Origin of the sequence: Halomonas almeriensis, assembly GCF_030409235.1 — a bacterium.
Lineage (GTDB): Bacteria > Pseudomonadota > Gammaproteobacteria > Pseudomonadales > Halomonadaceae > Halomonas > Halomonas almeriensis.
In genome coordinates this window covers 456,161-511,774 of the sequence record NZ_JAUFPO010000006.1, presented here as the reverse complement: position 1 = coordinate 511,774, position 55,614 = coordinate 456,161, and the positions used below count along the sequence as shown (strand labels likewise).

General features: G+C 62.5%; 55 protein-coding genes, 2 tRNA genes and 1 pseudogene (2 of these 58 only partly in view). 21 read left to right on the top strand and 37 right to left on the bottom strand.

The genetic code is table 11. From position 1 onward, the window contains the following. From QWY74_RS06295 to QWY74_RS06285, 3 genes are all read left to right on the top strand, one after another. Positions 1–1,037 carry the 3' portion of a chloride channel protein gene (locus tag QWY74_RS06295; protein ID WP_264825229.1) on the top strand. It extends 778 nt beyond the left edge of the window, so 1,037 of the gene's 1,815 nt are visible here — the last part of the coding sequence; its start codon lies beyond the left edge, outside the window; it ends in the stop codon at positions 1,035–1,037. Further along, positions 1,024–2,181 carry an extracellular solute-binding protein gene (locus QWY74_RS06290; protein ID WP_264825228.1) on the top strand — a complete coding sequence of 386 codons (1,158 nt, stop codon included), beginning with the start codon at positions 1,024–1,026 and terminating at the stop codon, positions 2,179–2,181. Before QWY74_RS06295 ends, QWY74_RS06290 begins: the two co-directional genes overlap by 14 nt. Positions 2,182–2,264: 83 nt before the next feature. Continuing rightward, on the top strand, positions 2,265–2,684 hold the full coding sequence (locus tag QWY74_RS06285; protein ID WP_264825227.1) for a secondary thiamine-phosphate synthase enzyme YjbQ: 420 nt from the start codon (positions 2,265–2,267) through the stop codon (positions 2,682–2,684). 10 nt (positions 2,685–2,694) lie between these two features. Here QWY74_RS06285 and QWY74_RS13035 read toward each other — a convergent pair whose 3' ends face one another. Beyond that, the gene (locus QWY74_RS13035; protein WP_320109326.1) at positions 2,695–3,228 is read right to left on the bottom strand and encodes a pilin; all 534 of its coding nucleotides are present in this window, start codon (positions 3,226–3,228) and stop codon (positions 2,695–2,697) included. A gap of 338 nt (positions 3,229–3,566) precedes the next feature. Here QWY74_RS13035 and pilB point away from each other — a divergent pair, with 338 nt between their 5' ends. Continuing rightward, positions 3,567–5,309, top strand: a complete 1,743-nt coding sequence (pilB, locus tag QWY74_RS06275; protein ID WP_290313991.1) for a type IV-A pilus assembly ATPase PilB — start codon at positions 3,567–3,569, stop codon at positions 5,307–5,309. Between the two features lie 37 nt (positions 5,310–5,346). Then, entirely contained in the window at positions 5,347–6,567 is a 1,221-nt protein-coding gene (locus QWY74_RS06270; protein ID WP_290313990.1) for a type II secretion system F family protein, read from the top strand. Between the two features lie 8 nt (positions 6,568–6,575). Here QWY74_RS06270 and QWY74_RS06265 read toward each other — a convergent pair whose 3' ends face one another. Then, positions 6,576–7,091 (bottom strand): L,D-transpeptidase, encoded by a 516-nt coding sequence (locus QWY74_RS06265; RefSeq protein ID WP_264825224.1) that lies wholly within the window; start codon positions 7,089–7,091, stop codon positions 6,576–6,578. After that, the gene (locus QWY74_RS06260; protein WP_264825223.1) at positions 7,091–7,756 is read right to left on the bottom strand and encodes a TetR/AcrR family transcriptional regulator; all 666 of its coding nucleotides are present in this window, start codon (positions 7,754–7,756) and stop codon (positions 7,091–7,093) included. The genes QWY74_RS06265 and QWY74_RS06260 overlap by 1 nt, the downstream gene beginning before the upstream one ends. Before the next feature lie 242 nt (positions 7,757–7,998). On the opposite strand from QWY74_RS06260, the gene lexA reads away from it, so the two are divergent. The 3 genes from lexA to QWY74_RS06245 all read left to right on the top strand — a co-directional run bounded on the left by lexA (position 7,999) and on the right by QWY74_RS06245 (position 11,587). Next, positions 7,999–8,661 carry a transcriptional repressor LexA gene (gene lexA, locus QWY74_RS06255; RefSeq protein ID WP_264825222.1) on the top strand — a complete coding sequence of 221 codons (663 nt, stop codon included), beginning with the start codon at positions 7,999–8,001 and terminating at the stop codon, positions 8,659–8,661. A gap of 69 nt (positions 8,662–8,730) precedes the next feature. Beyond that, on the top strand, positions 8,731–9,804 hold the full coding sequence (dinB, locus tag QWY74_RS06250; RefSeq protein ID WP_264825268.1) for a DNA polymerase IV: 1,074 nt from the start codon (positions 8,731–8,733) through the stop codon (positions 9,802–9,804). Between the two features lie 193 nt (positions 9,805–9,997). Then, positions 9,998–11,587, top strand: a complete 1,590-nt coding sequence (locus tag QWY74_RS06245; RefSeq protein ID WP_264825221.1) for a ribonuclease J — start codon at positions 9,998–10,000, stop codon at positions 11,585–11,587. A 97-nt stretch (positions 11,588–11,684) separates the two neighbouring features. On the opposite strand, the gene QWY74_RS06240 is transcribed toward QWY74_RS06245, so the two are convergent. The 19 genes from QWY74_RS06240 to QWY74_RS06150 form a co-directional block, all read right to left on the bottom strand. Continuing rightward, positions 11,685–11,975 carry an H-NS histone family protein gene (locus QWY74_RS06240; protein WP_264825220.1) on the bottom strand — a complete coding sequence of 97 codons (291 nt, stop codon included), beginning with the start codon at positions 11,973–11,975 and terminating at the stop codon, positions 11,685–11,687. A gap of 313 nt (positions 11,976–12,288) precedes the next feature. Further along, positions 12,289–13,281: a GTP 3',8-cyclase MoaA gene (moaA, locus tag QWY74_RS06235; RefSeq protein WP_264825219.1), complete on the bottom strand. Its 993-nt coding sequence runs from the start codon at positions 13,279–13,281 to the stop codon at positions 12,289–12,291. After that, positions 13,278–13,730, bottom strand: coding sequence for a molybdopterin synthase catalytic subunit MoaE (moaE, locus tag QWY74_RS06230; protein WP_264825218.1), 453 nt, complete (start codon positions 13,728–13,730; stop codon positions 13,278–13,280). The genes moaA and moaE overlap by 4 nt, the downstream gene beginning before the upstream one ends. Positions 13,731–13,734: 4 nt before the next feature. Further along, positions 13,735–14,529 (bottom strand): cyclic pyranopterin monophosphate synthase MoaC, encoded by a 795-nt coding sequence (gene moaC, locus QWY74_RS06225; protein WP_264825217.1) that lies wholly within the window; start codon positions 14,527–14,529, stop codon positions 13,735–13,737. 150 nt (positions 14,530–14,679) lie between these two features. Next, positions 14,680–15,267, bottom strand: a complete 588-nt coding sequence (gene mobB, locus QWY74_RS06220) for a molybdopterin-guanine dinucleotide biosynthesis protein B (RefSeq protein WP_264825216.1) — start codon at positions 15,265–15,267, stop codon at positions 14,680–14,682. A gap of 4 nt (positions 15,268–15,271) precedes the next feature. After that, entirely contained in the window at positions 15,272–15,868 is a 597-nt protein-coding gene (gene mobA / locus QWY74_RS06215; protein ID WP_264825215.1) for a molybdenum cofactor guanylyltransferase MobA, read from the bottom strand. A gap of 91 nt (positions 15,869–15,959) precedes the next feature. Beyond that, entirely contained in the window at positions 15,960–17,201 is a 1,242-nt protein-coding gene (locus QWY74_RS06210) for a uracil-xanthine permease family protein (protein ID WP_290313989.1), read from the bottom strand. Between the two features lie 140 nt (positions 17,202–17,341). Next, positions 17,342–18,985, bottom strand: a complete 1,644-nt coding sequence (locus QWY74_RS06205) for a glycerol-3-phosphate dehydrogenase/oxidase (protein ID WP_264825213.1) — start codon at positions 18,983–18,985, stop codon at positions 17,342–17,344. Positions 18,986–19,108: 123 nt separating this feature from the next. Further along, positions 19,109–20,848: an ABC transporter substrate-binding protein gene (locus QWY74_RS06200; RefSeq protein WP_264825212.1), complete on the bottom strand. Its 1,740-nt coding sequence runs from the start codon at positions 20,846–20,848 to the stop codon at positions 19,109–19,111. 56 nt (positions 20,849–20,904) lie between these two features. Next, positions 20,905–21,177, bottom strand: a complete 273-nt coding sequence (locus tag QWY74_RS06195; protein WP_264825211.1) for a DUF2160 domain-containing protein — start codon at positions 21,175–21,177, stop codon at positions 20,905–20,907. A gap of 13 nt (positions 21,178–21,190) precedes the next feature. Then, complete coding sequence (locus tag QWY74_RS06190; RefSeq protein ID WP_264825210.1) at positions 21,191–22,087, bottom strand: carbohydrate ABC transporter permease; 897 nt, start codon at positions 22,085–22,087, stop codon at positions 21,191–21,193. Position 22,088: 1 nt separating this feature from the next. Beyond that, complete coding sequence (locus QWY74_RS06185; protein WP_264825209.1) at positions 22,089–22,967, bottom strand: carbohydrate ABC transporter permease; 879 nt, start codon at positions 22,965–22,967, stop codon at positions 22,089–22,091. Continuing rightward, a complete protein-coding gene (locus QWY74_RS06180) occupies positions 22,960–24,060 on the bottom strand; it encodes an ABC transporter ATP-binding protein (protein WP_264825208.1) in 1,101 nt (366 codons plus the stop codon). The genes QWY74_RS06185 and QWY74_RS06180 overlap by 8 nt, the downstream gene beginning before the upstream one ends. A 1-nt stretch (position 24,061) precedes the next feature. Then, complete coding sequence (locus tag QWY74_RS06175) at positions 24,062–25,150, bottom strand: ABC transporter ATP-binding protein (RefSeq protein WP_264825207.1); 1,089 nt, start codon at positions 25,148–25,150, stop codon at positions 24,062–24,064. Between the two features lie 355 nt (positions 25,151–25,505). Further along, a complete protein-coding gene (gene upp / locus QWY74_RS06170) occupies positions 25,506–26,135 on the bottom strand; it encodes a uracil phosphoribosyltransferase (RefSeq protein WP_264825206.1) in 630 nt (209 codons plus the stop codon). 144 nt (positions 26,136–26,279) lie between these two features. Continuing rightward, entirely contained in the window at positions 26,280–26,963 is a 684-nt protein-coding gene (ung, locus tag QWY74_RS06165) for a uracil-DNA glycosylase (RefSeq protein ID WP_264825205.1), read from the bottom strand. Between the two features lie 44 nt (positions 26,964–27,007). Continuing rightward, positions 27,008–27,553: an adenine phosphoribosyltransferase gene (locus QWY74_RS06160; protein ID WP_264825204.1), complete on the bottom strand. Its 546-nt coding sequence runs from the start codon at positions 27,551–27,553 to the stop codon at positions 27,008–27,010. A 22-nt stretch (positions 27,554–27,575) separates the two neighbouring features. Next, positions 27,576–28,880: an NCS2 family permease gene (locus tag QWY74_RS06155; RefSeq protein WP_264825203.1), complete on the bottom strand. Its 1,305-nt coding sequence runs from the start codon at positions 28,878–28,880 to the stop codon at positions 27,576–27,578. Positions 28,881–28,991: 111 nt separating this feature from the next. Then, the gene (locus tag QWY74_RS06150) at positions 28,992–29,621 is read right to left on the bottom strand and encodes a riboflavin synthase subunit alpha (RefSeq protein WP_290313987.1); all 630 of its coding nucleotides are present in this window, start codon (positions 29,619–29,621) and stop codon (positions 28,992–28,994) included. 487 nt (positions 29,622–30,108) lie between these two features. Here QWY74_RS06150 and QWY74_RS06145 point away from each other — a divergent pair, with 487 nt between their 5' ends. The 4 genes from QWY74_RS06145 (at position 30,109) to QWY74_RS06130 (ending at position 33,241) form a co-directional block, all read left to right on the top strand. Continuing rightward, the gene (locus QWY74_RS06145) at positions 30,109–31,167 is read left to right on the top strand and encodes a methionine ABC transporter ATP-binding protein (protein WP_264825267.1); all 1,059 of its coding nucleotides are present in this window, start codon (positions 30,109–30,111) and stop codon (positions 31,165–31,167) included. Beyond that, positions 31,148–31,801, top strand: a complete 654-nt coding sequence (locus QWY74_RS06140) for a methionine ABC transporter permease (protein ID WP_264825201.1) — start codon at positions 31,148–31,150, stop codon at positions 31,799–31,801. Before QWY74_RS06145 ends, QWY74_RS06140 begins: the two co-directional genes overlap by 20 nt. A gap of 99 nt (positions 31,802–31,900) precedes the next feature. Then, positions 31,901–32,689: a MetQ/NlpA family ABC transporter substrate-binding protein gene (locus QWY74_RS06135; protein WP_264825200.1), complete on the top strand. Its 789-nt coding sequence runs from the start codon at positions 31,901–31,903 to the stop codon at positions 32,687–32,689. 84 nt (positions 32,690–32,773) lie between these two features. Further along, positions 32,774–33,241 (top strand): GAF domain-containing protein, encoded by a 468-nt coding sequence (locus QWY74_RS06130; RefSeq protein WP_264825199.1) that lies wholly within the window; start codon positions 32,774–32,776, stop codon positions 33,239–33,241. Positions 33,242–33,332: 91 nt separating this feature from the next. Here the strand turns inward: QWY74_RS06130 and QWY74_RS06125 are convergent. The 3 genes from QWY74_RS06125 to glpK all read right to left on the bottom strand — a co-directional run bounded on the left by QWY74_RS06125 (position 33,333) and on the right by glpK (position 35,116). Then, a tRNA-Val gene (locus QWY74_RS06125) sits at positions 33,333–33,409 on the bottom strand. 26 nt (positions 33,410–33,435) lie between these two features. Further along, positions 33,436–33,512: transfer RNA gene (locus QWY74_RS06120), tRNA-Val, on the bottom strand. Between the two features lie 95 nt (positions 33,513–33,607). Further along, positions 33,608–35,116 carry a glycerol kinase GlpK gene (gene glpK / locus QWY74_RS06115; RefSeq protein ID WP_290313986.1) on the bottom strand — a complete coding sequence of 503 codons (1,509 nt, stop codon included), beginning with the start codon at positions 35,114–35,116 and terminating at the stop codon, positions 33,608–33,610. Positions 35,117–35,351: 235 nt separating this feature from the next. Between glpK and QWY74_RS06110 the strand changes: the two genes are divergently transcribed. Further along, positions 35,352–36,110, top strand: a complete 759-nt coding sequence (locus QWY74_RS06110; RefSeq protein ID WP_264825197.1) for a DeoR/GlpR family transcriptional regulator — start codon at positions 35,352–35,354, stop codon at positions 36,108–36,110. 167 nt (positions 36,111–36,277) lie between these two features. Beyond that, positions 36,278–37,783, top strand: a complete 1,506-nt coding sequence (glpD, locus tag QWY74_RS06105; protein WP_264825196.1) for a glycerol-3-phosphate dehydrogenase — start codon at positions 36,278–36,280, stop codon at positions 37,781–37,783. On the opposite strand, the gene QWY74_RS06100 is transcribed toward glpD, so the two are convergent. Beyond that, positions 37,773–38,363: a histidine phosphatase family protein gene (locus QWY74_RS06100; RefSeq protein WP_264825195.1), complete on the bottom strand. Its 591-nt coding sequence runs from the start codon at positions 38,361–38,363 to the stop codon at positions 37,773–37,775. The two genes, glpD and QWY74_RS06100, sit on opposite strands and share 11 nt — an antisense overlap. Before the next feature lie 182 nt (positions 38,364–38,545). Between QWY74_RS06100 and QWY74_RS06095 the strand changes: the two genes are divergently transcribed. Further along, positions 38,546–39,610, top strand: coding sequence for an endonuclease/exonuclease/phosphatase family protein (locus tag QWY74_RS06095; RefSeq protein WP_264825194.1), 1,065 nt, complete (start codon positions 38,546–38,548; stop codon positions 39,608–39,610). Positions 39,611–39,876: 266 nt separating this feature from the next. On the opposite strand, the gene QWY74_RS06090 is transcribed toward QWY74_RS06095, so the two are convergent. Then, positions 39,877–41,256, bottom strand: a complete 1,380-nt coding sequence (locus QWY74_RS06090) for a class II fumarate hydratase (protein WP_264825193.1) — start codon at positions 41,254–41,256, stop codon at positions 39,877–39,879. A gap of 270 nt (positions 41,257–41,526) precedes the next feature. Between QWY74_RS06090 and QWY74_RS06085 the strand changes: the two genes are divergently transcribed. Next, on the top strand, positions 41,527–41,901 hold the full coding sequence (locus QWY74_RS06085) for a phasin family protein (RefSeq protein ID WP_264825192.1): 375 nt from the start codon (positions 41,527–41,529) through the stop codon (positions 41,899–41,901). Between the two features lie 101 nt (positions 41,902–42,002). Further along, on the top strand, positions 42,003–42,575 hold the full coding sequence (locus QWY74_RS06080) for a hypothetical protein (RefSeq protein WP_264825191.1): 573 nt from the start codon (positions 42,003–42,005) through the stop codon (positions 42,573–42,575). Between the two features lie 15 nt (positions 42,576–42,590). Here QWY74_RS06080 and hda read toward each other — a convergent pair whose 3' ends face one another. Both hda and QWY74_RS06070 read right to left on the bottom strand, forming a co-directional pair. Continuing rightward, a complete protein-coding gene (gene hda / locus QWY74_RS06075; protein ID WP_264825190.1) occupies positions 42,591–43,292 on the bottom strand; it encodes a DnaA regulatory inactivator Hda in 702 nt (233 codons plus the stop codon). Next, a complete protein-coding gene (locus QWY74_RS06070) occupies positions 43,289–44,365 on the bottom strand; it encodes an AI-2E family transporter (RefSeq protein WP_264825189.1) in 1,077 nt (358 codons plus the stop codon). The genes hda and QWY74_RS06070 overlap by 4 nt, the downstream gene beginning before the upstream one ends. A gap of 155 nt (positions 44,366–44,520) precedes the next feature. Here QWY74_RS06070 and purM point away from each other — a divergent pair, with 155 nt between their 5' ends. Beyond that, entirely contained in the window at positions 44,521–45,597 is a 1,077-nt protein-coding gene (purM, locus tag QWY74_RS06065; RefSeq protein ID WP_264825188.1) for a phosphoribosylformylglycinamidine cyclo-ligase, read from the top strand. Then, complete coding sequence (purN, locus tag QWY74_RS06060) at positions 45,594–46,328, top strand: phosphoribosylglycinamide formyltransferase (protein WP_264825187.1); 735 nt, start codon at positions 45,594–45,596, stop codon at positions 46,326–46,328. The genes purM and purN overlap by 4 nt, the downstream gene beginning before the upstream one ends. A gap of 238 nt (positions 46,329–46,566) precedes the next feature. Here purN and dcd read toward each other — a convergent pair whose 3' ends face one another. The 3 genes from dcd to QWY74_RS06045 form a co-directional block, all read right to left on the bottom strand. Beyond that, entirely contained in the window at positions 46,567–47,133 is a 567-nt protein-coding gene (gene dcd, locus QWY74_RS06055) for a dCTP deaminase (RefSeq protein ID WP_264825186.1), read from the bottom strand. Positions 47,134–47,229: 96 nt separating this feature from the next. Then, positions 47,230–48,030, bottom strand: a complete 801-nt coding sequence (apbC, locus tag QWY74_RS06050; protein ID WP_264825266.1) for an iron-sulfur cluster carrier protein ApbC — start codon at positions 48,028–48,030, stop codon at positions 47,230–47,232. Between the two features lie 162 nt (positions 48,031–48,192). Then, positions 48,193–49,614 (bottom strand): hypothetical protein, encoded by a 1,422-nt coding sequence (locus QWY74_RS06045; protein WP_290313985.1) that lies wholly within the window; start codon positions 49,612–49,614, stop codon positions 48,193–48,195. Between the two features lie 274 nt (positions 49,615–49,888). On the opposite strand from QWY74_RS06045, the gene QWY74_RS06040 reads away from it, so the two are divergent. Continuing rightward, positions 49,889–50,770, top strand: a complete 882-nt coding sequence (locus QWY74_RS06040) for a YihY/virulence factor BrkB family protein (protein ID WP_264825184.1) — start codon at positions 49,889–49,891, stop codon at positions 50,768–50,770. An 8-nt stretch (positions 50,771–50,778) separates the two neighbouring features. Here QWY74_RS06040 and QWY74_RS06035 read toward each other — a convergent pair whose 3' ends face one another. Both QWY74_RS06035 and QWY74_RS06030 read right to left on the bottom strand, forming a co-directional pair. Continuing rightward, positions 50,779–52,185 (bottom strand): phospholipase D-like domain-containing protein, encoded by a 1,407-nt coding sequence (locus QWY74_RS06035; RefSeq protein ID WP_290313984.1) that lies wholly within the window; start codon positions 52,183–52,185, stop codon positions 50,779–50,781. Positions 52,186–52,402: 217 nt separating this feature from the next. Next, a pseudogene (locus QWY74_RS06030) lies at positions 52,403–53,602 on the bottom strand (tripartite tricarboxylate transporter permease); the annotation flags it as partial. On the opposite strand from QWY74_RS06030, the gene QWY74_RS06025 reads away from it, so the two are divergent. Beyond that, positions 53,578–53,778 (top strand): hypothetical protein, encoded by a 201-nt coding sequence (locus tag QWY74_RS06025; RefSeq protein WP_264825182.1) that lies wholly within the window; start codon positions 53,578–53,580, stop codon positions 53,776–53,778. The pseudogene QWY74_RS06030 and the gene QWY74_RS06025 sit on opposite strands and share 25 nt — an antisense overlap. Before the next feature lie 163 nt (positions 53,779–53,941). Here QWY74_RS06025 and QWY74_RS06020 read toward each other — a convergent pair whose 3' ends face one another. The 3 genes from QWY74_RS06020 to QWY74_RS06010 all read right to left on the bottom strand — a co-directional run. Further along, positions 53,942–54,271, bottom strand: coding sequence for a septal ring lytic transglycosylase RlpA family protein (locus tag QWY74_RS06020; RefSeq protein WP_264825265.1), 330 nt, complete (start codon positions 54,269–54,271; stop codon positions 53,942–53,944). Between the two features lie 123 nt (positions 54,272–54,394). Continuing rightward, complete coding sequence (cobA, locus tag QWY74_RS06015; protein ID WP_290313983.1) at positions 54,395–55,264, bottom strand: uroporphyrinogen-III C-methyltransferase; 870 nt, start codon at positions 55,262–55,264, stop codon at positions 54,395–54,397. A gap of 157 nt (positions 55,265–55,421) precedes the next feature. Beyond that, a protein-coding gene (locus tag QWY74_RS06010) for a sodium-dependent transporter (RefSeq protein WP_264825180.1) crosses the window boundary here: on the bottom strand, positions 55,422–55,614 show its 3' portion. 1,268 nt of this gene lie beyond the right edge of the window; only the last 193 of its 1,461 coding nucleotides appear in the window; its start codon lies off the right edge, out of view; its stop codon occupies positions 55,422–55,424.

The following is a 55,614-nucleotide window of genomic DNA, read 5'->3' as shown; positions in this document are numbered from 1 at the left end:
TCGTCATCGGCGGCCTCGGGGCCCTGGTAGCTGGCGGCTACATGCATGCCATCCTGGCGGTGGGCCGTTGGGCGGCGAAACTTCCTGTGTTGCCCTCGTTGCGTCCGGGGATCGCCGGGGCGGTTCTGGGGCTCGTCGCGCTCTGGGTGCCGGAGATCCTGGGCATGGGGCAGGAAACCCTGCGCTTCGCCACCATCCAGGGGGCCTTCAGCAGCCTCGACCTGGTCATCGTGCTGGTGCTCAAGCTGGCGGCTACCGCCATGTGCATCGGCATGGGATTCGGCGGCGGCGTCTTCAGCCCGGCACTGGTGATCGGCACTCTGTTCGGCGCCCTCTGCGGCACCCTGGTCACCCAGCTGGGCATGGCCGACGAAACCTTCGTGTTCTACGCGGTCTGCGGCATGGTGGCGGTGACGGCACCGGTGATAGGGGCCCCCTTGACCACCCTGCTGATCGTCTTCGAGCTCACCGGCAGCTATGTACTGACCACCGCGGCCCTGGCCAGCGTCACCCTGGCGAGCCCCATCGCGGCGCAACTCTTCGGTCGCTCGCTGTTCGACATTCAACTCGCCCGACGCGGGCTTGACCTGTCTGCCGGTCGCGGCCGGGCGCTGTTGCAGAATACCCGCCTCAAGAGCCTGGTCAGCCAGGAGTGCGTGATTCTGAACCCGAACGACAGGGTGCAGGAAGCCGTCACCCGACTCGGCGAGGGCGGGCATGGCGAAGCCTACCTGGTGGACGACAGGCAGCGCTATCGCGGCAGCGTCACCCTGGCCGACCTGGAGGTCATGCGCGGCAAGGGACAGGGCCACCACCGGGTCAGGAGCTGTCAGCGTACCCCGCGTCCGGTGCTCAGCCCCGAGGCGTCGGTCTGGGACGCCATGCACCATGTGCAGGATGTAACCGGCGAGGCCATCGCGGTAGTCGATGACAAGGCGGGCGATGCCTTCCTGGGCGTGGTATACGAGTCGAGCATTGCCCGCGCCTACCTGAAACACAGTGAAGATCTGCGACGGGAGGAGCATGGTACGGGCTGAGCGACAGGCCGGCGCAAGCTGGCGTAAAACGGCATGCGGGCTGCTGCTCGCCGCGCTCACCGGGATGTCGCCGCTGGCCGCAGGCCAGGATGCGGCCGCAGCGCAGGGTGAGGCGACGCTGGACATCCTGACCTGGGGCGGCGCCTATGAACGCGCGCAACGTCGTGCCCTATTTGAGCCTTTTACCGAAGCCACCGGGATTCCGGTCCGAGTGCATCGCTACAACGGCGGCCTCAAGGAACTTCGTCAGGCGGCCAAGGAAGGCAGCATTCCCTGGGACCTGATCGACATGAGCCGTAGCGAGGCCAAGAACGCCTGCGCCAGCCAGTTGCTGGAGCCCATTGCGCCGGAGATACTCCACGCTTCCCCCCAGGGAGAGCCGGCACGGCGGGACTTCATCCATGGGGCCCTCAACCGCTGCGCCATCACTCACTCGGTGTTCGCCACCGTGGTGGCCTACAGGCGAGATGCGTTCCCCGGCCGCCGCCCCACCGAGATCGACGATCTCTTCAATCAGCAGGACTTTCCGGGGCCCCGCGCCCTGCAGCGCGGCCCGGCGGTCAACCTGGAATGGGCACTGCTATCCTATGGCGTGCCCGAGGAAGAAATCTATCGCCTGCTGAGTACGCGACGCGGCCTTTCACTGGCCTTCAAGCGACTCGACAACCTTGACAGTATCCATTGGTGGGAGGCCGGCGACACCCCGGTGGAGCTGCTCGCCGAGGACAGGGTCGTGATGGCCTCCGGCTTCAATGGCCGCTTTTTCGATGCCATGGTCAATCGTGACCTGCCCATCGAGATTCTCTGGGATGGCCAGGTACAGGAGCACGAAGTCTGGGCCATTCCGCGCGGCGCCAGGGAGTCCGAGCAGGCGCGGCAGTTCATCGGCTTCGCTACCTCGACGGAACGCCAGACGGCACTGGCCGAGCTCATCCCCTATGGCCCCTCGCGCCGCTCGGCCACCATTCAGGTCGCCAACCACCCCGACCATGGCGTGGACATGCGGCTGCATATTCCCACTCATCCTCTCAACGCCGAACACGCCTTGACCAAGGACGATGAGTGGTATGCCAACAGCCATGAGCGCATCGACGAGTACTTTCGCCAGGCCCTGATGACAGAAGGTACCAGCGAGCTTCCCTGAGTTGGTGTTACCCGCGCCGCGGATGACGTAAGCTGCGCGGCATCAAGCGATCACCGACACCAGAACATCAGGGGGATGAGCCGATGTGGCTACAACAGGACATTCAGCTCTTGCCGCGTGCCAGGGGGTTTCACCTGGTGACCGACGACATTGCCGACGCGCTGCCCTGCCTGCAGGAATGCCGCATGGGACTGTTGCATGTGCAACTGATGCACACCTCGGCCTCTCTCACGCTGAACGAGAATGCCGACCCCGATGTGCGTCATGACATGGATGCCTTTCTGCGCGACCGGATTCCCGGTGACCTGCCCTTTTTCCGTCATACACTGGAAGGACCGGACGACATGCCGGCCCATATTGCCGCGAGCCTACTGGGGACCCAACTGACGCTGGCGGTGCGGCATGGCCGGCTGGCACTGGGTACCTGGCAGGGCATCTGGTTGGGCGAGCATCGCGATCAGGGCGGCAGCCGCCGGCTGATCGCGACGCTCAACGGGGAATGAAGTACCGGGCTCAGTCATTCCAGCTGGTGGTTTCCCAGGTGATGCCATCACCGGCAGTGGTATCCCAGGTCAGGACGGCATTGGGATGCGTATTGCCGGAACCGGAGTCATTGCTGGCCTGAGTGTTCTCGATGGTGCCGGACCCATCGCCGTTGTCGGTACAGTTCCAGCCGACATCCGTGCAGGGGTCATCGAGACCCTCGGCGATGTTGGTCGATACGCTGAGCTTGGCGGCACTCAGTTCCGAGATGGCGGCACTGTGCTCGGCGCGTTCGGTGTAATCCTGATACTGCGGCACGGCAACGGCCGCCAGGATGCCGATGATCGCCACCACGATCAGCAACTCGATCAGGGTAAACCCGGCCTGCTGCCGGGAAAAAGCCAACCTACTCGTCACCATGGATACCGCCGGTGGCGGCTCCAGGCGGTCGGCGGGAATCAAGTGCATGGCATCGCTTGCGTCTCCTGAGTGGTAACTGACCTGACGTTGGACCGACCCGCGACAGGGCAATACCCGAGTGCTGTGTTGCGTCATCCTGTTCATGATGCACCTCTCCCTGGTGGTGACCACAGGTCGAATCGCTACTGCCCGGAGGCAGCGCCTGGACCCGATATGTGCTCCCGGTGTTGTGTTTTGCCGGCACTTTCACCGAACACCTGCCGGCCTGCCTATTGCCCTGCTTACCCTCCTCTTGTGCCCCTACTGACCTGACAGTAGGCAGCCGGGCAAGGCCCTCACAAGGAAGATTTACCCACAAATAGGCGCCGAGAATTCGTCGCTCTTGTCCGTGATGTCGTAGACGGCCTGCGCAAAAATCGCACGGCTGTAGCCCGAGCCACTGGCTAGAATCCAGAGCAGACCCATGGACAGGGATGTCGCTCATGTCACCTGACTCTCGCCCCCAGGATTCTCGACCAGGAGAGGGACTCCCGGCACAGCCGCCTGGCGGTCTGGCCAACCGGCTGATCGAGGAAGGTCTGCTGAGCTTCGAGGAGGTCTGGCGGCTGGACCGGCAGGCAGGCGTCAACGGGGTGTCACTGTTGCAGCATCTCGTGGCAACGCAGAGCCTCAGCCCATGGCAGGTGGCAGAGGCAGCCGGTCGGGAGTATGAGCTGACCGTGATAGATCTGAATCAAGTTGATATCAACAGCCTGCCACGTCTGGAGGATGCTTCATGCGCCTTGCTTCGCCGCTTGCAGGCACTGCCGCTACAGCGCGATGACAAGCGCCTTAAAGTGGCGATAAGTCACCCGGGACAGATGGCGGCTCTGGGTGAGCTGAGGTTCGCTTCAGGCCTCTCCGTCGAGACAGTTCTCGCCCCGCTGGATCAACTGGAACATTGCCTGGAACGCTACCTCGCGGGTCACAGCAACACCCGCCAGGCCATGGACCGGATCGATACCGGATCCCACTCGTTCAGCATCGAAGAGGACACCGTATCAGCCGTGGAGTCGGATACGGACGGTCCGCTGGTGGACTTTGTCGACAGCCTCTTGCAGGACGCCATCAGCCAGGGCGCCTCGGATATTCACTTCGAGCCCTATGCCACCCGGTTCCGGATTCGTCAGCGCATCGACGGCATTCTGCACGACATGGCCCAGCCACCCCCGGGGCTGCACGCCAGAGTCACGGCCAGACTCAAGGTCATGGCCAGGCTGGATATTTCCGAGCGCCGCCTGCCGCAGGATGGCGCCATCAAATGGCATGCCCGACATGGCAGCGGGGTGGACTTTCGGGTCAACACACTGCCGACTGTCCACGGTGAAAAGGTGGTACTGCGATTGCTCGACCCGGCGACGGCCTGCTGGCGCATGGATCAATTGGGCCTTTCCGATACTCAGCATGCACTGGTCGAAAGCGCTCTCGCGCATCCCCAGGGCATGATACTGGTGACCGGCCCCACCGGCAGTGGCAAGACCGTGACGCTCTACACCGCGCTGCGACAACTCAATGATTGCCACCGCAATATCTGCACGGCCGAAGATCCGGTGGAAATCAAGCTGGAGGGCATAAACCAGGTGAATGTGTTGCCGCGTATCGGACTGGATTTTGCCAGCACCCTGCGTGCCTTCCTGCGTCAGGATCCTGACGTGGTGATGGTCGGCGAAATCCGCGATCCGGAAACCGCCGAAATCGCCATCAAGGCGGCGCAGACAGGGCATCTGGTGCTTTCCACCCTGCATACCAACTCGGCGGTTCACACCCTGACGCGGCTCACCGACATGGGCGTTGCCCCCTTCAATGTCTCCGGTTCGGTGAGCCTGATCGTGGCCCAGCGACTGGCACGCCGGCTCTGTGACCGCTGCAAGCGTGCCGTGTCGGTCAGTGAGGCAAGACGCTCGCAGCTTGAATGCCACGGAGCTGACACCGAGAACCTCACGCTGTTCGAACCCGTGGGCTGTCATGAGTGTCAGGCAGGGTTCCGGGGGCGCATCGGCCTTTATGAGGTAGTACCGATCGATGCCAGCATCCGGACGCGTATTCTTCGCCGGGCCAAGGCCGCGGATCTCGAGCAGCAAGCCCGTGAAAACGGTTATCTGAGCCTTCGCCAGAGCGGCATCGAAAAGGTCCTGCAGGGCTTGACCAGCCTAGACGAGGTCAACCGCATTACCGGTCACACCTGATGCCACACCGAGCCCGGACGTCCGGCAGGAGGGAGGGATGAACACCACCCGCTCGGAAAGCGAATCCCGGCAACGTCGCTGGCAATGGCAAGGCGTGGACGAGAATGGCCAGGTCGTACAGGGGGAGACACTGGCGGCCAGTCGCGACGAAGTCGTCGAAAAGCTGACGCAGCAACGCATTCTGATACGCCGCGCCCGCGCCAAGCGAGGTCTGAGCACCGGCAAGGTCAAGCATCGTGACATCACCGTCCTGGCGCGCCAGATGGCCACCCTGCTGCGTGCCGGGGTACCGGTTCTGCAGGGCTTGCAGGCCATCGCTGAAGGCGTGACCAACCCCGCGCTGCGATGGCTGATCAATGACCTGCGCCGGGCTGTCAGTGAAGGGGCCAGCGTTGCCGAGGCGATGGCACGACATCCCCGCCACTTCGCCGGCCTGTTCGTGCACCTGGTGGCCGCGGGAGAGCAGTCAGGCACACTGGACCGCATGCTTGAGCGAGTCGCCCTGCACAAGGAGAAGTCGGAGCGGCTCAGATCCCGAGTCCGCAAGGCCCTCTGGTATCCCGCCATGGTCATGTTGACCGGCATCAGCGTGGCGGCGCTGCTTCTGGTCAAGGTCGTCCCGCGCTTTGAATCGATGTTCAGCGACTTCGGTGCCGAGCTGCCTGCGCTGACGCGACTGGCCCTGGAGCTCTCGGACATGGTCCGGGATCACTGGCCCTGGGGCCTGCTTCTGGGCACGAGCCTGCCAGCGCTGATCTACATGGCGCAACACCGCTCCCCGCGCTTTGCCACTCGACTGCATGGACTCGCGCTGCGCCTGCCGCTGTTCGGTGGGATGCTCGGAGCCGCCTGTGTGGCTCGCTACTGTCGCACCCTGTCAACCACGGTGGGGGCCGGTGTTCCATTGCTGGAGGGGCTGAAAAGTGCCGCGGGGGCTACCGGTAACCCGGCATTTCAGCAGGCTGTGGAGCAGGTCCGACACGACGTCCTGGAAGGACACTCCCTGTATCGCGCCATGCACGCCACGCACCGCTTTCCCGGCATGGCGCTGCAGATGGTCGCGATCGGCGAGGAATCCGGCACGTTGGATCAGATGCTGGAGCGCATCGCCGAACATTACGAAAGCGACGTGGATGACCGGGTGGATATCCTGACCGCCCTGCTGGAACCGGCGGTGATTGCCATGCTCGGCATCATGGTCGGTGGATTGGTGATCGCCATGTACCTGCCGATCTTCGAGCTTGGCGGCGCCCTCTAACAGAGGCGTCAATGCAACCAGAACGGGGTCCCGGCCCGGGCGCGCTGAAAGACCTCAAGAAGGTCGGCATCACGCAGTCGAATGCAACCGTGGGAGGCTGGCACGCCCATAGGCTCGTTCGGTGGCGTTCCATGCAAGTAGATGTAGCGGCGCTGGGAATCGACCTGACCGCCCCGGTTGCGGCCGCTTTCCAGGCCACACAGCCAGAGTATGCGCGTCAGTATCCAATCGCGCTCGGGATGGGCAGCCGCCAGATGCTCGTCGAACACCTCGCCGGTGGGCCGACGTCCCCGATAGACGGTGCCGGGCGGCTGGCCTTCACCAATGGCGGCGCGCACATAGTGCCACCCCAGGGGTGTGCAGCCACTGCCATCGAGCTCTCCGGTGCCGGCGGCTCCGGTGGATACCGCACAGGACCAGAGCGCCTCTCTGCCCTGGTGGAGGGTCAGCTGCTGGGCGTCAACATCGATCTCTACCCAGGTGTCGGCCTCAGGCGGCAACGACGACAGGCGCGGCGTTCGCATCACACCGCCTCCTGCGCCGGTAGCTCGGGCAGCGGTGCCTGCATGGCGGACACCACCACGGGCCGCAAGCGGCGCACCAGGTCGCGGACCGAGACGTGATCCTGATAGTCCTGCTCGGCAATATCGCGCAGCGCATCGAGCCCGGAGAGCGTGAAGATCACCGTGCCGAGCACGAAGTGCAGGCGCCAGAAACGCTCGGCATCCGGCAGCTCCGGCGTGGCGCGTCGTACCAGCTCGGTGAAACGACGAAAGACACTGCCATACTGTTCCTGAATGTAGCGTCGTAGATGGCCCTGAGCCTGGCTATAGGCCAGTCCCAGCAACCGCATGAAGACCTTGAGGCTGTGGCGTTCCGCCGGCACTTCCAGCACGGTCCGCGCCATGGTCTCGAGCAGCTCCTCGAGCGGGATGGTACTGCCATCGTGGCGATGCTGCGCTTCCAGCTCATCCAGCGCCGCATGAAAACGCAGAGTAAAGGGGTCCAGATAACGGGCGAACACCGCCTGGATCAGCGCCTTCTTGGAGCCGAAGTGGTAATTGACGGCAGCCAGGTTGACATTGGCCTTGCTGGTGATGTTGCGCAGTGAGGTCTCGGCGAAACCTCGCTCGGCAAACAGCACCTCAGCGGTATCCAGGATGCGAGTGACGGTATCTGGTTCGGCCATGTGTCGAGTCCGAGTTGATAACAGTTGGAAACAATCGTTTGAACAGTGTTGCACTCCAGGCCAGGCAACACACTGCCTGAATCCAACTTTCTGTCAACTGTTTAAAACGTGGGCCGGCCGGCCAGCCTGGCCTAGCGAACCACTTTTACTGGATGGATAATCATGCTGTATAATTAACCACAAACAGTAACAGTAACATCCTTGATCGGCGTTTCCCCACAGGCCCATGACCCGGAGGTCGCATGACTCGCTCCCTGACGCCTCGCCAGCAGAATGTCTACGACTTCATCGTCAAGACCCTGAGTGAACTGGGCTATCCGCCGACACGTGCCGAAATATCGCGCGCCCTGGGCTTTCGTTCGCCGAATGCCGCCGAAGAACACCTGCGAGCGCTTGAGCGCAAGGGTGTCATCCGCGTGATACGCGGCACTTCCCGGGGAATCCGGCTGCCGCAGCCGGAGGCCGAGCCCTCAAGCGCCGACAGCCCTGCCGAGACAGAGCTTGCCCTGGGCTTGCCCATCATCGGCGAGGTGGCCGCCGGGAGTCCGATCCTCGCTACCCAGCACATCGACCGCTACTGTCCCCTGCCGGCCGATTACTTTACCCCGCGCGCCGACTATCTTCTACGCGTGCGCGGGCTTTCCATGCAGGATATCGGCATCCTTGAGGGCGACCTTCTCGCCGTGCATCGCACCGAGCGTATCCGCGATGGCCAGATTGTCGTGGCTCGCCTCGAGGACGAAGTCACGGTCAAACGCTTTCATCGCCAGGGACACCACATCACCCTCGCGGCCGAAAATGCCAATTTTGCTCCCATCAAGGTCGACCTGCGCCATGAGACCCTGGAGATCGAGGGTGTCGGTGTCGGCGTGATTCGCGGCGGAAATGGCCAGGCGCTGGGGTGAAGCCCGGCGATACGACCTTCCGAGCCGTCGCCGGGCGGACATGACATGGCAGCAAGAGGCCGTGAGGACATGCGCAAGATCCTTCATGCCGACTGCGACTGTTTCTATGCCGCCGTCGAAATGCGTGACAATCCCGCACTGCGCGACATTCCGCTGGCGATCGGAGGCTCTCGGGAACGGCGTGGCGTGATTGCGACCTGCAACTACCCTGCCCGCACTTTTGGCATCCACTCCGCCATGCCCACCGCTCGCGCGCTGCGCCTCTGCCCTCATCTGACCCTGATGCCCGGCGATTTCGACAAGTATCGTGCCGTCTCGAAGGATCTTCAGGCGATCTTCCACGAGCTGACACCACTGGTCGAGCCACTTTCCCTCGACGAGGCCTACCTGGATGTCAGCGATGTCGAGCGCTTTCAGGGCAGTGCCACCTGGATGGCGCAGTGGCTCAAGGAAGCGTGCATGGCACGCACCGGCATCACGGTCTCGGTAGGTGCGGCACCGACGAAGTTTCTGGCCAAGATTGCCAGCGACTGGGAAAAGCCCGATGGCCTCACGGTGATTGCCCCGGACCAGATCGACGACTTCATCGCCACCCTGCCGGTCAACAAGCTACATGGTGTTGGACCGGCAACCGCAGCCCGGCTCGACGCCATGGGCATTGCCACCTGCAGCGATCTCCAGCAACAACCCTTCGACAGACTGCTCGAGGAGTTCGGCAAGTTCGGCCGGCGTCTGTTCGAGCTGTCTCGCGGCATTGACGAACGGCCGGTGCGCACCGAACGCGAGCGCAAATCCATCAGCGTCGAAACCACCTTCGAGGAGGATCTACCCGACCTGCACAGCGCGCAGCAGGCGATCCAGGGGTTGTGCGAGCGGCTGGAAAAGCGCATCGAGGGCCACGGCCAGCCTCCCCTTTCGGGCCTGTTCGTCAAGGTCCGTTTCGACGACTTCAGCATCACCACCATGGAAAGCCGCGGAATGGCGATGACGACGGACAGCTTCGCCCGGTTGCTGGATCAAGCCTGGGCCAGGGCGCACCGCCCGGTGAGGTTGCTGGGCGTCGGTGTGAGGCTGGTTCCCGAACGGGCTCGTCAACAGCTTTCGCTTCCGCTGCCTTCCCCGGAAGACTCCCGTCAAGCATGAACCAGCCTGCTCAGGCCGGTAACAAGCTGGCGCCGCGAGGCCGTTGCATTGTGGGGCATGGCGGCGATCCCGTATAGTAGCACCCACACTTTTGACCTAGCCCCTCCCGATGTTCAAGCCTCGCGTCCAAGTTCGTCCACGCCGTTGTGACCCCCTCCATCTACTTCCCCTGGGCGGCTGTGGTGAGATCGGGATGAATTTCATGCTCTATGGTCATCGCGATCAGTGGATTGTCGTGGATTGCGGCATGATGATTCGCCAGGACCTGCCGGATGGGCCACTGCAGATTCCCGATACCTGCCCGCTCGACACCCTGGAGGTTGTCCCGGAAGCGGTGGTCATCACCCACGGGCATGAAGATCATATCGGCGCCGTGGCCTGGTTGTGGCCACGCTGGGGATGTCGCCTGTATGCCACGCCCCTGGCCGCAGGCCTGCTGCGTAGCAAGTTTGCCGAGCAGGGCCTGCGCAGCGATGCCATCTGCGTCATCGAGCCCGGGGAGGCCCTCGAGATCGGCCACTTTGCGCTGCGCTATCTGCCGGTTACCCACTCGATTCCCGAGAGCTGTGCCCTCTTGCTCGAGGCCGGCAAGCATCGTGTCCTGCACACGGGGGACTGGAAGCTGGACCCGGCCCCGTTGCTGGGACAGCCCATCGACCCGGAGACCTTTCGCGCCATCGCCCCGGTGGATCTGCTGGTGGGTGACTCCACCTGCGCCCCCGAGCCGGGTCACTCGCGGAGTGAAAGCGAGGTGGCGGAGGCCCTTACACAGGCCATCGCCTCGCTGAACGGCCGCGTCGTCGTGAGCTGCTTCGCCAGCAACCTGGATCGGGTACTGGCCATCGGCCGAGCGGCCCAGCGCTGCGGCCGTCGGGTCAGCCTCATGGGACGTTCGATGGAACGCATGGTGCGGATTGCCCGCGGGCTTGGCTATCTGGAGGACTTTCCCGCCCTGGTGCCAGTGCATGACCTTGGCTACCTGCCACCGGAAGAGGTGCTAGTGATTGCCACCGGCAGCCAGGGCGAATCGAAAGCCGCCCTGTCGCGTCTCGCGGCCGGGCGTCACCCCCACTTCGAGCTGACCCGAGGTGACAGCGTGATCTTCTCGGCCCGTGCCATCCCGGGCAATGAGCGCCTCATCGAGCGCCTCAAGCATGCCCTGCGACTGGCCGGGGTGACACTGCTGGATGACACGGCTGAAGCGAGTCTGCATGCTTCCGGGCACCCCTACCAGGATGAGCTGCGTACCTTCTACTCCTGGGTGCAGCCGGCGCGACTGTTACCGGTGCACGGCGAAACCCGGCATCTACAGGCTCATCAGATGCTGGCCGAAGAGTTGGGGATCGACGCACCGGTGATTCCACGCAACGGCGACATGCTTCGCCTGGATGCACAAGGACTCGCACTTCAGGCACGTCATCGTCTGACGCCGCGCATGATCGACCAGAACCGCAACGCCCAGGTGGCCGACACCGTCAATGATGGTGCGTCGCGTCACGGTGAACTCTTCGTGGCGATGACAGTGGCGGCAACGGAGTGCGGTTGGACCCGAATCGGCCAACTGATGCTGGATGACAGCCATGCCAGCCCCCTGGATGATACCGCACTGGCGGAAAGGCTGGATGAGAGTTTGAGTCAGGCACAGGGCGATTCACTGGTCGAGCTGCGTTCCATGCTGTACCCGGATATCCAGGCCTGGCTCGCCGACCGTATGCAGCGAGTGCCGGCGGTGCGCCTGCAGCTGTTCGCCATGGAAACGCCGTCCGACATCGGGCAGGTTTAAAAAAGCACCTGCCATCGCGGGATGGCAGATGATTCTTGCACCTCGCCTACCAACCTGAGCTGGAAGAGCTGTCAGGCTGTTTCGACGGGCGTCATGCTCAGGCCTTGTCGGCATTCTTGGGTGGGCGACCGCGCTTGCGCTTCGGCTGGTCAGGCACAAGGTCCTCCACGGAAAGGCCAGCCTCGTTGATCTGCTCACGAATCTCGGCCAGTTTGCGCGCTTTCTTTTCTTCTTCATCCTGACGACGCTTTTCTTCGTCATTTTTCTGCTCGATCACTTCCCCAATGACTTCGGCCAGCTTGTGCAGTTGTTCCATGCTCAACTGCCGAGCGGCAGCACGGGCCACATTCTTGTTCCGAGCAATTTCTTCCAGGCTCTGGTTAGCCATTACCCCCTCCGCTAAATATTGTTGGTAAATACGTTAGCCGTTGCAGGATTCTATGCCGATTCATGCAGCTTGAACGGGCTGATCAAGTTATCGCAACGGTCGGTTGCACAGCCGTTCCCCGGAAGCTGTTGGCGCAACCTCAACAAAAGTATATTGGCCAAAACGATTTTAGCAAGAAAAGAAAGGAAAATTCCCGGTCCACTCTGCGTAAATAATGTTGGCAAGCAGAACAGCTTGAAGTGAATTACGACAAGTCTTGACCGAGAAAAGAGGCCATCACGGCATGGCCCTCATGCCGAAGGCTGGTGAGCGCTCAACCCCCGGTCATGTTCATGAAGCGCACCACCTGGACGTCACCATCGGTCGTGAAGTGATGTCGTTCCGGCTTAAGGGGCATCGCGGCAATGATGGCCTCCTTGAGCTTTTCGATATTGCCGGGGTGGCGGCGAAGCACGGCACGTAAATCTACCGAATGCTCATTGCCCAGGCAAAGCAGCAACCGCCCTTCCACCGTGACACGCACACGATTGCAGGACGAACAGAAATTGTGGCTATGTGGCGAAATAAACCCTATCCGCGTCTCGCTATCCGTCATGCGAAAATAGCGCGAAGGGCCCGGGGTGGTTTCTGTGGAAGGCACGAGCTCATGCTTTTCCTCAATCATGGCCTTGACTTCGTCACTGGAACAGTAGGTCTCCGCACGCGAATGGTCGGAGACGTCGCCCAGGGGCATTTCCTCGATGAAGCTGATGTCGACCTGCTCACGACGGGCGAAATCGACCAGAGAAATCACTTCGTCATCATTGCGGCCCTTGAGGATCACGGCATTCAGCTTGATACGCCGAAACCCGGCATCACGGGCGGCGCGCATGCCGTCGAGTACCTTGCCGAGGTCCCCGGTGCGCGTCACGCGTTTGAAGCGCTCGGCATCCAGGGTGTCCAGGCTGATATTGAGGCGTTCCAGTCCGCCCTGACGCAATTCCCGCGCGTGCCGGCCCAGACCGGCACCGTTGGTGGTCATTGAAAAATCCCTGAGCCCGGGCAAGGCACCGATATCGTCCACCAGTCGACTGATATCGCGCCGGACCAACGGCTCGCCACCGGTCAGGCGGATCTTCTCGACCCCCAGCTCAGTGAAGGCGCGGGCCACCAGACCCAGCTCCTCGAGACTCAGCACCTCGTCCCGCGGCAGAAAGGTCATCTCTTCGCTCATGCAGTAGACACAGCGAAAGTCACAACGGTCGGTGACGGAAAGGCGCACATAATTGACCCTGCGGCCAAAATTGTCGATCAACTCGTCGCTCATGATGCCTCCCAGCGTCGGGCAGCCTGCAGGTCGGTATGACGCTCGGCCACCCAGTAGTCGCCACTCGCCGTGTGCTCTTTTTTCCAGAAAGGTGCACGGGTCTTCAGATAATCCATGATGAAGTCGCAGGCATCAAAGGCGGCACGGCGATGCTGGCTGGCGATCATGACCAGCACGATCGGATCTCCCAGTTGCAGATGCCCCACGCGGTGTACCACATTCACTGCCTGCAGTGGCCAGCGTTGTTCAGCCTCGGCGACGATGCCGGCCAATGATGACTCTGTCATGCCGGGATAATGCTCAAGGCTCAACCCCTGAACGTCAGGGCGCTCATTGAAGTCCCTCACCAGTCCGGTAAAGCTGACGACCGCACCGATATCCCGGCGCCCGTCGAGCAGCAAGCGCTGCTCCTCACCGACCTCGAAGGGTTGGGACTGCACGCGGATCATTGACTCAGCCTCCGGTTACGGGGGGAAAGAAAGCTACTTCATCATCGGCGGTCAGCGGGGTGGCATCGCCGGCCATGACCTGATTAACGGCACACAGAGTTCGTCCTTCATCGAGTCCGGCAAAGCGTGAGTCCATGTCTTTTAATGCGGCTTTCAGACCACCGATGTCGGTGGATGCCATACGCTGAAAAGGCACATTGATTTCGCCCACCCCCAGACGCTCACGCAACTCGGCCAGGCACTTGACCCGCACACAGGGTTCGCCTGCACTGCTCAGGGTGCCCAGTGAAACCTCACCACTGCCGCCCTGGCCGGTCACGATCGGCGTCGTCCTGTAATAGTTACCGGAAGCACCGCCACTTTTCTGTTCCAGTTGAATGGAATCGATCACCATGTCCTTGTCGACGGCCTTGCACATGTCATAGAGCGTCAGACACGCAACCGAGACCGCCGTCAGGGCTTCCATCTCGACGCCGGTCCGACCATTCAGGCGACATTGGGCCGTGACATGGACACAGCTGCGGGCATCATCCAGCGCAAAGTCGACCTCGACCTTCGACAGGGGCAAGGCATGACATAAGGGAATCAATTCATGCGTGCGCTTGGCCCCCTGAATGGCCGCAATACGTGCCGTGGCCAGCACATCGCCCTTGGGCATCTGGCCCTCGACCAGACGCTGCAGCGTGGCCGGGTGCATGTGAATGGCCCCGGTAGCCTTCGCTTCACGTCGGCTCTCCGGCTTGTCGGCCACATCGACCATACGCGCTTCGCCATTGGCATTGAGGTGAGTCAGAGTCATGGTGTGATTACCTGGTGTCGGCTGGTCGGGTAGAACATCATCACGGTATAGAATGTAGGAGTCGTCTCGCTGCGTCTTGTGACAGCAGCACGGCAGTTTTGATCGAAGGGAGCCGGCCTCTCCCCTCTACGGCGGTACCCGAGCCCTCGGTCAGTCGCCCCCGGGGAGGTCACGCGGCACCCGCTGGGTCGGCCAGCGACGCGGCCACTCGCTTATCCAGTCGACCAGACACGCGAGGTCGTCCAGGTCCAGCCGCTCGACGTTGTCCGGCGCTCCGCTATAGCCCTGACTGGCCACCGCCTTGACCCAGGGGTCATGCGCCGCCAGCGCTGGCTTGCCGAGCCCCTCCCGGTAGAGTTCCAGCTTGGGCAAGGGCCAGGCCTTGAAGCCCTCGACCAGAACCAGATCGGGCGCATGGTGACTGACCATCTCGATCAGTTCCCCCAGATCCGCCTCTTCCCGCTCCGGGGTTTCCATCATCAGCGCGATGCGCGCTCGGGAAGCCACCAGCATGGGGGTGGCACCGGCCTCGCGCAGCCGGTGACTGTCCTTGCCGGGGGTATCGACATCGAAGGCATGATGGGCATGCTTGATGACCGCTACCCTCAGGCCGCGTTGACGTAGTGCCGGCAGGAGCTGCTCGAGCAGGGTCGTCTTGCCGGTACCGCTCCAGGCTGCAATGCCCAGCAAGGCGGGCGACTCCGGCAGGTACAGAGTGGCGGGGGGCGTATCAGTCATGGGCTCACGACTCCTTGCCGCGCCTTCGCTCGAGGTCTAAGCGCTCATCGCGTGTATTGAGATTGGTGAACGCCGCAGGACAATCCGAGAAATCGGCCCAGACTCGCCGATGGCGGGCCTGCCAGGTGTCGAGCTTGCGCTCGCCACGCGCCAGGCAGGCGGCCAGATCATCGGCCAGATCAACTCGAACCAGCGCCACCACCGGGTGAGGTCGCGTGCCGTCGTGCGCCACGACAACGTCCGCTGTGCCACGCTGGTCGACAAGCCGAGCAACCAGGCTGGACGGCAGCCCCGGCACATCGCAGGGTACCATAACAAGCCAGGCGCCTCGCGCCGCCTGGAGACCACTGTAGAGGCCCATCAGGGGGCCGCGGTAATCCGGCTCGACATCCGCGACGACGCGATCCGCCAGCTCGGCGTAAGCCGCGCAGTGGCGATTGGCCACGATCACCAGCTCTTTCACATGGTCGCGCAGTACGCCGGCGGCGTAACCGGCAAGGGGCCGGCCGTCGAACGCTACCAGCCCCTTGTCGCAGCCCCCCATGCGTCGGCCCCTGCCGCCGGCCAGTACCAGCCCCGTCAGCTCATCACGAGGGATCACCACGCCTCCTGACGCTTGTCATCGACGTTCATCATTGATGCCTCTCATGATGCCTGAGCGAAATGCGGGGTGCCATGATGCATTGCCCGGTTCAGTCTTCCGCTTCATGGGGCAGGACGGCATTAAGCACAATACCGATCAGAGCGGCCAGGCTGACACCCTGAAGGGTGAACTGCCCTTCTCCGAACTGCATGCCGCCGATGCCGAAGACCAGGATCAACGAGACCACGACCAGATTGCGCGACGCCGTCAGCGTACTACCCGCGCGCACCAGGGTATTCATGCCGACCACGGCGATGGAGCCGAACAAGAGTGTCATGATACCGCCCATGACCGGAGCAGGTATGGTCTGCAGCACAGCGCCCAGCTTGCCGAGAAACGACAGCAGTATCGCGATGATGGCCGTAACCAGCATGATGCGCGGATTGAAGGCCCGCGTCAGAGTAACCGCACCGGTCACTTCGGAGTAGGTGGTGTTCGGCGGCCCACCGAACAACGCCGCCGAGCAAGTCGCCAGCCCATCGCCCAGCAGGGTACGGTGCAGGCCGGGTTTTTCGAGGTAGTGACGACGGGTCACCGAGCCGATCGCCACCATGTCGCCGATATGCTCGACCGCGGGCGCGATGGCGACCGGAATCATGAACAGAATGGCCGCCCAGTGAAAGCTCGGCGCCGTGAACGTCGGCAGCGCGAGCCATTCCGCCTGATGGACCGCGGAGAAGTCCACAAGCCCCATGACCATGGCCAGCACGTAACCGGTCACGATACCACCCATGATGGGCACCAGACGTATCAGGCCGCGGCCGAACACGGCCAGCACCAGGGTCACCAGCAGGCTCGCCATGGAGAGGGTGATGGCCTGCCCGTAGGTGATGTTCTCGCTGGTACCACCGGTCGCCATGTCGACGGCCACCGGCGCCAGCGCCAGGCCGATCACCATGATAACGGGCCCGACCACCACGGGTGGCAGAAGGCGGTGCAGCCAGGCCGTGCCCTTGAGCCGGACCAACTGAGAGATCAGAACATAGACCAGGCCGGCGGCCAGGATCCCGCCAAGCGTCGCCGGAATCCCGAAACTCTTGACCGAGCTTTGTATCGGGGCAATAAAAGCAAAGGAGGAAGCCAGGAAGACGGGCACGCTGACCCCCGTCACGGCATGAAAGACCAGGGTTCCCGCCCCCGCGGTAAAGAGGGCCACATTGGGATCCAGGCCGGTCAGCAAGGGCACCAGCACCAAGGCGCCAAAGGCCACGAAGAGCATCTGTGCCCCGACCAGCAGGGTACGGAGGGGAGAGTCCGACGGCATTGCCGCGGCGGAAGTATCTTCAGTCATGCAGAGCTCCTGAATGGCGGAGTGAAGAGCTTGGTCAAAGATGCCATTCTAGCAACCCCGCCTTGTCCGGTAACCCCGCTCCGCCCCCTGTGTGGCGAGCCCTGCTCGCCGGCAGGCGTCCGCCGGCGGCGCCGCCTGGTTCAGGCATTGTCCAGCGTGGCGGCCGGCCGCGACTCGGCCTGCCGGGACTGCCAGTATTCGGCCAGGCGCTTCTCGGCCTGTTCATCGAAGAGGATTCGGCACGCCTCGACGAGCCCGGGAGACGCCTCGAGAGTTTCCCGAGACACCACCAGCTCGACCTTGGACCGGCGGCGCAGAAAGTCGTCCAGCTTGGTGATCATTTCGCTGCGCCGCGCCAGCTTGAGCTCACAACGCAGATACTCGGTGCCTTCTATCAGCACATTGGCCTGCTCCGGGTCGAGCCGAATGTCCTCGAGCAGCTCCAGCGCCTGCCGGCCATAACGCCGCCACAGGCGCGTACTCAGAGGCTCCGATGCATCCGGATGAGCCATGGCATCCAGGTTCATGCGGCTGGCCTGGTGCATGAAGTCATCACGCACCGCGTCGTCCGCCTCGCCGTACCAGCGGAAGTCCGGGCTGGGAATCTCGACACCCAGCTTTCGCACCTCCTCGACCACTTCCTCGCCGACATTCAGGCAGTCGGTCAACTTGCCACCGAAGATACTCAGATGACAGCTTTGGCGGTCGATGTCGATGGCATGCTTGCGTGAGAGGTTGAGAAAGTCGCGATCATTGCCGCCGCTGGGCTTGACGGCCAGTGGCCTGACACCACAGCGAGTGGAGATGATGTCCTGCTCGGTCAACGGCTGTTCGAGCTCGAGGCGCTTGTTGATGTTGTCGAGCACGAAACGGATATCGTCCTCGGTCACCGAGACTTCCGGGCTTTCGACGCGAGTGTCGGTGGTGCCGATGCAGGTGCGTCGCCCCATGGGAATCACAAAAAAAAGGCGACCATCATCGGCGAAGAAAGCCAGCACCCGCTTGTTGGGTGTCAGTTGGGGGACCACCAGATGTATCCCCTTGGAAAATACATGATGATGGCCGGTGGACTGGTTCGACAGCTGGTTGTGGCGGTCCACCCAGGGGCCGGCCGCATTGATCAGCACTCGCGAGCGAACCTCGAAGGTCCGGCCGCCGACGCCATCTCTCACCTTCGTCACCCAGACATCGCCCTCACGGTGCGAGCCCAGGGATTCGACGTAATTGGCGGCCACGGTGCCGAAATCCAGGGCATTGCGCACAAAGCTGAAGACAAAACGGGCATCGTTGTCATGCAGATAGGCATCGGAATATTCGAAGCCCCCCTGGGCATTGGCGATATTGATGATCGCCTCGCGGGCGCGGATGCTGTCAGGCCGCAGGTAATTCGGCATGCGGGTAAAGGCACTGCCCATCAGCCAGTAGAGCCAGGTCCCCGCCCAGGGATACAGCGGATGGTGGCGAAAGCCCTTGTCGATGGTGGTCAGAAAGCGGATTTCCTGAACCGTCGAGGGATAGCTCTTGATGAGATGATTGCGGCTCTTGCACAGCTTGCGCACCAGCTTGAAATCGCCACTCTCCATGTACTTGATGCCACCCCAGACGAGGTTGGAAGAGTGCATGCTGGTACTGCCGGCGAAGTCGCCGCGGTCGATCAACGCCACACTGCTGCCCTTGCCACTGAGTGCCGCGGCGGCCGAGGCACCGTTGATCCCGGCGCCGATGACCAGGGTGTCGAATGTCTGTTCGGTCAATTGCCGAATATTGCTTTGTCTCAGTTGCATGATTGGCCCTTGTTCAGAAAGTGGGCCCCGTCGGACTCTACCGAGCGGGGCCCAAGGTCCCGTTCAGGCAACCGGTAACGCGTCAGTGAACCGCCCGAGCCAGGGCCCGGGCGGCCAGTGTCATTAGCGTTCGCCGGCGGCCATCCACGCCTCCATCAACTCGTCGTAGGGCACGGTCTTGCCCTCGGGCATTTCGTTGTTCAGCTTCTGCTTGGGGGCACCCGGCTGTTCGAGCCAATGCGCGGGGTCACGCTCCTCATTGAGCACTGGCGCATAGCTGTCGAAGACCTTGGCGCGTGCCAGACGCGACATGATGCTGTCGAGGTCACCGGCCAGGTTGTCCAGCGCTTCCTTCGGCGTGATATCGCCGCTGACCGCCGGTGCCAGGTTCTGCCACCACAGCGGTGCCATGCGCGGATAATCCGGCACGTTGGTGGAGGACGGCGTCCAGTTGGACTCGTTGGGGCTGCGGTAGAACTCGACGAGACCGCCCAGCTGCGGCGCCATTTCGGTCATCTGCTCGGAGAAGACGTCAGACTCGCGAATCGGCGTCAGACCTTCCATGAGCTTTTCCAGCGAAACCGTCTTGGACACGGTGAACTGGGCGAACAGCCAGGCCGCCGTACGACGATCCTCGGGGGTGGAGTCGAAGAAGGTCCAGGAGCCCACATCCTGATAGCCGACCTTCATGCCCTCTTCCCAGTAAGGCCCCGTGGGCGACGGTGCCATGCGCCACTTGGGATTGCCCTCGTCGTCGGTCACCGGCAGATCGGGGGCGGTCATGTCGGCGGTAAAGGCGGTGTACCAGAACATCTGCTGGGCGATATTACCCTGCGCCGGTACCGGGCCGGCCTCACCAAAGGTCATGCCGCTGGCCTCGGGCGGTGCATACTTCTCGAGCCAGTCGACCATCTTGGTCACGGCAAAGACCGAAGCCGGCGAGTTGGTCGCACCACCACGAGACACGCTGGCGCCTACCGGCTGGCTCTGCTCGTTGACGCGAATGCCCCAGTCATCCACCGGATTACCGAACGGCACCCCCGGGCTGCCCATACCGGCCATCGACAGCCAGGAGTCGTGGAAGCGCCAGCCAAGGGAGGGATCGCGACGACCATAGTCCATGTGGCCATAGACGGTCTCGCCATCGATCTCACCGACATGCTCGGTGAAGAACTCGGCGATGTCCTCGTAGGCCGTCCAGTTGGTCGGCACCCCGAGGTCATAGCCGTAGATCTCGCGGAACTGCTCCTGCAGGTCTTCCCGCTGGAACCAGTCATAGCGGAACCAGTAAAGGTTGGCGAACTGCTGGGTAGGCAGCTGATACAGGCTGCCATCCGGACCGGTGCCGTACTGCAGGCCGATGAAGTCTTCCAGATCCAGACTGGGCAGGGTGTAGTCGGACCACTCGTTTTCCATGGCCTCGGAGATGTTGACGGTCGTGCCATAACGAATGTGCGTACCGATGGCATCGGAGTCGTTCACATAGCCGTCGTAGATGTTCCGGCCCGACTGCATCTGGGTCTGCATGTTGTTGACGACATCGCCCTCGCCGATGATGTTGTGCGTCAACTCGATGCCGGTCAGCTCGCTGAAGGCCTCGGCCAGCACATCTCGCTCGTAGATGTGCGTGGTCAGCCCTTCCGCCACCGTGTTGATCTCCATGCCACGGAAGGGTTCGGCGGCCTCGGCGAACCACATCAGTTCCTCGATCTGCTCCTCGCGACTCAGCGTCGAGTCCTGGAAGTGTTCGTCGACCAGACGCTCGGCGATGGCGCGAGCATCATGATCATCGGCGTGCAGCGCACCGCTGGCCAGCATCACGCTGGCGGCCAGTGCAGAGAGTCGCATTGTTGTGTGTTTCATGTTGACCTCTTGAGTTATTGTGGTCCGTCCTGGACAGAAGGCTCCATGCGTTTCTGTCAGCCCCAGCGCATCAGTATCAAGCACCAGACAACCGAGGCGCCGAGAGCCAGCCAGATGCTAAGTGGCGTAAACCCCACGACGATCAGGTGGATGTAGGCCGAGGAAAGCAGCCCGATGAAAAAGCGGTCCCCGCGAGTCGTCGAGATCGGCAGAAAGCCCTTGCGCTCGATTGTCGGGGATACCAGCTCCCAGGTCGTCATGCAGGCCAGCAGGACCGCAATGACGGCAAAGAAGACAGTGGTCGGCGTGGTCCAGACCATCCATTCCATGTCACAACCCTCCTCAGGTGCGGCCCAGGGCAAAGCCCTTGGCGATGTGATTGCGAACGAAGTACACCACCACGATGCCCGGCAGTATGGTCAGGGTGCCGGCCGCGGCCAGTGCCCCCCAATCGATCCCCGACGCACCCTTGGTCTGGGTCATTACCGAAGCAATCGGCTGGGCATTGGTCGAGGTCAGGGTGCTGGCCAGCAACAGCTCGACCCAGGAGAACATGAACAGGAAGAACAGGGTGACGCCGATGCCCGAACTGATCATGGGAATGAAAATCTTGACGAAGAACTTCGGAAAACTGTAGCCGTCGATAAAGGCGGTTTCGTCGATTTCCTTGGGCACACCGCTCATGAAGCCTTCCAGAATCCACACCGCCAGCGGAATGTTGAACAGGCAGTGAGCCAGGGCAACGGCCACGTGCGTATCGAACAGCCCCACGGTGTAGTAAAGCTGGAAGTACGGCAGCAGAAAGACCGCCGGCGGCGCCATCAGATTGGTCAACAGCCAGAAGAACAGATGCTTGTCACCGATGAACTGATAGCGGCTGAAGGCATAGGCCGCCGGCAGCGCCACGGCAATGCTGATGAACATGTTCATCACCACATAGGTGATGGAGTTGATATACCCCATGTACCAGCTGGATTCGGTCAGGATCTTGGCATAGTGCTCGATCGTGAAATCATCCGGCCACAGCGTCAGACCACCGAGGATTTCGGTATTGGACTGAAAGGACATGTTCAGCAGCCAGTAGATGGGCAGCAGAACGAAGACAATATAGGCGGCCATCAGGCCACGGCGGCGCCACTGGCGGGATGCCGGGCGTGCCTTGCGACGCCGACGATTGTCGGCAGCCGCGGCTTGTTGACGAACCGCATCGGGGGTGGTCGGCGAAGATGAGTCGGTCATCTCAAGCCTCCTTGTTGTTGTCTTTCTGCATGTTCATGATCGCGGTGTAGAACACCCAGGTGACCAGCAGAATGATCAGGAAGTAGATCAGCGAGAAGGCGGCAGAGGGCCCGAGGTCCTGCTGGCCGATGGCCATGGTGGTCAGCGATTGACTGAGAAAGGTCGTGGAGCTGCCCGGCCCGCCACCGGTGAGCACGAAGGGCTCGGCGTAGATCATGAAAGAGTGCATGAAGCGCAGCAGCACACCGATCACCAGCACATTGGTGAGCTTGGGCAACTGGATATAGCGAAACACCGACCACTTCGAGGCGCGATCGATGCGCGCCGCCTGATAATAGGCATCCGGGATCGAACGCAGGCCGCTATAGCACAACAGCGCGATCAGCGGCGTCCAGTGCCAGACATCCATGAGGATGATGGTGGCCCAGGCATCCACCGGACTGGAGGTGATGTTGTAGCCATAGCCGAGCTCGCGCAGGCTCCAGCCCATCAGGCCGATATCGCCACGGGTGAAGATCTGCCAGATGCTGCCCACCACGTTCCAGGGAATCAGCAACGGCATGGTGACCAGGATCAGTACCGCCGAGGCCTGCCAACCCTTCTTGGGCATGATCAGGGCAATACCGATGCCCAGCGGCACCTCGATGGCCAGCACGGTCAGCGAGAAGGCGAACTGGCGCAACAGCGCCGACTGCAACTCCGGGTTGTTGAGCATCTCGCTGAACCACTCGGTGCCCGTGAAGAAGCGCGTATGGGCATCGAAGACATCCTGCACCGAGTAGTTCACCACCGTCATCAGCGGGATGATGGCCGAGAAGGCCACCAGTAGCAGCATGGGCAGAATCAGCCACCAGGCGCGGTTGTTATAGACTTTATTCATGGTCGATCTCCACGCGGTATTCATCGACATACAGGCCGAGTCGTTCATCCGGGAAGCGTATCCAGGCCGTCTCGACCGGCGTCGCCTCATCCTCGTCGATGCGCGCCTTCAGGGAGACGCCGCCCAGCGACAGGTAGACGATGGAGTAAGTGCCCAGGTCCTGGGCATGCTCGACACGCGCTTCCATGGCGCCTTCCACCGGCTCGCCGTGTACCTCGATGAAGTCCGGACGAATGCCCAACCGGATGTTCGACGATGAGGTTCGGAGGATGGTGTCGTGAACGCCCTGGCCGACTTCCAGGACGGTGTCGCCGGACCAGACTCTGCCGTCGCGAGCCGCGACATCGAGAAAGTTCATCCCCGGGCTGCCGATGAAATAGCCGACAAAGGTATGGTTGGGAGTCTCGAAGAGTTCCCGCGGCGTGCCGAACTGCACCACCTGCCCCTCGTACATGACCGCGATCTTGTCGGCGAAGGTCGAAGCCTCGAGCTGGTCATGGGTGACGTAGACCATGGTGATCGCGAAGCGCTGGTGAATCTCCTTGAGCTTGCGCCGCAACTTCCACTTGAGCTGCGGGTCGATCACCGTCAGCGGTTCATCGAAGAGAATCGCCGAGACATCATCACGCACCAGCCCCCGCCCCATGGAAACCTTCTGCTTCTCGTCCGCCGAAAGGTTCTTGGCCTTGCGCTTGAGTTGCGAGGTCAGCTCCAGAACATCGGCAACTTCCATGACGCGCTCGTGCACGCGCGATTCCGCGGTCCGCACATTGCGCAGCGGAAACGCCAGATTGTCGTAAACCGTCATGGTGTCGTAGATCACCGGGAACTGGAAAACCTGGGCTATGTTGCGCTCCTCGGGCGGCAACTCGTTGACCATCTCGCCATCGAAGAGCACTTTACCACTCGAGGGCTGCAGCAGTCCGGAGATGATGTTGAGCAGGGTCGACTTGCCACAGCCGGACGGGCCCAGCAGAGCGTAGGCTCCCCCCTGGTGCCAGACATGGTCCATCTCCCGGATGGCATAATCCTCGGGCGACTGGGGATCGGCCGAGTAGGTATGCGCGAGGGACTTCAGGGTTATCTCGGCCATGTCAGATCCCTCCCAGGTGTGTGGGTATGTGGACCACCGCTCCAGCGCGGTCGAAGGCATAGACCTTGTGAGCCGGGAAATACAGCTTGATCGGCGCATTCACGGCGAATTCGTGCACGCCCTCCAAGTGGACCGTCATGAAGAACTGGTCATTGTGGACGTGCAGAAAGGTTTCAGAACCACTGATTTCGGCCAGGTCCACAGTCATTGCCATCTCGACATCATCCTCGGCGCGTGGCGCCAGCGTGATGTGCGAAGCGCGGATACCGAAACGATACTCCCCCGGGGAAAGCGTGCCCAGCTCCTTGCCAGCCGGAAAGCGCAGGTGCTTGTCGAAGCTGATCTCGGCGCCCGAGACGATGCCCTTGACGATGTTGATGGGGGGCTCGGAGAACATCTCTGCCGCTTCGATGTTGCCCGGCCGGTGATAGACATCCTCGGTGGGGCCGTACTGCAGCAAGCGTCCTTCATGCAATACCGCCGTGTTGCCGCCCAGCGCCAGAGCCTCACCGGGCTCGGTGGTCGCATAGACGGCAATGCAGTTGCGCTCGCTGAATACCGAGCGCAATTCCTCGCGAAATTCTTCGCGCAGCTTGTAGTCCAGGTTGACCAGCGGCTCATCGAAAAGGACCACATCGGCATCCTTGACCAGGGCTCGCCCCATGGCCGTGCGCTGCTGCTGGCCGCCGGAAAGCTCCAGGGGCAGGCGATCCAGCAGGTGCTCCATATGCAGCATCTCGGCAATTTCGCGAACCCGACGATCAATCTCGGCCCTGGCGACACCGGAGAGCTTGAGCGGCGAGGCGATATTGTCGTAGACCGACAGGCTCGGGTAGTTGATGAACTGCTGATAGACCATGGACACGTTGCGATGGCGAACGGAGCGGCCGGTGACATCCTCGCCGTTCATCAGCACTCGCCCTCGCGTGGGCGTATCCAGGCCCGCCATCAGGCGCATCAGGCTGGTCTTGCCCGACAGGGTCCGGCCGAGCAACACATTGAAGGATCCGGGCTCCAGCGTCAGGTTCATGCTGGCGATGTGCGTCTCGCCGCCGACCACCCGATCAATATTTTCTAGGGTCAATGACATACGGATCTCGGCTGTTCGTTGTTGTTGAGATCACGCTAAGCAGGCGTGTCACGTCACGTTAGCCGATATTCGAATTCAGACACAAATGTAAATTCGCGAAAATATCTGACAAGACCGCAATCACGGCCCGATTTACAACACAAGGCTTTGAATATAAAGGATAAATATCCCGGCTATAACTTTTGTCTAGTATCCGGCAAGCAGGCAATTATCAGGGTTCCTGGCCAACCCATGGCTCTATATTTTCGATTTCGAACATTTACAAACAAAAAAAGGAGCCGCCGGCAGCGACTCCTGACTCCCCCCTGATACCCACCGGCCCCGGGGAGCCCTTCGAGCACCGGGCCAGCGGCTCTCAGCGCGTGCCGAAGATCTTGTCACCGGCATCGCCCAGACCGGGCACGATATAGCCGTTGTGGTCGAGCTTCTCGTCCACCGAGGCGGTGTAGATCTCGAGCTCGGGGTAATCGCGCTGCACGCGCTCGATGCCTTCCGGTGCCGCCACCAGCACAATGACCTTGATGTGCTTGCAGCCCTGCTCTCGCAGCATGTCCAGTGTTGCCACCATGGAGCCACCGGTGGCAAGCATCGGGTCAATGACGACTGCCATGCGTTCGTCGAGGTCACCGACGAACTTGGAAAAATAGGGAACAGGCTCGAGGGTGTTTTCATCGCGATACAGCCCCACGACGCTGACGCGCGCGCTGGGGATCAGGTCCGTCACGCCCTCCAGCATGCCCAGGCCGGCACGCAGAATGGGCACGATGGTGACCTTCTTGCCCTTGAGCTGATTGACGGTAATGGGTTCGCCACTCCAGCCAGGAATGTCCTGATGCACCAGCTCAAGGTCCTGGGTAGCTTCGTAGGTCAACAACTTGGCGACCTCGCCGGCCAGCTCGCGAAAGCTCTTGGTGCTGATGCCTGCCTGGCGCATCAGGCCGAGTTTGTGCTGGACGAGCGGATGTTGAATGGCGTGGACACTCATGGGCGAGAACCTCTTGGCGGCGGGTTGGGTCGATGGCCATCCGGGCAAGCAGCCCGGCACAGATCGCCGAGCATTCTACCCGTATCCCGCCGCAAGGTTAAGCTGGCACCATAAGGCGCCTACACCCTTCCCGGGCAGACTGGCTCATGGCTGGTCGGGAAGCTGCCAATCCACAGGGCTTCGTCCCTGCTCGACCAGGAAGCTATTGGCAGCCGAAAAATGCCGACAACCGAAGAACCCCCGGTAGGCCGAGAGCGGCGACGGATGCGGCGCCTCGAGAACAAGGTGGCGACGCGTGTCGATCAGCGCCTTCTTCTTGCGCGCCGGACCACCCCACAACAGGAAAACGGTGGGCCCGGCGTGCTGATTGACGGCCTCTATGGCACGGTCGGTAAAGGTCTCCCAACCCTTGCCTCGATGCGAACCGGCATTACCCTGCTCCACCGTCAGCGAGGTGTTGAGCAACAGAACCCCCTGGCGTGCCCAGCTTTCGAGAAAGCCATGATCGACCGGCTGGCAGCCCAGATCGGCCTTGAGCTCCTTGTAGATGTTGTGCAGAGATGGCGGTATCTGAATACCCGGGCGTACCGAGAAGCACAGGCCATGAGCCTGGTCAGGGCCGTGATAAGGGTCCTGACCCAGAATCACCACTTGCACCTGATCTAGCGGGGTCAGCTCAAAGGCGCGAAACCACTGCGAGGAATGCGGGTAAATAACCTTATGCGCGGCCTTCTCGGCCGCCAGAAAATCCCGCAAGGCCTGCATGTAGGAGGCCTCGAATTCGCCACCGAGGTGATCATGCCAGCTATCGGGAAGTACCTTGCTCATGCCTCACCCCTAAATCTCGAGGGATCGACCGAAGCGCACGGGCGTCACTCGTCCTCGGTGAACGAGCAGACCGCAAAGACGCTGTACCCGGCATCACGAATCAGCTGCCCACCGCCCAGGTCGGGCAGATCGACGATAGTCGAGGTCTCGACCACCAGCCCCCCACTGCGCGTGATCAGCTTGGCCGCCGCAAGCATGGTGCCACCGGTCGCAATCAGGTCATCGACCAGCAGAATGCGATCTCCCTCACGGAAAGCATCGGCGTGCAACTCCACTTCCGCCTCTCCGTATTCCAGGGTGTAAGTCTCGCTGATGGTCTGGAACGGTAGCTTGCCCTTCTTGCGCACCGGCACGAAACTGCAGCCCAACTCATAGGCCAGAGGCGCCCCGATGATGAAGCCGCGGGCGTCGATGGCGGCAATGGCGTCGAGCTCCATCTCCTGATAACGGTGCACGAAGCTGTCGATCAGCTTGCGGAACGCCGCACTGTTCTGCAAAAGGGGCGTGATGTCGCGAAAGTTGACCCCTTCCTGTGGCCAGTCGGGAACGGTACGAACCACAGACTTGATATAGTCGCCGTAGATGCTCATCACGAATCTCAGTCGGTAAATGTCAGTCGAGGAACAGGAACTTGGCGGCAAACACCAGCGCCAGAATGACCACAGCCGGGTTCAGGTCGTGAAAACGTCCTGCCAGGGCTTTGATTGCCACGAAGCTGATGAAGCCCAGGGCGATGCCTTCGGCGATCGAGAAGGTCAGGGGCATGGCCAGCGCGGCGATCAGCACCGGTGCAGCTTCCGTGGCGTCCTCCCAGTCGGCATGGGCCAGACTACCAGCCATCAGTACGGCCACATAGAGCAGAGCCCCGGCCGTTGCATAGGCAGGAATCGAACCCGCCAGCGGCGCGAAGAAGAGGCTGACCAGAAAGAGCAATGCCACCACCACAGCGGTCAGGCCGGTCCGACCACCCGAGACAATGCCCGCGGTCGACTCGATGTAGCTGGTGGTGGTCGAGGTGCCCAAGGCGGCACCGGCCATGGAAGCCGAGCTGTCGGCCATCATGGCCCTGCCGATACGCGGTAACCGACCCCGCTCGTCGAGCAGTCCGCCGCGATGCGCCACACCGATCAATGTGCCCGAGGTATCGAACAGATCGACGAACAGGAAGGCAAAGACCACGCTGAGCATCGCCACATCCAGCGCGCCCATCAGGTCCATGGCCATGAAGGTCGGCGCAATCGCCGGCGGCATGGACATGATACCGCCGAATTCATTGTGGCCAAGCAGGATGGCGATGATTGTCACGCCGAGAATACCGATCATCACCGCGCCGGTGACCCGCAGATGGGCCAGCGCCGTGATCACGAAAAAACCCAGCAAGGCATAGAGAGCCGAGGGCTCGGTCAGATCGCCAAGGGTCACGAAGGTCGCCTCGTTGGCCACGACAACACCGGCGTTCTTCAGGGCAATCATCGCCAGAAAAAGCCCGATACCCGCCGCGATTCCCAGGCGCAAGGACATGGGAATCGAGTTGATAATCCACTCGCGGATGCGAAAGATGCTGAGCAGGAAGAAGGTCAGACCGGACAGGAAGACCGCCCCAAGCGCGGCTTCCCAGCTATATCCCATGCCCATGACCACGCCATAGGTAAAGAAAGCATTGAGCCCCATGCCGGGCGCCAGCGCAATCGGATAGTTGGCCCAGAGCCCCATGATCAGACAGCCAAGCGCCGAGGCCAGGCAGGTCGCCACGAAAACCGCACCATAATCCATGCCGGACTCCGAGAGAATGCTCGGGTTGACGAAGATGATATACGCCATGGTCAGGAAGGTGGTGATACCCGCGATCACTTCCGTCCTGATCGTGGTGCCGTGCTCGGCGAGCTTGAAATGGTTGTCGATCCTGCGTTTGAGCATCAGTCGTGTCCTTTACGCCGGCTGTACCGGCGATAGCTGGAGTCCGGGAGCAAGAAAACGCGACATGATAGCGGATGGTGCCGCATCTTGCGAGACGCCCGTCCGGGCCCCTCAGTGCCCACGCCCGGCCAGCACCCGCTCAACCGTTTCGACGATGGCCTGGGTCTGAGGGTCGATCTCCAGGTTCACCAGCTCGCCCACCACTCGCTCGGCGATCACCGTGCGTGCCAACGTCTCCGGTATCAGGTCGACACAGAAACGCACCGCGCCGACTTCCGGGTCGCTCTCGACACGGCCGATAGTCAGGCTGGTGCCGTCGACACCGATGTACCCCTTATCGAAGAGAAAGCGCGCCAGCTCTTGGGGTGGCAAAAACCAGATACGCCGGTTGTTGGGCGAACTCTCGATGTCCACGATCTGCGCCATGCCCATGACATGCCCCGACATGGCGTGCCCACCGATCTCGTCACCAAACCGCGCGGCCCGCTCGACATTGACCCGATCGCCGACCTGCAAAGCGCCCAGGTTGGTGACCTTGAGCGTCTCGCGCATCAGATCGAAACTGACCCGCTCGCCGTCGATGGCGGTGACCGTCAGGCATACGCCGTTATGCGACACCGAGGCACCGATCTCGAGTCCGGCGCGCAGAGGTTCCGACAAACGAAGGACATGGCTGCGAAAGTCCTCTGCCTCGCTGATGGCCACGACCTCGGCGGTGCCCTGAACAATTCCCGTGAACATGATGCTTCCCCGCTGGTGGAATGACTGCCGACGGCATGGGCGCCATGCGGCCATGGGCGAGCCTGCGCTCCCCGGCCGACGACAACGCGAACCGATAGTCTATGCAACGCCTCCTCCGGCGTCCACGCTGGCGCCTCCGGCCCGCGGAGCCGGCCGAGCGGGCAAGGGAAGGCGGGACCCGCTTGCCCCGTTTTATCTGCCCGAGGTCAATATCCGGGTTTTCCACTGCTCACCCGGGACACTGGAATGAAGCAAGGCCCTCGCGGTTTGACATACCACGCCGGGCGCCATAGGGTATCGCGCTACATTTCGCAGGCGCCGATTTGACCCCGGATTGCGGGCGCCAGCGCCGCAGAGGCCAGACGTCGCGGCGTGAAATGCAGCTAAAAGGGTGAGCTGTGTTGCTGACCGCCTGCCCCGGGGCGCTCTACTCGCCCCGCCCTGCCTGCCCGCACCGGGATCAGCGGCGCCACCCTCGGTGGCCCAGATGATTCGACTGCACAACGTTTCCAAGACGTACTACCCCACGAGCCAGCGCCGCAACGCCCGGGCAGTGAAAGCCCTCAAGCCGGTCGACCTGCATGTACCGCAGGGGCAGATCCATGGCGTGATCGGGCTCTCCGGCGCCGGCAAATCGACGCTGATTCGCTGCGTCAATCTCCTCGAGCGCCCTACCACCGGCACGGTCAGCGTGGACGGTCAGGAACTCACCGGATTGTCGAGAGATGAGCTCAATCAGGCGCGCCACCGTATCGGCATGATCTTTCAGCACTTCAATCTGCTGACCTCGCGCACCGTGTTCGACAATGTCGCCCTACCGCTGAAGTTGATGGGTGTGTCGCGGCGAGAGATCCGCGAGCGGGTCACGCCCTTACTGGACCTGGTGGGGCTGGATGACAAGGCGCGCCAATATCCCGCCCAGCTATCCGGCGGGCAGAAACAGCGGGTCGCCATCGCCCGGGCACTGGCCAGCCGCCCCAGGGTGTTGCTGTGCGACGAGGCCACCTCGGCCCTCGACCCGCACACCACCGGCGCCATCCTCGAGCTGCTGCGCGACATCAACCGCAAGCTGGGCCTGACCATCCTGCTGATCACCCATGAGATGGAGGTCGTCAAGTCGATCTGCCATCGCGTCAGCCTGATATCCGGGGGCGAGCTGGTCGAGGCCGCCGACGTCGGGGACTTCTTCACGGCGCCGACCACCCAGCTCGGCCGTGATTTTCTCAACGACTTCCTCGAACTGGAGCCACCCGACGCCCTCGTTCAGCGGCTCGAGGACCAGCCCGGCGAGCACAGTCATCCCGTGGTGCGTCTGACCTTTTCCGGCGATGCGGTATCGACCCCGCTGGTGTCCCGACTGGCCCGCGATTGCGGCGTGGATGTCAGCATCCTCCAGGCCAAGGTGGAGTCGATTCAGGACCGCACCCTGGGGCTGATGATCGCCGAGCTGATGGGCGACGTCGAGGATACCCGGCGAGCCCTGACCTATCTGAACGACCATGATCTGCAAGTGGAGGTGCTTGGCTATGTCCAGCGCGATGCTTAACCTCATTCTCGAAGCCACCCTGGACACGCTCTACATGGTCGCCGTGTCCGGGCTTATCGCCGCCGCACTCGGCATCCCCCTGGGGGTCATGCTGTATGTCACCCGCCCCCGGCAGATACTGGCCCAGCCGATGCTCAACAGCGCGCTTGGCATCATGACCAATATCGGTCGCTCGGTCCCCTTCATCATCCTGATGGTGGCCATCATTCCCTTCACACGCATGCTGGTCGGCTCGTCCATCGGCACCAATGCCGCCGTGGTGCCACTGACGATTGCCGCCATACCCTTCATTGCCAGGCTGGTCGAGGGCGCCCTGAACGAGGTTCCCCCGGGGCTGGTCGAAGCCGCCCAGTCGATGGGGGCCACCCCGTGGCAGATCATCTCCCGGGTACTGTTGCCCGAGGCCCGAGGCGGCATCTTTACCGCTCTGACCGTGACCATCGTCACCCTGGTCAGCTACTCGGCCATGGCCGGCGCCGTCGGTGGGGGCGGCCTCGGCGACCTGGGCATCCGCTACGGTTACAACCGCTTCAACCCGACCATCATGCTGATCACCGTGGCCATCCTGGTCGTGATGGTACAGGGCTTCCAGAGCCTCGGCGATTACCTGGTGCGCAAGAGTGACCACAAGTGAGCGGAACCATCTATCAATAACTAAAATGAATTACACATACCCTGGTTATTCCAATATGATAGTCAGCCGTTATCCCCATTTCATCAAGGAGACACTGTCATGCGTCATATACTGATCGGCGGCCTTGCCGCTTCCGCCCTAGTCATCGGACAGGCCCATGCCGAAGACTCTACCCTCAAGGTCGGTACCGTGGCGGGTCCGGAAACCGAGGTCATGCAGGTCGCTGCCGACATCGCCGAACGCGATCACGGCCTGGATATCGAGATCACCGAGTTCACCGATTATGTCACGCCCAACGCGGCCCTGGCCGATGGCAGCCTGGATGCCAATGCCTACCAGCATGAACCCTACATGCAGTCCATGGTCGAGGACCGCGGCTACGACTTCGCTATTGCCGGGCGCACTTTCGTCTATCCGATCGGTGCCTATTCCGAGCAATACGACAGCATCGCGGCACTGCCCGACGGAGCCACTATCGCCCTGCCCAACGACCCATCCAATGAAGGCCGTTCGCTGATCCTGATGCACAACGAAGGCCTGATCACCCTGGACGACCCGAGCAACCTCGAAGCCACGCCGCTCAACATTGTCGAGAACCCGCACGACTTCGAGTTTCGCGAGATCGAGGCCGCCCAATTGCCGCGCGTGCTGCCCGACGTCGACATGGCCTTCATCAACAACACCTTTGCCCAGCCCGCCGGCCTGACCCTGGATGATGCGCTGATCAAGGAAGGTCCGGAGTCACCCTACGTCAACATCATTGCCGTGCGTGGCGGCGATGAAGACAAGGAAACCATTCAGCAGCTGGTCGACGCCTATCAGAGTGATGCGGTCGAAGCCAAGGCCGAGGAGCTCTTTGGTGCCCAGGCCGTGCCCGGCTGGAAGTAAGTCGAATATCGCGTTACCCCGGATGGCCGGGTAACGGAGGCCGGCCAGAGTGCCGGCCTCAAATTTTCAAAGGAACGCAACATCATGCCCGACTACGCTCTGCTGTCCAGGCAGCTCGATGCCCTGCTGGATACCCCCGACTGGCTGACCAATAGCGCCCAGACCTGCGCGCTGCTCATTGAGGAGCTGCCTGATCTCAATTGGGTGGGGTTCTACCTGCAGCGCCGGCCGGGCATGTTGCATCTGGGCCCCTTCCAGGGCAAGCCGGCCTGTCACCCGATCCCCTTCGACAAGGGCGTCTGTGGCGCCGCGGCCAGAAGCCGGCAGACACAGCGTGTCAATGACGTGCACGCCATTGCCGATCATATCGCCTGCGACGCTGCCTCCCGGGCCGAGCTGGTCATTCCGGTGGTCGTCGACGACCAATTGTGGGGCGTACTGGACCTCGACAGTCCGCAAGTCGACCGCTTCACCGCGGAGGATCAGGCGGGCATCGAGGCGCTGGTCGACGTGTTCGTGGCACGCAGCCGGCTGGCGGCTTTCGTCGACTAGGCGCACTTGAACGGTCAGCGCGCCACATCAGGAAAGGCGTCTAGGCAGACAAAAAGCCCCGAAGCGTGATGCTCCGGGGCTTTTTTCAATCTGGTAGGACCAGGCGGATTTGAACCGCCGACCTCCACGATGTCAACGTGGCGCTCTAACCAACTGAGCTATGGTCCTGAGTCGGATTGTCGGCACGGCCAGCTTGGTAGGACCAGGCGGATTTGAACCGCCGACCTCCACGATGTCAACGTGGCGCTCTAACCAACTGAGCTATGGTCCTGTATTCGGCGGCTGGCGCCGCGACAACGGATGCGTATTCTACCTATCCGGCGTAGAAATGCAACCCCTGCATTGATGCCGACGACGTCCCCGAGATCAAGCACTTGCGTCATGCTCGTCGGGGTTGGTGCGCACCCTGTCGACGGCTTCCAGCCAACCGGCATAGAGGCGGCTGCGTTCCTCCTCCTCCATGGCCGGATAAAAGCTTCGCTCACAGCGCCAAAGCCCGGCGATGTCGTCCAGGTCGCGGTACCAGCCGAGGCGCAGTCCCGCCAGGTACGCCGCGCCCAGGGCCGTGGTTTCCAGCACCGTCGGACGATCCACCTGAACCCCCAGCATGTCGGCCAGAAACTGCATGACCCAGTTGTTACCCACCATGCCGCCGTCGACCCTGAGGGTGTTGGAACCGACGCTCATGTCATCGTTCATGCACACCTGAAGGTCACGGGTCTGGTAGCAGACCGCCTGCAAACCGGCGGCGACAATCTCGGCGATGCCGGTATCACGCGTCAGCCCGAGAATAGCACCCCGCGCCTTGGGGTCCCAGTGTGGCGCCCCCAGTCCGGTAAAGGCCGGCACCAGATAAACACTGTGACCACGCCGTGTCTTGCTGGCCAGCGCCTCGGTTTCGGCGGCATCGGCGAACAGCTGAAGACCGTCACGCAGCCATTGCACGGTGGCACCGGCGACAAAGATGCTGCCTTCCATGGCATAGGTCGTGACGCCATTGAGGCGATAGCCCACGGTGGTCAGGAGTCGATTTCGCGAGACCCCGGCTTCTTCGCCGGTATTGACGATCATGAAGCAGCCGGTGCCATAGGTACTCTTGCCCATTCCCGGGCTGAAGCATGCCTGGCCGACCAGGGCAGCCTGCTGATCACCGGCCACTCCGGCAATCGGCAGTTCGGCGCCGAGCCATTCCGCCTCGGTCGTGCCAAAGTCATCGCTGGAGTCCAGGACCTCCGGCAACATGGCCTCGGGAATGCCGAAGAGCTCCAGCAGCTCAGCGTCCCAGCACTGCTCGTGGATATTGAACAGCGCAGTGCGCGAGGCATTGGTGGCATCGGTGGCATGAACCCTGCCCCCGGTCAGCCGCCAGATCAGAAAGGTATCCACGGTGCCGAAGGCCAGTTCGCCGCGCTCCCCCCGCTCACGGGCACCGGGGACTTCATCCAGGATCCAGGCGATCTTGCTGGCGGAGAAATACGGGTCAATCAACAGACCGCTTCTGGCCTGGAGCATCTCGCCATGGCCGGCGGTGCGCAGCTTTTCGCATGCATCGGCGGTCCGCCGATCCTGCCAGACAATGGCATTGTAGAGGGGCTCACCGGTCTCGCGGTCCCAGACCAGGGTGGTTTCCCGCTGATTGGTAATGCCGATCCCGTCGATCAGTTCGACGTCACCGTCCAGACGCTCGACGGCTTCCCGACAGGTGGCGACCACCGTCTCCCAGATGGCCTCGGGGTCATGTTCGATCCAGCCATCCCGGGGATAATGCTGTTCGAATTCCCGTTGCGCGGTTACCACCACGCTACCTTCCTGGTTGAATACAATGGCACGCGAGCTGGTGGTACCTTGGTCTATGGCGAGCAGATAAGAGGCCATGCAAGCATCCTGTTGTTATGGACAGCGGCCAAAGGGCCGGATTGTCGTACGTCGCATGAATCGTCGCGCAATTTCGTTTTCCAACGAAAATGTTCGTTTATGATCACAAAGACTACTCCACAGCAGCCCACTGCTCAATTCGCATTGGCCTTCGGCGACTAAGACCTTCGCCGCATACCGGGCCGCGCTGCATTGTCCCCGCCGATATCGTAAAATCGATGGCAAAGGAGCCGCCATGAATCAACAACAACGTCAGGCCAGCATTCTCGAGCTGGTGGGACGCCAGGGCTATGCCAGCATCGAGCAGCTCACCGAGCACTTTGCGGTTACCCCTCAGACCATTCGCCGCGACCTCAATCAGTTGTCCGCCGAGGGCCATATCCGACGCGTCCATGGCGGTGCCGGCATGGAGTCGAGCACCGTCAACACGGCATACGCCACACGCAAGACACTCAACCTCGAGGCCAAGCAGCGCATCGCCGCGCTACTGGCCCATCAGATTCCGGATCATGCCTCGCTTTTCATCAACATCGGCACCAGCAACGAGGTCATCGCCGAAGCCCTGCTCGACCACCGCGGGCTCGAGATCATCACCAACAATCTCAATGTCGCCGCGATCCTGCAGCACAAGGAAGACTTCAACGTGATCATCGCCGGCGGTCAGATCCGCTCCCGGGATGGCGGCATCATCGGCGAAGCGACCATCGACTTCATCAACCAGTTCAAGGTGGATGTCGGCATCATCGGCATCAGCGGTATCGATGAAGACGGCTCACTCCTGGAATTCGACTATCAGGAGGTCCGGGTGGCGCAGGCCATCATCCACAACTCCCGCCAGGTCTTCCTGGCCGCCGACCACTCCAAGTTCCAGCGCAACCCCGTGGTACGTCAGGGCAATCTATCGCAGCTGGACGCTCTCTTTACCGATCGCACACCCTCGGAGAGCATTCAGCAACTCTTGGCTCAGCATGAGGTCAAGCTGTTCCTGGCTTGACGCCACGACAGGCACCCCATTTCCGCTTCGCTCCTGCCCCGCTCGGCCATACCGCGACCGGTGACCTCTGCGGACCTTGATGTTCGTTTTCGATTATTATACTTTCGAATTCAAACATTGATTCTCAACCCGCGAACCTGGGCAAAGCCCCGGTCGGAGCTTGCACGATGCATTCTACCAGGGAAGATCTTCTGGACCTCTATGTCATCGGTGGCGGCATCAACGGGGCCGGCATTGCCGCCGATGCGGCCGGACGAGGCCTCAGCATCGGCTTGTGTGAGCAGTCCGACCTGGCCAGCGCCACGTCATCGGCCAGCAGCAAGCTGATCCATGGTGGCCTGCGCTATCTCGAGCATCACGAGTTCCGCCTGGTACGCGAGGCCCTGCGCGAGCGCGAGGTACTGCTGGCCAAGGCCCCGCATGTCATCAGTCCGCTGCGCTTCGTTCTGCCCCATCGGGCGCACCTGCGTCCGGCCTGGATGCTCCGGGCCGGCCTGTTTCTTTATGATCACCTCGGCAAGCGTCAGACGCTCTCCGGCTCACGCGGCATTCGCCTACCTGAGCGCCTGGGCTTGCAGGCGGACATTCGCCGCGGCTTCGAATACTCGGATTGCTGGGTGGATGACGCCCGGCTGGTCGTGCTCAATGCCATGCAGGCCCGCGAGCAGGGTGCCGAGATCCTGACGCGAACCCGCTGTATCGCCGCCCGCGACAAACAGCAGTACTGGGAGATCGAGCTCGAGGATATTGATACCGGCAAGCGCCACACCCGCCACGCCCGGGCCCTGGTCAACGCCGCCGGTCCCTGGGTGAACAGCGTGGTGCGTGAGCGGGCCCAGCGCACTTCACGCTACGGCGTGCGCATGATCCAGGGCAGTCACTTGATCGTGCCGCGGCGCAACCAGGATGAACGCGCCTACATTTTGCAGAACAGCGATCAGCGCATCGTCTTCGTGCTCCCCTACGAAGAGGATTTCAGCCTGATCGGCACGACCGACCGCGGCTATGAAGGCGACCCGGCCCGGGTCGAGGCCAGCGAGGAGGAAATCGACTACCTGCTCAAGGTGGTGAACGAGCACTTCGCCACCCCCTTGCGGCGCCAGGATGTGTTGCGCACCTTCGCCGGCGTGCGCCCCCTGTGCGATGACGAATCCGAAGATCCATCGGCGATGACCCGGGACTACACCCTGGACCTCGACGACCATCAGGGGGCGCCGTTGCTGTCGATTTTTGGCGGCAAGATCACGACCTACCGCAAACTGGCCGAGGCGGCACTGGCCTCGCTCTCTCCCCATTTCCCCGACATGGGCGACAGCTGGACGAAGGACGCGGTATTGCCGGGTGGCGATATAGCGGATCAGGCCAGCTTCGTGGCCCGCCTGGAGGCCGATTACCCGTTCCTGGGTCGAGCTCGCGCGCAACGCTTTGCGCGCAGCTACGGCAGTCTCTGCCTGGCATTCCTCGAGGGCGCTCGATGCGCCGAGGATCTGGGCGAGGACTTCGGTGCCGGCCTGACGGCCGCCGAGGTCGACTACCTGGTGGAACACGAATGGGCCCGCCTGCCGGAAGACATCCTGTGGCGGCGCACCAAGCTGGCTCTGCGCCTGACCGCCGACCAGCAGCAGCGCCTCGCCCGCTACCTGAAGCAGGAAAGGCTGACGGCTATTGCCTGAATGGCGGCCAGACCGCCACGCCCCCCGGCGGCAGCGGCGTCCTGTCACGGTGCCGGCCGAGGCCGCGCCCTTCCAGGGCGGTGAGCAGGATCTGCAGCGGATCACCGTGACTAACCAGAAGCAGACACTCCCCCATTGACGCCTGCTCCAGACCCCTGATGACAGCCAGCAGGCGCACGGCCACCCACTCAACCGGCTCCACGCCGGCAAAGTCCTGGTCGGGGGTGCGAGCATCCTCGGCCCAGACCTCGGCATAACGCGCATCCGGCTGCCCCTCCAGCTCGCCGAAATCCCGCTCGCGCAATCGCGGCTCCGGGCTCGCCTGGAGTGAGAAGTGATCCGCCAATCGCACGGCCGTCTGGGTCGTGCGCAGGAAGTCCGAATGCAGAACCCTGTCGGGTAGCGGCCAGCGCCACGTCTCGAGCGTCGATTCCAGCTCGCGGCGCCCGCGGGCGGAAAGGCCGTAACCGGTCAGTCCGCGTGCGGCGGAACTGACAATGCGGCCCTGCTGGTTGGCCTCGCTGTGACCGTGACGCATCAGCAGATAGGTGTTCCGGCAAGCTGCCAGCGACGATGTCATATTGTTTTTCTCCTCGAGCCGCTCGAGCCGAAACGGCGGTGCTGCCCCCCCCCCGGTAAGGCCGTCAGCACCATGTTGCCAGCATGGCCGAAACCGGTCGACCCTATGTCAAACAAGCGTGAGCAGGGTATGCTCGTCAACATCTCGACCGCGTGCCTTCGATTCGCCACAGGGAGCCCTTCATGACCTCCATCCTCATTTCGATAGTGGCCGCCTTGTTACTGGCCGTCACCCTGGTGGCACGCCTGCCGATGCACTGGTGGGGCATTCGTAGTTGCGAGTTTCCTCGCCTGCAGATCGCCGCCCTGGCTCTGCTCTGCGTGGTGGCCACTCCGCTGGTAGAGCCGCCCTGGCATTGGCTAGCCATGGTCTGTGGCCTTGTCACCCTGATGATACAGGTCGTGCACATCCTGCCTTGGACACGCCTGTGGCCGGTTCAGGTCAAGGCCGCCCAGCCCGGCCATGAGGACCGTTGTCTACGCCTGCTGGTCGCCAATGTGCTGACGCCCAACCGTCATGCCGCCGACCTGATCGCCATGATTCGCCACCACCAGCCGGATATTATCCTGACACTGGAATCCGACGCCTGGTGGGAACAACAGCTCGACGAGGCCCTTGCCGATGACTGGCCGGATGCCGTGCGCATCCCCCAGGACAATCTCTACGGCATGCACCTCTATTCGCGCCTGCCGCTGCTGTCGCCCCGGGTCGAGCGACTGATCCAGGAAGACATTCCCTCGATCTCGACCGGGGTCCAGCTGCGTTGCGGCGACAACATCCACCTCCATGCGGTACACCCGCGCCCACCTGCACCCAGCGAAAGCAAGGAATCCCTTTGGCGCGACGCCGAACTTCTGCTGGTGGGCAAACGGATTCATGCCGACCCAGGGCCGACGCTGGTAGCCGGCGACCTCAACGATGTCGCCTGGTCACGCACCACCCGCAGCTTCTGTCGCGTCAGCGGCATGCTCGACCCGCGACGCGGTCGCGGCATGTTCAGCACCTTCCACACCAGTTACCCGCTGCTGCGCTGGCCGCTGGACCATGTCTTTTCCAGCGAGCATTTCACGCTGCGCGACATGCAACGCCTACCGGGCTTCGGCTCCGACCACTTCCCGATTCTCACCACGCTCTGCTACCGCCCTTCGCGAGCCGACGAGCACGACAACCCAGAGGCCGACCGCCAGGAGCATCGCGACGCCCGCGACACCATACGCGAAGGCCAGCGCAAGGAGCAGGAGGACTGAAGGAAGAAGGAAGAAGGAAGAAGGAAGAAGGAAGAAGGAAGAAGGAAGAAGGAAGAAGGAAGAAGGAAGAAGGAAGAAGGAAGAAGGAAGAAGGAAGAAGGAAGAAGGAAGAAGGAAGAAGGAAGAAGGAAGGCAGCATGCCCCCCGACGGCATGGAGTCAAGGCTTTTTCTTCCCTCTTCAAGGCGCGTAGCGCCGTACTTCCCTCTTCATTCTTGGATCTCTCGCAGCGCCGTTCTTGCTTCTTGGCTTTCGGGCGACGCCCGCTTACTCGGGTATCCCGCCTCGGGTCAGGGCCGCGGGGTCGAGCAGGCGCTCCAGCTCCTGTCGGGAAAGCTCGGTTTCTTCTTCCGCTACATCGATGATGGGCCGACCGGCCTGGTAGGCCTGCTTGGCAATGGCCGCTGCGGCGTTGTAGCCGATTACCGAGTTCAAGGCCGTCACCAGTATCGGATTGCGCGACAGCGGCTCGCTCAGCTGGTCCTCGCGTACCTTGAAGGTTGCGATGGCACGATCCGCCAGCAGCATCGAGGTGTTGCTCATCAGGCGAATAGCGGTCAAGAGGTTGCTGGCCACCAGCGGCAGCATGACATTGAGCTGAAAGTTGCCGCTCTGGCCGGCGATGCTGTTCGCCGTGTCCAGCCCGATGACCTGAGCAGCCGCCTGCGCAGCCGACTCGGGAATCACCGGGTTGACCTTGCCGGGCATGATCGAACTGCCGGGTTGCAGGGCCTCGAGCTCGATCTCGCCGAGGCCGGCCAGCGGCCCCGAGTTCATCCAGCGAAGATCGTTGGCAACCTTCATGATCACGCAGGCCAGGCCACGCAACTGACCGGACAACTCCACGGCGGCATCCTGGGAACCCAGACTGGCAAAGAAGCTGTCATTGGGCGTCAGCGCAAGGCCGGTACGCTCGCTGAGCTGAGCCGCCATGCGCTCGGCAAACTCCGGATGGGCATTGATCCCCGTGCCGACCGCCGTTCCCCCCTGGGCCAGACGGCAGAGTCGCGTCATGGCGCTGTCCAGGCGTTCGATGGCCTGTCCAATCTGACTCGACCACGCGCCCAGCTCCTGACTCATGCGCAACGGCATGGCATCCATAAGATGGGTCCGGCCGGTCTTGACCACACCATCCAGCTCGACGACGCGCTTGTCGATGGTCTTGCGCAGATACTCCAGAGACGGCCGAAGCTCGCGCGTCGTTTCCAGGGCAGCGGAGAGGTGAAGGGCCGTGGGGATGACATCATTGCTCGACTGACCCATGTTGACATGATCATTGGGGCCGACTTCCAGCCCTTCGCGGCTCGCCAAATGGGCCACTACCTCGTTGACATTCATGTTGCTCGAGGTACCGGAGCCGGTCTGAAAAACATCCACCGGGAACTGGTCGTCATGCTTTCCGCCGATGATGGCCTCCGCGGCCTCGACGATGGCCTCGGCACGTGACTCATCGAGCAGGCCCAGATCGCGATTGACGCAGGCGGCGGCACGCTTGACATGGGCAATGGCATAAATAAAGGCCGACGGCATGGGCTGCCCGGACACCGGAAAGTTGTTGACCGCTCGCTGGGTCTGCGCGCCATACAGCGCCCCCGCCGGCACTTCCAGCTCCCCCATGCTGTCTTTCTCGACTCGTGTATCGCTCATCATTGCCTCCTTGTGGGCTACATCGCCTCACCATGGCGCTGGCAAGCCAAGCTTGCAAGCCGCACGCCAGGATCGCCGCACGAAAAAGGCCCGCTGCGGAAGGCCGGCACCCTCGCTCCGGGCCGGGCAGGACGGCCCTGGGGCAATTTTTCCTCCCTCATGTTGCATTGCACAAAAAGCGCTGCTATTGTGCAATGCAACATCAACGCGAAGGCATCGGCGAACCGCCCAGGGCCTTCAACGAAGACCAACCCCAGGAGGGTGCTTACGATGCGCGATTACAATACCCAACAGTTCACCGAACAGTTCGAATCCATGTTCTTCGGCCCGGCCCGCGCCTATGCGTCGCTGTCCGTGGACTTCACCGAAAAGATGCTGCGTGCCCAGATGGATGCCAGCCAGGCTTACACCGAAACCGGCATCGCCCAGCTCCGTTCGCTGCTCAACGTCAAGGATGCCGAAGGCCTGCGCAACTACATGGAAGGCCAGCAGAAGGTCGCCAAGGACCTGACCGAGCGCTTCAAGGGCGACGCCGAGAAAGTCGTTTCCATGCAGCAGGACTTCGTCCAGGAAAGCCAGAAGCTGACTGACGCCAACGTCAAGCAAGCCTCCGAAACGGTCGAGAAGGCCACTCGCAAGGCCTGAACCCGGCCCTGTGATCGACTCCGAAAGGCTACCGCTACTGGCGGTAGCCTTTTTGCGTTAAGCTCTCCTGGCACACAGGGCCCCAGCCACCAGGAGACTTCATGCGACATCTCTTACTTGTGCTATCACTGGGCGTTGCCCTCGCCGGCTGCCAGATGGCGCCGTACTCCGGCGAAACGCAACGCGATGAATCCATCGAGGTCAGTGACGTCAATCAGGGCACGGAGCGCCAGGACACCACTCAACCCGAAACGCCACCTTCAGGGCGTGGACGCGTGCCGCGCCAGGTCGAGTTCCCCGCCGAACAGTATGCCGCCCTGGAAAAGAGCGGATCGGCAGCCCTGAGTGGCCGGCTGACGCTGGACACCTCTTCGGGCAGCGTAGTGGGCGCCAACGAGACCATCTCGGTGGCCCCGATCACGACCTATTCGGCAGAAGCCGCCGAACAGGCGCTGGCCGGGCGGGCCGTCGAACGAGCCGACCCTCGGGCGCGGGCCTATACCCATACGACGCGCACCGACGGCAATGGCTACTTCATGCTCCAGGGACTGCCCAGCGGGAACTTTTATGTGTCCGGCAGCCTGGTCAACCCGACCACCGGCCAGCGTCAGGTGGTCATTCACGAAACACGCCTGAACCAGGGCCAGCATCGGGAAATCGACCTTAGCCGGTAGACCCTTTGCTGCCTGCTACCAGCCCAGCGCCTGCTTGACGAAGGGAATCGTTAACTTGCGCTGGGCCGAGAGAGAAGCCCGGTCCAGGGTCTCGAGAATCTCGAACAGCCCCTCGAGGTGTCGAGGACCGCGGTGCAGGATGTAGCGTGCCACATCGTCCCCAAGCTCCATGCCGCGGCCTCCGGCACGCAACCTCAGGGCTTCGAGGCGTGCCTGGTCATCCAGCCCGGGCACCTGGAACGTCATGCCCCAGGTCAGTCGCGAGGCCAGATCCGGCAACGTCACCGACAACTGCCGGGGCGGCGCATTGGCCGCGACGATGAGCTTTCGCCCCCCATCCCGCAGACGATTGAAGGCATGGAACAGCGCTTCTTCCCAACGCTTGCGCCCCACCACCTTGTCAAGATCATCGATGGCCACCAGATCCAGGCGTTCGACTTCCTCGAGCATCAGCGGGGGAAAGTGCCCCAGCTCCTCCAATGGCAGATAAAGGGCGCGCCGGTCCTGATCAGAGGCGGCATGACAGGCCGCCTGCAGCAGATGACTACGGCCTACGCCATGACCGCCCCAGAGATACACAAAGGGCTCTCCGGTGATGTCTAGCTGCTGCTTCAAGCAGGCCACCAGCGTCTGGTTGGGGCCGGGGAAAAAGTTGGCGAAGGTAGCATCATCGCGCAGCCCCACCCCAAGGGGCAGCTGCGCCGGCGATCGGCTCATGGGCTGCCCTCCTCCTCGACCGGCGGCTGCGCATCGTAGAGTGAGCTGTTCTTGTAGCGATCATGTAGGTAACGCAGCACCACCATGACCATGGCAGCCACGGGCAGCGCCAGCAGGACACCGGTGAAGCCGAACAGCTGGCCGCCTGCCAGCACCGAAAAGATGACAGCCACCGGATGCAGGCCGATCTTGTCGCCCAGCAACTTAGGCTGCAGAACGATGCTCTCGACAAACTGGCCGAAACCGAATACCGCCGCGACGCCGGCAAGCATCCACCACTCGCCTGACTGGAAGAAGGCCACCAGGCCGGCCGCCAGGATCCCGACGATCACGCCGAGATACGGCACGATGCTGGCCAGCCCCGACAGCAGACCGATCAGCAGGCCAAACTTGACGCCGATCAGGGTCAGGCCAATGGCGTAGATGACCCCCAGGCAGAGCATGACGATCAGCTGGCCCCGAAGAAAGGCCGAGAGCACTTCATCGCATTCTCCGGCAAGACCGGCAATGGTCGGTTCCCAGCGGCGCGGCAGGACCCCGCGCACCTTGGCCACCAGGTCGTCCCAGTCGAGCAGCAGATAGAAGGTCACCACCGGAATCAGCGCCAGGTTGCCGATCATGGCAACCAGCGCCAGTCCCGATTTGGAGACCTGGGCCAGCAGAGTCGCCGCCACGGTGCCGGTTTCTTTCCAGTTGTCGACCAGGGTCTGACGCATCTGATCGAAATCCGTGCTCAGGTCCATGCCGGTGAACGAACGGACATGGGGCACCACCGTGCTCTGTACCCAGCCCAGTATGGCCGGCAGGGACTCGATCAACTGGCCGAGCTGCCGCCCGAGCACCGGAATGACCAAAATTAAGCTCAAGCTGATGATCAGCGTCAACAGCAGAAAGACCACCGAGACCGCAAGCCGCCTGGACAGGCCCTTTGCTTCCAGTCGATCGGCAATCGGGTCGCCCAGGTAGGCCAGGATCATGCTGACAAAAAACGGCATCAGCACGGGCTCGATGCTGATGAAAAACCACAATCCAATGGCCGCCAGTATGGCGACGACCCACGCTTGTCTACGCATCCTGCTCTCCCTGTGCGATGCCTGATGTGGCGGTGCGAACCACGCCGTCTGATGCTACAATCTGCGGCCTATATTGCCCACCGTGACGGCCCGACGCCAGTCAATGACCGGCCCGGGACGCGCCTTCGCCCGCAATGTGCATAACAGGACAGGCCATGACCGAATCCTCCCAGCGCCCGAGTGGCGCCTCGCTCAGCTACAAGGACGCCGGTGTCGATATCGACGCCGGCAATGCCCTGGTCGACCGCATCAAGGGCGTCGCCAAACGTACCACACGTCCTGAAGTCATGGGCGGTCTCGGCGGATTCGGTGCGCTCTGTCAGTTGCCCGGTGGCTACCGCGAGCCGGTGCTGGTCACCGGCACCGATGGCGTGGGAACCAAGCTCCGCCTGGCCATGGAGCTGGGGCGTCACGACACCATCGGCATCGACCTGGTGGCCATGTGCGTCAACGACCTGGTGGTCGCAGGCGCCGAGCCGCTGATGTTCCTCGACTACTATGCCACGGGTCGGCTGGATGTCGACATTGCCGCCGACGTGGTCACCGGCATCGGTCAGGGCTGCGAGCAGGCAGGCTGTGCCCTGGTGGGCGGCGAAACCGCCGAAATGCCCGGCATGTACGCCGGCAACGACTATGACCTGGCTGGCTTCTGCGTGGGGGTGGTCGAGAAGGACGAGATCCTCGACGGTCAGGCAGTCGGCCGGGGAGACGTGCTGCTGGGCATGGCGTCCTCGGGGCCGCATTCCAACGGCTACTCGCTGATCCGCAAGATTCTCGAGGTCAATGAGACCCCGCTGGATACTGCCCTCGATGGCGGCTCCCTGGGCGATGCCCTGATGGCCCCGACACGGATCTACGTCAAGCCATTGCTGTCCTTGATCAAGGACACCGACATCCCGGTGCATGCGCTCTCGCACATCACCGGCGGCGGCCTGCTGGAGAATCTACCGCGCGTGCTGCCCGAAGGCGCCGCGGCGCGCATCGACACCAGCACCTGGCAGCGTCCGGCCATTTTCGACTGGCTGCAGACACACGGCAATGTCGCCGAGGACGAAATGTACCGTGTCCTCAACTGCGGCATCGGCATGGTACTGGTGGTGCCCGCTCACCGTGCCGACCAGGCGCGCGCTCACCTCCAGGCCCAGGGCGAGACGGTTTACCGAATCGGCGAGATCGTGGCACGTGACGACCACGACGATGAGGTGGTGCAACTGGAGAACCTGCCGACATGAGTCAGACCGACTACCCCAGCGATACCCTTCAGGATTTCACCCCCGAACCCGCCGACGCGCGGCGGGTCGTGGTGCTCATTTCCGGCAATGGCAGCAACCTGCAGGCATTGATCGAGGCGCAGGAGCATGACCGGCTGGGCGGCGAGATCGTCGCCGTGGTCTCCAACCAGGCTGATGCCCAGGGTCTCAAGCGCGCCCGTGATGCCGGCATCGACGCGGTCGCCCTGCCGCATCACGAATACGAAAGCCGAGAGGCCTTCGACGGCGCCCTGATCAAGGTCATCGAACGCCATGAACCGGACCTGGTGATCCTGGCCGGCTTCATGCGCATTCTCACCCCGCGCTTTGTGCAGCGCTTTCTGGGTCGCATGCTCAACATCCACCCTTCGCTGCTGCCCCTTTATCCGGGCCTGCACACCCATGCCCGAGCCCTCGAGGACAGCGTGAGCGAACATGGCTGCAGCGTGCACTTCGTCACCGAGGAACTCGACGGCGGCCCGGTAGCCCTGCAAGCCGTGGTGCGCGTCGACCCCGCCGACGGCGTGGAGACCCTCAAGGACAAGGTACAGGCTCGCGAGCACCTGATCCTGCCGGTCGCCGTCAACTGGTTCCTGGAAGGCCGCCTGCAACTGACCGGTGACCACATCACCATGGACGGCGTCACCCTCCCCGCCACCGGCATGCGACTCTCTCACGAAGACGCCGCCGAAGAGTTGGACGAAGAGCTCTAGGAAGAAGGAAGAAGGAAGAAGGAAGAAGGAAGAAGGAAGAAGGAAGAAGGAAGAAGGAAGAAGGAAGAAGGAAGAAGGAAGAAGGAAGGCAGCATGACCCACGACGGCATGGAGTCAAGGTTTTTTCTTCCCTCTTCAAGGCGCGAAGCGCCGTTCTTCCCTCTTCAAGCGGCGCCAGCCGCGCTCTTCCTTCTTCCAGCTTAAAGCTTACAGCTCCCGGCCGAAGGCCGGGCCGGTGTCAGGTCCTGGGTAGCGTCACACCGCGCTGCCCCATGTACTTGCCGCCGCGGTCCTTGTAGGAGGTCGAGCAGATCTCGTCGGATTCCAGGAAGAGCATTTGCGCCACGCCTTCATTGGCGTAGATCTTGGCCGGCAGGTTGGTGGTATTGGAAAACTCCAGGGTCACGTGACCTTCCCACTCCGGTTCCAGCGGGGTCACGTTGACAATGATGCCGCAGCGGGCATAGGTGGACTTGCCGAGGCAGATGGTCAGCACACTGCGCGGAATGCGGAAATACTCGATGGTACGGGCCAGCGCAAAGGAGTTGGGGGGGATCACGCAGACATCGCCCTTGACGTCGACGAAGCTCTTCTCGTCGAAGCCCTTGGGGTCGACCACCGCCGAGTGGATGTTGGTAAAGACCTTGAACTCGTCGGAACAGCGCACATCATAGCCGTAGCTGGACGTCCCGTAGGAGATCACTCGCTGGTCGTTCACATAACGCACCTGGTCGGCCTCGAAGGGCTCGATCATGCCATCGCTCTCGGCCATGCGGCGAATCCAGTGATCTGACTTGATGCTCATGGGAAGGTCCTGCCGTGTTAAAGGGGGTCGGCCGCCGCCTGCGGCCGATTCGAGCGTGGCACATGATAGCCGGAGCGGCGTTCGCCGTCACGAACCTCAGTCGCTGAAGGAAATTTCCGGGCCATCGTCGACGGGTCGACCGAGCTGCTCGGCTACCTGGCGAGCCATTTCCCGGAAGGTTCCGCTTAACTCGCTATCGGGCTCGGCTACCACGGTGGGGTTACCGCCGTCGGCCTGTTCGCGAATCCCCAGGGTCAGCGGCAAGCGCCCCAGCAGGCGAGTGTCATATTCCTGGGCGATATTCGCCCCACCGCCCTCGCCGAAAACCGGCTCGCTGTGCCCGCATTGCGAGCAGACATGCAGGCTCATGTTCTCGACCACACCGAAAGACGGCACATTCACCTTGCGGAACATCTCGATGCCCTTGCGCGCGTCCAGCAGAGCAATGTCCTGTGGCGTGGTGACGATCACGGCGCCGTCCACCGGCACCTTCTGCGCCAACGTCAGCTGAACATCGCCGGTACCGGGCGGCATGTCGATGAAGAGGACATCGAGATCATCCCAGACGGTCTGCGTCAGCAGCTGCTGAAAGGCACCGGCCACCATAGGGCCCCGCCACACCGTCGGCTCCCGGGTATCTACCATGAAGGCCATGGACATGGCCTGCAGGCCATGCGCCTGCAACGGTTTCAGGCGTTTTTCGCCCGCCGTCTCAGGCCGGGCACCATCGGCCACGCCCAGCATGCGGGCCTGGCTGGGACCGTGGATGTCGGCATCCAGAACCCCCACGCGATACCCCTCGGCGGCCATGGCCAGCGCCAGATTGACCGTCACGGTCGACTTGCCGACGCCCCCCTTGCCGGACGCCACAGCCACAATATGCTTGACCCCTTCGATCACGACTCGCTCCTTTCAACGCATGACACCGATCCTTTACGCATCGGCATGATGACTCAGTATACCTGCTACCAGACGGCCTCATGCAATCACGACGGATGCCTCACAACGACGAAGGGCGCGCCAAAAGCGCGCCCTTCGCTTATCGAGGGTCTGCCGAGTTCAGACTTCCTGAGCTTGCCGATTCTCGTCTGTGGCAGAGGCTTCATCCTCGGAGGGCGATGAGGCGCTGGCCTCAGCGTCATCAGAGGTCGCTTCGCCCTGCTCGCTTTCGGAGGCGCTGGCCGCATCGTCACCGGAGGTCGCTTCGCCCTGCTCGCTGTCGGAGGCACTGGCCGCATCGTCACCGGAGGCCGCTTCGCCCTGTTCGCTGTCGGAGGCGCTGGCCTCAGCGTCAGCGGAGGTTGCTTCGCCCTGCTCGCTGTCGGAGGCGCTGGCCGCATCGTCACCGGAGGTCGCTTCGCCCTGCTTGCTGTCGGAAGCACTGGCCTCAGCGTCACCGGAGGTCGCTTCGCCCTGCTCGCTGTCGGAGGGACGGGCCGCATCGTCACCGGAGGTCGCTTCGCCCTGCTCGCTGTCGGAGGGACGGGCCGCATCGTCACCGGAGGTCGCTTCGCCCTGCTCGCTGTCGGAGGGACGGGCCGCATCGTCACCGGAGGTCACTTCGCCCTGCTCGCTGTCGGAGGGACGGGCCGCATCGTCACCGGAGGTCACTTCGCCCTGCTCGCTCTCGGAGGCGCTGGCCGCATCGTCACCGGAGGTCGCTTCGCCCTGATCGCTGTCGGAGGCGCCCACTTCGGCAGTATCGAGCTCGGAGAGTGTCTCGCGCCACTCGGCAAGATCGGCCTTCAGGCTGGCCAGTTGCTGGCTGCGGGTCTCCACCTGGGACTCCAGGCTGGAAAGCTCCTGCTGGCTGGACTCAAGTTCGCTGGTAACGCTTTCGAGTTCCTGGCTGGCTTCGTCACGCTGCGCCTGCAGCTGCGAACGTTCCTCGGTCAGATCGTCGACCGTGGTGTTCAGCTCGCTCTGACGGTTGTTGAGCTCGGCCACCTGCTCATCGAGGGTCGCCTTCCGTTCCTCGGCCTGCTGCAGGGATTCCATGGCCTTGTCACGCGCCGCACGGGCTTCATCACGCGCCTGGGTTGCTGACTCCAGCTCTTCCTGAACACTGCTCAGCGAGGCCTCGCGCTGCTCCAGCTTCTGTTGCGCTTCCTCGACCCTGGACTGCAGGGGCTCGAGTGCGGCCTGAGCTTCCTCAAGGTCGGCACGGGTCTGATCGACCTCGGCCTGGACGCTCTCGAGCTCACTGGCGGCGTCTTGACGCTGCTGCTCGAGCTCGACGGTACGCGCTTCAAGGGATTCAACTTCCGACATGGCCGCTTCATGCTCGGCCAGTTGGCTCTCGAGTGCCTCGTTTTCGGATTGAACGGAATCCAGGCGGGACTTGAGAGACTCCCTGGCCTCATTGCTGGAGCTGACGCTGGATTGCGCGAAGAGTGCCCAGATCACGGCAACCACCGCCACGGCCGAGAGGGCCTTGACGCGATTATCCTGAAAGAGCTGTCGCATGGAACTATCTGACATCGGCTTTCTCCCCATGATGGGTCGATGTGTGTGGCGGAACCCGTTCCTGGAGCCCGCAGCTTGAACGCACTCAACATACACCCCGAAAGCCCTGGCCCTGTCAACCCTGGAATCACGCGCGACCCCATGGCGGTCAGTGATTAAGCTGCTCGGGGAAACATCAAGCAATTGACGCGTCTTGCAGCGACCAGCGTATCATACACATGGATTTCCGGCGGACTTGCCTATGAGTGATGCACCCTCTCTCCGTGATCGCCCCTCCGCGAGCCGGCTGATGTCTCGAGTGGCCCGCTTTGCCTGGCGGGTCATCACCTCCTTTCTGGGCAATCGCGGCATCCTGCTGGCCGGCGGTGTGGGGTACAACGTGTTGCTGTCGATCGTGCCGCTGTTCGCCCTGCTGGTGGTACTGCTGGCCAAAGTGGTCGATGAACAGCAAATCATGGGCGTGCTGGCCATCCAGGTGCGCCATCTGACCCCCGCTTACGCCGAGGTGGTGCTCGATGCAGTACGTTCCCTGCTGGACTCCCGAGACGCCATCGGCATCCTGGGCATTCCGGTGCTGCTGATCTTCAGTTCCTTCGCCTTTCGCATGCTCGAGGATGCCCTGGCGATCATCTTTCATGCCTCGGATACCCAGGCCGACCGCTCGGTCTGGGTATCGGTGCTGATGCCCTACGGCTTCATGCTGGTACTCGGCGCCGGCTTGCTGACGCTGACCCTGCTGGTCAGCCTGGCCAGTAGCGTCAACACCGTCTGGATGGCGCTGATGGGACGTGAATTGCCGATGGCCAGCCTGTCGGGCTCGATGCTCAACCTGACCAGTTTCATCGGCGTATTCCTGTTGTTCAGCGCCATCTACAAGGTCATGCCGGTGGTCCGCATTGCCATTCACCGCGCCTTCATTGGCGGCTTTGTGGCGGCTCTGCTGTGGGAGGGTGCGCGGCTGCTGCTGGTCCTATATTTCACCAATCTGTCCTTCGTCAATGCCGTCTATGGCTCTCTGGCCACCCTGATCGTCATCCTGCTAATCCTCGAAGTGGGCGCCATCATCCTGCTGCTCGGTGCCCAGGTCATCGCTGAACTGGAACGTAACACCCGCCTCGGCCTGCCCTGGCATGTGGACTCGCGTCATCAAGCCGTGACGCGGGTCGACTAGCTGCCGGCTCAGAAGGTCGAAAGCCCGGTGGCCTCCATGAGTCGATATCGCCACCAGGCCAGGCGACCCATGGAATCGGCGGGCTGATAAGCGCGACTGGTGGTGCGCGCCGGTGTGGATTGCCAGCCAGCATCAAAATAGGCAGCGGCTTGGGCCAGCGCCGGCTCAGAAGCCGGCCCTTCGAGCATCACGCTGGTTTCCAGGTTGAGGTTGTCGAGGTTGCGGCGCGTGAAGTTCGCCGAACCGGCAATCAAGGCCATCCGCCCCTGTTCGTCATGGCGATGCAGGAGCAGCTTGGCGTGGCACTGCTCTCCCCGGGTCACGCACCAGCGCACGTCAATACCCGCCGCCTGCAGCTCATCCGCCACGGGGCGGTTGGGGATACCCCCCTTGTTCACCCCGAAGGCCTGCCGGTTGGGATCCAGCAGGACGCGCACCACCACACCTCGCTGCCGGGCCGCTTTCAGCGCCTCGATCAAGGGGCGATGCGACAGGTAGAACACCGCTATATCGAGGTGATCGCCGGCGGATGCGCTTTGCACCCTGTGCAGCAGAGCATCGCCTATGGCGCCCTCGGTCAGCACGCGCAGGTGCGCCCCGGCCTTCCGAGCGGAGGCATCGGGCGCAGCGGGCCCGGGCACCGCCACACCGGACCAGGCGGCCACCGAGCGTTCGGAAGCCAGCAGGTCAAGCGCTGCCGGCCCCTCGAAATACAGCGCCAAGTTACCGTGCAGGCTGCTGGCATCGTGCGGATTGGCCGATGTCACCAGGCCGGCCCAGGTCGTGTCATGGTCCACCACCAGGGTCTTGCGGTGATTGGCCCGAAAATTGAGCATGGCCAGATAGGAGCGCAGGGGCACCTGCCCCTCTCCCAGGAGATTGGGCAGCCAGCCCGCCTGATCGTCGTTGCCCAGCCGGTTCAGCCCCAGATGCCAGATGCCCGACCACAGAGGATTCGAGGCACGCAGGCGATCGAGATCGGTCATCACCACCCGGACGCCGGAGCGTCGCAACCTCTCCAGGTGCGGCGCCCGGCGACCACCATAGAGGGTGTTCAGCGGGTCGGTGATGACGACCACCTCAATCCCGGGGAAGCGTTCGCGCTGCTCGACCAGGGCCTGGGTCAGCCGGGCGGAAAGGGGCAGGAAGCCCGCCGGGGTATTGACCTTGCCGGCCATGGCATTGAACAGGAACATGTCCAGTACGATCAGTCGGCGGGCTTGGCGAATCATCGCCACGGCCTCATCGAAGATCGCCTGATCGGTGTGCTGCACGCCATGGGCGTTATACCAGGTCTCGTCCGTCAACAGCCGAACCTCTCGGGCCGGTCGCTCGGGAAAGGCCTGGCCGACTCCGGCCGGCAGTGGCTTGAAGGCCTGCCAGCCGGCCATGGCGGCAATCACCAGGACGGGCATCCACCCCCACCTTGCCCAACCTTTATTGCCACCGCCCCGGCGGTCTTTCGAGCGATGCGGCATGTCCTTGCCTCGTGGTCTGGCGACTCCTGCGCGAGCCGGGCCCACAGCATACCACTCGTCCTTCGCCCCGGGTGAAACCGCTCGGCAACACCGGCATACCCACCGAAAAAAGGGGCGCCAACAACGGCGCCCCCGGGTGGATGAATGCCTGGTGCTAGACCTGGTCTTCCGTGCCCGCTTCCGCCGCTTCCACTTTCATCCGCCGACGCAGGATGGGGCCGACGATGTAGGGCAGGATCAGGCCCAGGCCGGCGAAGACCCACAGGCCGATGGCCAGGCCGCTGTCCCAGAGAATCGTCCAGTCGCCGTCGGAGATATCCATGGCATGACGCAGGTTCTTCTCCATCTCCGGCCCCAGCAACAGGCCGAGTATGACCGGCACGAGGGGTATCTCCAGCTTGCGAAGCACATACCCGGCGACACCGAAGGCGACCATGAAGTAAAGATCGAAGGTCGTGTTGCTGATCGAGTAGATCCCCACGAAGGCGATCATGGTCACCACCGGTAACAGGAACATCGGCGGTACGGAGAGCAGCTTGACGAAGATGCCCACCAGCGGGATGTTCAGCACCAGCAGAAGGAAGTTGCCGATCAGCAGAGCCGCAATCACGCCCCAGACGATATCGGCATTCTGCGTGAACATCAGCGGCCCCGGCGTGATGTTCAACGAAATCAGCAGGGCCAGTAGCACGGCCGTGGTGCCGCTGCCCGGCACCCCGAGCGTAAGCATGGGCACCAGGGCGCCGCTGGAGGCCCCGTTGTTACCGGCCTCGGGGCCTGCCACACCACGCGGATCGCCCTGCCCGAAATAACCTTTCTTGCCGACCACCTTCTTTTCCAGCGTATAGCCGACAAAACTGCCCAGCGAGGCCCCTGCCCCCGGCAGGACACCGGAGATGAAGCCAAGGATACCGCCACGGATGCTCGACGGCATGATCCCGCGTAGGTCCCTGAAGGACAGCGTCAGATTGTTGACGGACATCTTTTCCTTGCCGCCACCCGCCTTGTCCTCGATGAAGAACAGCAGCTCGGAAATGGCGAACAGGCCGACGATAGCGATGATGAAGTCGACCCCTTCATAGAGCTCCAGCACACCGAAGGTATAGCGTTGCACGCCGGTGGTATCGATGCCCACGGTCGCGATCATCAGGCCGATACAAGCCGCCACCACGGTCTTCATGGGATTCTTGCCGGTGATGCCGCCCAGAGTGGCAAAGGCCAGCAGGAAGAGCGCGAAATACTCTGCCGGACCGAACGTCAGCGCGAAATCCGCCAGCAACGGCGCCAGCAGAATCAAGCCGAAGGTCGCGATCAGGCTGCCCATGAAGGATGCCACGGCCGAAATCGCGTGGGCCCGGCACGGCAGAAGCCTGGCGCATCTCGCATGGCGATGCCCTGCGCCCCCTGACCATCGGCCCCGGGCTGCTGGCCACCCTGGATGAACTGAAGCGACAGGCCTTGTTGAGCCGCTGGCAACGCGAATTCAATCGTGGCGCGGGAAGCGACGACGAACGAGCCAGCGTGGAGTAAGAGGTGGCGGTGTCAGGGTGAGGGGTGAAGCGTTAGGGGTGAATGGTAAGGAGTGAGGCGTGAATGGTGAGGGGTGAGGCGTCAAGCGGGAGAAGCGTATGCTGAGACGTGGAGGTAAAGCGTCGAGGATCAGGCCCGGCGTGGTGCCGGGCCCGAGGGTCGCTCAGCGTACGTACTTGAGTTCGACCGGTGCGACGCCGCGGCCCAGCATGCCCAGCTCACGGGCGGCTCGCTTGGAAAGGTCGATGATACGTCCCTCGATGAAGGGGCCGCGATCATTGATCACGACCTCCACCTGGCGACCATTATCCTGGCGGGTCACCACCACCCGGGTACCGAAGGGAAGCGACTTGTGCGCAGCCGTCAGGTTGGTCTGATCAAAAGGCTCGCCACTGGCTGTTGTCTGACCGTGGAAGCGGTCCGCGTAGTAGGAGGCCACCCCTTCCAGTTTCGGGCTACTGGCCTGCGACTCATCGGCACAACCGCTCAGCATGACTATAGCCACGGCCATGAAGCCTGTACGTACCCAGGCCGGGCAAAGCTCTGACTTGCTAACGTTCAAACCCATGCGTCACCTCGCAAAGACTTTTACGCCTGACAACTTACCTCGTGGACTTCAGGCGCCTCGAGACGTGTCAGACGGCGTTGGGTGCTTTCCCTGCAGCCAACCTTCCGAACCGGCTCGGCGGGAGTCGAACCAATCCAGAGCGTCATGCAACGTCACCACATTTCCGACAACAATCAGAGTCGGTGGACAAATGTTAGACACTTCCTCGGTAGATGGCAACTTGGCCAAGGTGCCGACATGCACCCGCTGTCGCCGCGTGGTGCCCTGCTCGATCAGCGCCAGCGGGGTCCGGGCATCCAGTCCATGCGCTTGCAACTGGGCGCCGATGATCGAAAGGCTGCCCAGTCCCATGTAGAACACCAGAGTCTGACCGGGTTTTGCCAGTGTCGGCCAGTCCAGGTCACAGCCCCCCTCACGGAGATGGCCGGTAATGAAACGGACGGACTGCGCGTGGTCACGATGGGTCAAGGGGATACCCGCATAGGCCGCGCATCCTGACGCCGCCGTGATACCGGGTACGACTTCCACAGCGATACCGGCCACGACCAGAGTCTCGAGCTCTTCGCCGCCGCGCCCGAATATGAAGGGATCACCGCCCTTGAGGCGCACCACCCGCTTACCGGCCCGCGCCCATTCCACCAGTGCCCGATTGATGCCTTCCTGGGGCACACTGTGGCGAGAGCGCTGTTTGCCGACGTACAGACGCTGCGCCTCCGGGTTGGCAAGCTCGAGGATTTCCTGACTGACAAGACGGTCATGCAGGATGATCTCGGCCTGCTGCAAGCGTCGCAGGGCCTTGATCGTCAGCAGCTCCGGGTCCCCCGGTCCTGCGCCGACCAGGCACACGCGACCAGCCTCGAAGTCCGTCAGGGGCAGCGACGAGGCCAACTCGGTCCACGGCGAAGCGTCACACTTCATATTACTTACTACCTGGCACTAATGAATTTATATGCCATAAAGTAATTAAAAATAGACCGTGACGCTACTAACGTCTGAGCGCAAGTATATAACCCACACCTTAGCCCACCGACAACGCCCCCTGGACGGGGGCGCTCCGGGAGCAAAGGGCGAGATGTCAATCGCTCGGCGCCTCTTTCATGCCCGGACGCAACAGCTCGCCGAGCAGGGTCATGGCGGCCAGCAAAAGCACCAGCCAGGGCCAGTGGTCCGCAAAATCAATGTCGAACCAGCCCAGTGCATCGACAAAGATCACCACAATGCCCAGCGGGCTGACGTAACGCACCATGAACAACCAGAGGCCATGGGCC

Excerpts from the sequence above, each read along its gene's own strand:
- QWY74_RS06020 (WP_264825265.1), bottom strand. The coding sequence starts at position 54,271 with ATGCTGAGCGGTTGTGCCGATGAGTCGCAGGCCAGTAGCCCGAAACTG.
- QWY74_RS06070 (WP_264825189.1), bottom strand. The coding sequence starts at position 44,365 with ATGCGTAGACAAGCGTGGGTCGTCGCCATACTGGCGGCCATTGGATTG.
- QWY74_RS06100 (WP_264825195.1), bottom strand. The coding sequence starts at position 38,363 with ATGACATCGTCGCTGGCAGCTTGCCGGAACACCTATCTGCTGATGCGT.
- cobA (WP_290313983.1), bottom strand. The coding sequence starts at position 55,264 with ATGAAGTGTGACGCTTCGCCGTGGACCGAGTTGGCCTCGTCGCTGCCC.
- QWY74_RS06135 (WP_264825200.1), top strand. The coding sequence starts at position 31,901 with ATGCGTCATATACTGATCGGCGGCCTTGCCGCTTCCGCCCTAGTCATC.
- QWY74_RS06025 (WP_264825182.1), top strand. The coding sequence starts at position 53,578 with ATGCCACGGCCGAAATCGCGTGGGCCCGGCACGGCAGAAGCCTGGCGC.
- dcd (WP_264825186.1), bottom strand. The coding sequence starts at position 47,133 with ATGAGCATCAAGTCAGATCACTGGATTCGCCGCATGGCCGAGAGCGAT.
- QWY74_RS06175 (WP_264825207.1), bottom strand. The coding sequence starts at position 25,150 with ATGTCATTGACCCTAGAAAATATTGATCGGGTGGTCGGCGGCGAGACG.
- QWY74_RS06040 (WP_264825184.1), top strand. The coding sequence starts at position 49,889 with ATGTCTCGAGTGGCCCGCTTTGCCTGGCGGGTCATCACCTCCTTTCTG.
- upp (WP_264825206.1), bottom strand. The coding sequence starts at position 26,135 with ATGAGTGTCCACGCCATTCAACATCCGCTCGTCCAGCACAAACTCGGC.
- hda (WP_264825190.1), bottom strand. The coding sequence starts at position 43,292 with ATGAGCCGATCGCCGGCGCAGCTGCCCCTTGGGGTGGGGCTGCGCGAT.
- QWY74_RS06140 (WP_264825201.1), top strand. The coding sequence starts at position 31,148 with ATGTCCAGCGCGATGCTTAACCTCATTCTCGAAGCCACCCTGGACACG.
- dinB (WP_264825268.1), top strand. The coding sequence starts at position 8,731 with ATGCGCAAGATCCTTCATGCCGACTGCGACTGTTTCTATGCCGCCGTC.
- glpD (WP_264825196.1), top strand. The coding sequence starts at position 36,278 with ATGCATTCTACCAGGGAAGATCTTCTGGACCTCTATGTCATCGGTGGC.
- purM (WP_264825188.1), top strand. The coding sequence starts at position 44,521 with ATGACCGAATCCTCCCAGCGCCCGAGTGGCGCCTCGCTCAGCTACAAG.
- QWY74_RS06130 (WP_264825199.1), top strand. The coding sequence starts at position 32,774 with ATGCCCGACTACGCTCTGCTGTCCAGGCAGCTCGATGCCCTGCTGGAT.
- moaC (WP_264825217.1), bottom strand. The coding sequence starts at position 14,529 with ATGACTCTGACTCACCTCAATGCCAATGGCGAAGCGCGTATGGTCGAT.
- lexA (WP_264825222.1), top strand. The coding sequence starts at position 7,999 with ATGACTCGCTCCCTGACGCCTCGCCAGCAGAATGTCTACGACTTCATC.
- QWY74_RS06285 (WP_264825227.1), top strand. The coding sequence starts at position 2,265 with ATGTGGCTACAACAGGACATTCAGCTCTTGCCGCGTGCCAGGGGGTTT.
- QWY74_RS06190 (WP_264825210.1), bottom strand. The coding sequence starts at position 22,087 with ATGACCGACTCATCTTCGCCGACCACCCCCGATGCGGTTCGTCAACAA.
- QWY74_RS06185 (WP_264825209.1), bottom strand. The coding sequence starts at position 22,967 with ATGAATAAAGTCTATAACAACCGCGCCTGGTGGCTGATTCTGCCCATG.
- moaE (WP_264825218.1), bottom strand. The coding sequence starts at position 13,730 with ATGATCCGCGTGCAGTCCCAACCCTTCGAGGTCGGTGAGGAGCAGCGC.
- QWY74_RS06090 (WP_264825193.1), bottom strand. The coding sequence starts at position 41,256 with ATGAGCGATACACGAGTCGAGAAAGACAGCATGGGGGAGCTGGAAGTG.
- glpK (WP_290313986.1), bottom strand. The coding sequence starts at position 35,116 with ATGGCCTCTTATCTGCTCGCCATAGACCAAGGTACCACCAGCTCGCGT.
- QWY74_RS06210 (WP_290313989.1), bottom strand. The coding sequence starts at position 17,201 with ATGACTGAAGATACTTCCGCCGCGGCAATGCCGTCGGACTCTCCCCTC.
- QWY74_RS06110 (WP_264825197.1), top strand. The coding sequence starts at position 35,352 with ATGAATCAACAACAACGTCAGGCCAGCATTCTCGAGCTGGTGGGACGC.
- QWY74_RS06145 (WP_264825267.1), top strand. The coding sequence starts at position 30,109 with ATGATTCGACTGCACAACGTTTCCAAGACGTACTACCCCACGAGCCAG.
- QWY74_RS06080 (WP_264825191.1), top strand. The coding sequence starts at position 42,003 with ATGCGACATCTCTTACTTGTGCTATCACTGGGCGTTGCCCTCGCCGGC.
- QWY74_RS06245 (WP_264825221.1), top strand. The coding sequence starts at position 9,998 with ATGAATTTCATGCTCTATGGTCATCGCGATCAGTGGATTGTCGTGGAT.
- QWY74_RS06195 (WP_264825211.1), bottom strand. The coding sequence starts at position 21,177 with ATGGAATGGATGGTCTGGACCACGCCGACCACTGTCTTCTTTGCCGTC.
- QWY74_RS06180 (WP_264825208.1), bottom strand. The coding sequence starts at position 24,060 with ATGGCCGAGATAACCCTGAAGTCCCTCGCGCATACCTACTCGGCCGAT.
- QWY74_RS06150 (WP_290313987.1), bottom strand. The coding sequence starts at position 29,621 with ATGTTCACGGGAATTGTTCAGGGCACCGCCGAGGTCGTGGCCATCAGC.
- QWY74_RS06265 (WP_264825224.1), bottom strand. The coding sequence starts at position 7,091 with ATGCGAACGCCGCGCCTGTCGTCGTTGCCGCCTGAGGCCGACACCTGG.
- QWY74_RS06035 (WP_290313984.1), bottom strand. The coding sequence starts at position 52,185 with ATGCCCGTCCTGGTGATTGCCGCCATGGCCGGCTGGCAGGCCTTCAAG.
- pilB (WP_290313991.1), top strand. The coding sequence starts at position 3,567 with ATGTCACCTGACTCTCGCCCCCAGGATTCTCGACCAGGAGAGGGACTC.
- QWY74_RS06155 (WP_264825203.1), bottom strand. The coding sequence starts at position 28,880 with ATGCTCAAACGCAGGATCGACAACCATTTCAAGCTCGCCGAGCACGGC.
- QWY74_RS06045 (WP_290313985.1), bottom strand. The coding sequence starts at position 49,614 with ATGTCAGATAGTTCCATGCGACAGCTCTTTCAGGATAATCGCGTCAAG.
- mobB (WP_264825216.1), bottom strand. The coding sequence starts at position 15,267 with ATGACTGATACGCCCCCCGCCACTCTGTACCTGCCGGAGTCGCCCGCC.
- QWY74_RS06095 (WP_264825194.1), top strand. The coding sequence starts at position 38,546 with ATGACCTCCATCCTCATTTCGATAGTGGCCGCCTTGTTACTGGCCGTC.
- QWY74_RS06270 (WP_290313990.1), top strand. The coding sequence starts at position 5,347 with ATGAACACCACCCGCTCGGAAAGCGAATCCCGGCAACGTCGCTGGCAA.
- QWY74_RS13035 (WP_320109326.1), bottom strand. The coding sequence starts at position 3,228 with ATGAACAGGATGACGCAACACAGCACTCGGGTATTGCCCTGTCGCGGG.
- QWY74_RS06205 (WP_264825213.1), bottom strand. The coding sequence starts at position 18,985 with ATGCAACTGAGACAAAGCAATATTCGGCAATTGACCGAACAGACATTC.
- QWY74_RS06260 (WP_264825223.1), bottom strand. The coding sequence starts at position 7,756 with ATGGCCGAACCAGATACCGTCACTCGCATCCTGGATACCGCTGAGGTG.
- ung (WP_264825205.1), bottom strand. The coding sequence starts at position 26,963 with ATGAGCAAGGTACTTCCCGATAGCTGGCATGATCACCTCGGTGGCGAA.
- purN (WP_264825187.1), top strand. The coding sequence starts at position 45,594 with ATGAGTCAGACCGACTACCCCAGCGATACCCTTCAGGATTTCACCCCC.
- QWY74_RS06290 (WP_264825228.1), top strand. The coding sequence starts at position 1,024 with ATGGTACGGGCTGAGCGACAGGCCGGCGCAAGCTGGCGTAAAACGGCA.
- QWY74_RS06200 (WP_264825212.1), bottom strand. The coding sequence starts at position 20,848 with ATGAAACACACAACAATGCGACTCTCTGCACTGGCCGCCAGCGTGATG.
- moaA (WP_264825219.1), bottom strand. The coding sequence starts at position 13,281 with ATGAGCGACGAGTTGATCGACAATTTTGGCCGCAGGGTCAATTATGTG.
- QWY74_RS06085 (WP_264825192.1), top strand. The coding sequence starts at position 41,527 with ATGCGCGATTACAATACCCAACAGTTCACCGAACAGTTCGAATCCATG.
- QWY74_RS06240 (WP_264825220.1), bottom strand. The coding sequence starts at position 11,975 with ATGGCTAACCAGAGCCTGGAAGAAATTGCTCGGAACAAGAATGTGGCC.
- QWY74_RS06160 (WP_264825204.1), bottom strand. The coding sequence starts at position 27,553 with ATGAGCATCTACGGCGACTATATCAAGTCTGTGGTTCGTACCGTTCCC.